General features: G+C 45.8%; 47 protein-coding genes, 2 tRNA genes and 1 pseudogene (1 of these 50 running past the window's edge). 5 read left to right on the top strand and 45 right to left on the bottom strand.

The features are described 5' to 3' along the window. The 9 genes from B5D40_RS04890 to B5D40_RS04850 form a co-directional block, all read right to left on the bottom strand. A protein-coding gene (locus B5D40_RS04890) for a hypothetical protein (RefSeq protein WP_078775998.1) crosses the window boundary here: on the bottom strand, positions 1 to 883 show its 5' portion. Its footprint begins 863 nt before the window's first position; 883 of the gene's 1,746 nt are visible here — the first part of the coding sequence; its start codon is at positions 881 to 883; the stop codon falls past the left edge of the window. Then, complete coding sequence (locus B5D40_RS04885) at positions 880 to 2,451, bottom strand: NAD(P)/FAD-dependent oxidoreductase (RefSeq protein ID WP_078775997.1); 1,572 nt, start codon at positions 2,449 to 2,451, stop codon at positions 880 to 882. The genes B5D40_RS04890 and B5D40_RS04885 overlap by 4 nt, the downstream gene beginning before the upstream one ends. 1 nt (position 2,452) lies before the next feature. Next, positions 2,453 to 2,902, bottom strand: coding sequence for a GtrA family protein (locus B5D40_RS04880; RefSeq protein ID WP_078775996.1), 450 nt, complete (start codon positions 2,900 to 2,902; stop codon positions 2,453 to 2,455). 192 nt (positions 2,903 to 3,094) lie between these two features. Next, positions 3,095 to 4,819 (bottom strand): hypothetical protein, encoded by a 1,725-nt coding sequence (locus tag B5D40_RS04875; protein WP_143394436.1) that lies wholly within the window; start codon positions 4,817 to 4,819, stop codon positions 3,095 to 3,097. An 8-nt stretch (positions 4,820 to 4,827) separates the two neighbouring features. After that, on the bottom strand, positions 4,828 to 5,385 hold the full coding sequence (locus B5D40_RS04870; RefSeq protein ID WP_143159449.1) for a hypothetical protein: 558 nt from the start codon (positions 5,383 to 5,385) through the stop codon (positions 4,828 to 4,830). A 17-nt stretch (positions 5,386 to 5,402) separates the two neighbouring features. After that, complete coding sequence (locus B5D40_RS04865; RefSeq protein ID WP_078775993.1) at positions 5,403 to 6,644, bottom strand: transcription antitermination factor NusB; 1,242 nt, start codon at positions 6,642 to 6,644, stop codon at positions 5,403 to 5,405. Then, positions 6,623 to 7,561 carry a methionyl-tRNA formyltransferase gene (gene fmt / locus B5D40_RS04860; RefSeq protein WP_078775992.1) on the bottom strand — a complete coding sequence of 313 codons (939 nt, stop codon included), beginning with the start codon at positions 7,559 to 7,561 and terminating at the stop codon, positions 6,623 to 6,625. The genes B5D40_RS04865 and fmt overlap by 22 nt, the downstream gene beginning before the upstream one ends. A 78-nt stretch (positions 7,562 to 7,639) precedes the next feature. Next, complete coding sequence (locus tag B5D40_RS04855; protein ID WP_143394437.1) at positions 7,640 to 8,755, bottom strand: hypothetical protein; 1,116 nt, start codon at positions 8,753 to 8,755, stop codon at positions 7,640 to 7,642. Positions 8,756 to 8,966: 211 nt separating this feature from the next. Beyond that, positions 8,967 to 10,235, bottom strand: coding sequence for a M18 family aminopeptidase (locus tag B5D40_RS04850; RefSeq protein WP_078776005.1), 1,269 nt, complete (start codon positions 10,233 to 10,235; stop codon positions 8,967 to 8,969). A 191-nt stretch (positions 10,236 to 10,426) separates the two neighbouring features. On the opposite strand from B5D40_RS04850, the gene B5D40_RS04845 reads away from it, so the two are divergent. Then, positions 10,427 to 11,209 (top strand): biotin--[acetyl-CoA-carboxylase] ligase, encoded by a 783-nt coding sequence (locus B5D40_RS04845; protein WP_078775990.1) that lies wholly within the window; start codon positions 10,427 to 10,429, stop codon positions 11,207 to 11,209. A 320-nt stretch (positions 11,210 to 11,529) separates the two neighbouring features. On the opposite strand, the gene B5D40_RS04840 is transcribed toward B5D40_RS04845, so the two are convergent. The 6 genes from B5D40_RS04840 to B5D40_RS04815 all read right to left on the bottom strand — a co-directional run bounded on the left by B5D40_RS04840 (position 11,530) and on the right by B5D40_RS04815 (position 16,930). Further along, positions 11,530 to 11,874 carry a hypothetical protein gene (locus B5D40_RS04840; protein WP_143394439.1) on the bottom strand — a complete coding sequence of 115 codons (345 nt, stop codon included), beginning with the start codon at positions 11,872 to 11,874 and terminating at the stop codon, positions 11,530 to 11,532. 63 nt (positions 11,875 to 11,937) lie between these two features. Further along, entirely contained in the window at positions 11,938 to 12,132 is a 195-nt protein-coding gene (locus B5D40_RS04835) for a hypothetical protein (protein ID WP_073304977.1), read from the bottom strand. After that, a complete protein-coding gene (locus tag B5D40_RS04830; RefSeq protein ID WP_078775988.1) occupies positions 12,119 to 13,018 on the bottom strand; it encodes a 4-hydroxybenzoate octaprenyltransferase in 900 nt (299 codons plus the stop codon). The genes B5D40_RS04835 and B5D40_RS04830 overlap by 14 nt, the downstream gene beginning before the upstream one ends. Beyond that, positions 13,015 to 13,569, bottom strand: coding sequence for a UbiX family flavin prenyltransferase (locus B5D40_RS04825; RefSeq protein WP_078775987.1), 555 nt, complete (start codon positions 13,567 to 13,569; stop codon positions 13,015 to 13,017). The genes B5D40_RS04830 and B5D40_RS04825 overlap by 4 nt, the downstream gene beginning before the upstream one ends. A gap of 2 nt (positions 13,570 to 13,571) precedes the next feature. Continuing rightward, positions 13,572 to 14,252: a ubiquinone/menaquinone biosynthesis methyltransferase gene (locus B5D40_RS04820; protein WP_078775986.1), complete on the bottom strand. Its 681-nt coding sequence runs from the start codon at positions 14,250 to 14,252 to the stop codon at positions 13,572 to 13,574. Positions 14,253 to 14,464: 212 nt separating this feature from the next. After that, positions 14,465 to 16,930, bottom strand: coding sequence for a CotH kinase family protein (locus B5D40_RS04815; RefSeq protein WP_095849551.1), 2,466 nt, complete (start codon positions 16,928 to 16,930; stop codon positions 14,465 to 14,467). Positions 16,931 to 17,064: 134 nt separating this feature from the next. Here B5D40_RS04815 and B5D40_RS04810 point away from each other — a divergent pair. Further along, positions 17,065 to 17,137: transfer RNA gene (locus B5D40_RS04810), tRNA-Phe, on the top strand. Between the two features lie 39 nt (positions 17,138 to 17,176). Beyond that, positions 17,177 to 17,257 (top strand) — tRNA-Ser (locus B5D40_RS04805). Here B5D40_RS04805 and B5D40_RS04800 read toward each other — a convergent pair. The 28 genes from B5D40_RS04800 to B5D40_RS04665 form a co-directional block, all read right to left on the bottom strand. Further along, a complete protein-coding gene (locus tag B5D40_RS04800; protein ID WP_078775985.1) occupies positions 17,258 to 17,968 on the bottom strand; it encodes a ComF family protein in 711 nt (236 codons plus the stop codon). It abuts the tRNA gene before it with no gap. 187 nt (positions 17,969 to 18,155) lie between these two features. Then, complete coding sequence (gene rodA, locus B5D40_RS04795) at positions 18,156 to 19,427, bottom strand: rod shape-determining protein RodA (RefSeq protein WP_078775984.1); 1,272 nt, start codon at positions 19,425 to 19,427, stop codon at positions 18,156 to 18,158. Next, entirely contained in the window at positions 19,424 to 21,283 is a 1,860-nt protein-coding gene (gene mrdA, locus B5D40_RS04790) for a penicillin-binding protein 2 (RefSeq protein WP_078775983.1), read from the bottom strand. Before mrdA ends, rodA begins: the two co-directional genes overlap by 4 nt. Further along, a complete protein-coding gene (mreD, locus tag B5D40_RS04785) occupies positions 21,276 to 21,767 on the bottom strand; it encodes a rod shape-determining protein MreD (RefSeq protein WP_073304991.1) in 492 nt (163 codons plus the stop codon). The genes mrdA and mreD overlap by 8 nt, the downstream gene beginning before the upstream one ends. Beyond that, positions 21,751 to 22,587 (bottom strand): rod shape-determining protein MreC, encoded by an 837-nt coding sequence (mreC, locus tag B5D40_RS04780; protein WP_073304993.1) that lies wholly within the window; start codon positions 22,585 to 22,587, stop codon positions 21,751 to 21,753. The genes mreD and mreC overlap by 17 nt, the downstream gene beginning before the upstream one ends. A 17-nt stretch (positions 22,588 to 22,604) precedes the next feature. Continuing rightward, positions 22,605 to 23,627, bottom strand: coding sequence for a rod shape-determining protein (mreB, locus tag B5D40_RS04775; protein WP_073304995.1), 1,023 nt, complete (start codon positions 23,625 to 23,627; stop codon positions 22,605 to 22,607). A gap of 56 nt (positions 23,628 to 23,683) precedes the next feature. Continuing rightward, positions 23,684 to 24,052 carry a hypothetical protein gene (locus B5D40_RS04770; protein ID WP_073304997.1) on the bottom strand — a complete coding sequence of 123 codons (369 nt, stop codon included), beginning with the start codon at positions 24,050 to 24,052 and terminating at the stop codon, positions 23,684 to 23,686. 99 nt (positions 24,053 to 24,151) lie between these two features. Beyond that, positions 24,152 to 25,438: a hypothetical protein gene (locus B5D40_RS04765; RefSeq protein ID WP_073304999.1), complete on the bottom strand. Its 1,287-nt coding sequence runs from the start codon at positions 25,436 to 25,438 to the stop codon at positions 24,152 to 24,154. 279 nt (positions 25,439 to 25,717) lie between these two features. Next, positions 25,718 to 26,659 (bottom strand): AgmX/PglI C-terminal domain-containing protein, encoded by a 942-nt coding sequence (locus B5D40_RS04760; RefSeq protein WP_233134282.1) that lies wholly within the window; start codon positions 26,657 to 26,659, stop codon positions 25,718 to 25,720. A gap of 1 nt (position 26,660) precedes the next feature. After that, a complete protein-coding gene (locus B5D40_RS04755) occupies positions 26,661 to 27,155 on the bottom strand; it encodes a biopolymer transporter ExbD (protein ID WP_078775982.1) in 495 nt (164 codons plus the stop codon). A gap of 2 nt (positions 27,156 to 27,157) precedes the next feature. Continuing rightward, positions 27,158 to 28,045, bottom strand: coding sequence for an ExbD/TolR family protein (locus B5D40_RS04750; RefSeq protein WP_078775981.1), 888 nt, complete (start codon positions 28,043 to 28,045; stop codon positions 27,158 to 27,160). A gap of 37 nt (positions 28,046 to 28,082) precedes the next feature. After that, entirely contained in the window at positions 28,083 to 28,703 is a 621-nt protein-coding gene (locus B5D40_RS04745; protein ID WP_073305034.1) for a MotA/TolQ/ExbB proton channel family protein, read from the bottom strand. A 166-nt stretch (positions 28,704 to 28,869) separates the two neighbouring features. Beyond that, positions 28,870 to 32,619, bottom strand: a complete 3,750-nt coding sequence (locus tag B5D40_RS04740) for a tetratricopeptide repeat protein (protein ID WP_078775980.1) — start codon at positions 32,617 to 32,619, stop codon at positions 28,870 to 28,872. Positions 32,620 to 32,694: 75 nt separating this feature from the next. Next, complete coding sequence (locus B5D40_RS04735; RefSeq protein WP_073305006.1) at positions 32,695 to 34,938, bottom strand: tetratricopeptide repeat protein; 2,244 nt, start codon at positions 34,936 to 34,938, stop codon at positions 32,695 to 32,697. A 15-nt stretch (positions 34,939 to 34,953) separates the two neighbouring features. Then, a complete protein-coding gene (locus B5D40_RS04730) occupies positions 34,954 to 36,474 on the bottom strand; it encodes an OmpA family protein (RefSeq protein WP_233134283.1) in 1,521 nt (506 codons plus the stop codon). Between the two features lie 195 nt (positions 36,475 to 36,669). After that, positions 36,670 to 36,879, bottom strand: a complete 210-nt coding sequence (locus tag B5D40_RS04725) for a hypothetical protein (RefSeq protein WP_073305009.1) — start codon at positions 36,877 to 36,879, stop codon at positions 36,670 to 36,672. A 126-nt stretch (positions 36,880 to 37,005) separates the two neighbouring features. After that, positions 37,006 to 37,806 carry a 1,4-dihydroxy-6-naphtoate synthase gene (locus B5D40_RS04720; protein WP_078775978.1) on the bottom strand — a complete coding sequence of 267 codons (801 nt, stop codon included), beginning with the start codon at positions 37,804 to 37,806 and terminating at the stop codon, positions 37,006 to 37,008. Positions 37,807 to 37,896: 90 nt separating this feature from the next. Next, entirely contained in the window at positions 37,897 to 38,553 is a 657-nt protein-coding gene (locus B5D40_RS04715; protein ID WP_078775977.1) for a phosphorylase family protein, read from the bottom strand. Between the two features lies 1 nt (position 38,554). Continuing rightward, positions 38,555 to 39,514 (bottom strand): 1-phosphofructokinase family hexose kinase, encoded by a 960-nt coding sequence (locus B5D40_RS04710; RefSeq protein WP_078775976.1) that lies wholly within the window; start codon positions 39,512 to 39,514, stop codon positions 38,555 to 38,557. Further along, positions 39,514 to 40,731 carry a tyrosine--tRNA ligase gene (gene tyrS, locus B5D40_RS04705; RefSeq protein WP_078775975.1) on the bottom strand — a complete coding sequence of 406 codons (1,218 nt, stop codon included), beginning with the start codon at positions 40,729 to 40,731 and terminating at the stop codon, positions 39,514 to 39,516. The genes B5D40_RS04710 and tyrS overlap by 1 nt, the downstream gene beginning before the upstream one ends. A 165-nt stretch (positions 40,732 to 40,896) precedes the next feature. Continuing rightward, positions 40,897 to 41,580, bottom strand: a complete 684-nt coding sequence (locus tag B5D40_RS04700) for a methyltransferase domain-containing protein (protein ID WP_158222138.1) — start codon at positions 41,578 to 41,580, stop codon at positions 40,897 to 40,899. After that, entirely contained in the window at positions 41,570 to 42,202 is a 633-nt protein-coding gene (locus tag B5D40_RS04695) for a pimeloyl-ACP methyl esterase BioG family protein (protein WP_078775973.1), read from the bottom strand. The genes B5D40_RS04700 and B5D40_RS04695 overlap by 11 nt, the downstream gene beginning before the upstream one ends. Next, positions 42,174 to 43,286: an 8-amino-7-oxononanoate synthase gene (locus tag B5D40_RS04690; protein WP_078775972.1), complete on the bottom strand. Its 1,113-nt coding sequence runs from the start codon at positions 43,284 to 43,286 to the stop codon at positions 42,174 to 42,176. The genes B5D40_RS04695 and B5D40_RS04690 overlap by 29 nt, the downstream gene beginning before the upstream one ends. A gap of 115 nt (positions 43,287 to 43,401) precedes the next feature. After that, positions 43,402 to 44,931 carry a nif-specific transcriptional activator NifA gene (gene nifA / locus B5D40_RS04685; protein WP_078775971.1) on the bottom strand — a complete coding sequence of 510 codons (1,530 nt, stop codon included), beginning with the start codon at positions 44,929 to 44,931 and terminating at the stop codon, positions 43,402 to 43,404. 15 nt (positions 44,932 to 44,946) lie between these two features. Beyond that, on the bottom strand, positions 44,947 to 46,368 hold the full coding sequence (locus tag B5D40_RS04680; RefSeq protein WP_078775970.1) for a glutamate synthase subunit beta: 1,422 nt from the start codon (positions 46,366 to 46,368) through the stop codon (positions 44,947 to 44,949). Positions 46,369 to 46,381: 13 nt separating this feature from the next. Continuing rightward, complete coding sequence (gene gltB, locus B5D40_RS04675) at positions 46,382 to 50,866, bottom strand: glutamate synthase large subunit (RefSeq protein ID WP_078775969.1); 4,485 nt, start codon at positions 50,864 to 50,866, stop codon at positions 46,382 to 46,384. Between the two features lie 391 nt (positions 50,867 to 51,257). Then, on the bottom strand, positions 51,258 to 51,827 hold the full coding sequence (gene folE / locus B5D40_RS04670) for a GTP cyclohydrolase I FolE (RefSeq protein ID WP_073305020.1): 570 nt from the start codon (positions 51,825 to 51,827) through the stop codon (positions 51,258 to 51,260). A gap of 10 nt (positions 51,828 to 51,837) precedes the next feature. Continuing rightward, the gene (locus B5D40_RS04665; RefSeq protein ID WP_078775968.1) at positions 51,838 to 52,113 is read right to left on the bottom strand and encodes a hypothetical protein; all 276 of its coding nucleotides are present in this window, start codon (positions 52,111 to 52,113) and stop codon (positions 51,838 to 51,840) included. 194 nt (positions 52,114 to 52,307) lie between these two features. Between B5D40_RS04665 and B5D40_RS04660 the strand changes: the two genes are divergently transcribed. After that, positions 52,308 to 53,429 carry a DNA methyltransferase family protein gene (locus B5D40_RS04660; protein WP_078775967.1) on the top strand — a complete coding sequence of 374 codons (1,122 nt, stop codon included), beginning with the start codon at positions 52,308 to 52,310 and terminating at the stop codon, positions 53,427 to 53,429. A gap of 286 nt (positions 53,430 to 53,715) precedes the next feature. Here the strand turns inward: B5D40_RS04660 and argA are convergent, their stop codons facing one another. Then, positions 53,716 to 55,098, bottom strand: a complete 1,383-nt coding sequence (argA, locus tag B5D40_RS04655) for an amino-acid N-acetyltransferase (protein ID WP_233134284.1) — start codon at positions 55,096 to 55,098, stop codon at positions 53,716 to 53,718. A 137-nt stretch (positions 55,099 to 55,235) separates the two neighbouring features. Here argA and B5D40_RS04650 point away from each other — a divergent pair, with 137 nt between their 5' ends. Beyond that, positions 55,236 to 57,188 carry an LTA synthase family protein gene (locus B5D40_RS04650; RefSeq protein WP_078775966.1) on the top strand — a complete coding sequence of 651 codons (1,953 nt, stop codon included), beginning with the start codon at positions 55,236 to 55,238 and terminating at the stop codon, positions 57,186 to 57,188. 138 nt (positions 57,189 to 57,326) lie between these two features. Here the strand turns inward: B5D40_RS04650 and B5D40_RS04645 are convergent. Continuing rightward, a pseudogene (locus tag B5D40_RS04645) lies at positions 57,327 to 57,671 on the bottom strand (hypothetical protein); the annotation flags it as partial.

Here is a 57,671-nt window from a genome sequence, read left to right as displayed (position 1 = left end):
GCCAGAAAACCCACAAAAGAGTTCCCAACGCGAGAGCCTTTCCCGAAAGCAATCTTTTCAACGCCAAAAATCCAAACAGCAGCGTAAATGCCGACAAAAATAAATCGGCAAATTGAATCATCCGAGGAGGCGAAAAGCGCAGACATTCCGCCATTTTCCAAACCGGAGCCATCAAAAGATAATACACTGGTGGATGGTAGCACGCCCAACATTCTTCATTATCTGGGACGCTAAAATTCTCCGCCACATAGCGAATATAATCCACATGGGCATCGACATCATACGCAAAACGGGAATACGGCGTTTGCGAAGCAAAATAAATGCGAAGGACTACGCCCAAGCATAAAAGCAGAGAACAAACGAACCCGATTTTCAAACGTCGCAATAAACAAAAAAGCAAAAGCGCAAAAGTGAATAGAGCCAAAAAACGCGAAGCTTCTACCCAAAAATTCGTCGTCTTCGCCGAAATATTCAAGCCTCCAAGACCGCCATTATTGCGAACTTCCAATTCTAAATGCGTCGAGTCCGCCGGAATTTCCTTCAAAATCGAATCCAATGAAAATACAAATCCGCCAGCATAATCACAATGCCCCGGCGTATCGTGCAAAGAGAATCTTTCACCATTTACAGCAATCCATTCCGCACAATCGTCCGGAACAATATGCAACTCGTAATCCAGATTCAAAGGATGCCGCACATCAAAGGTAAAGCGGAATCGTTCTCCTTTTTGGAAAATTTCTTTGTACGGAAATTCTACAAACTGCTCCGCACCATCGATAACAATCGCCACATTTTTCAATTCCGCTTTTATCGTTTGAAAAAAGACGACGCAAGCGATGCAGATCAAAGCGAAATAAAATTCTTTCAGACGAAAGATTTTCATCCTTTTTTCCCTTCGTGGTATTCCTCTTCGGTATTCACATTCCAAATGGCAGATTTATCGGACGAATTTTCCCGAATGCACTTCACTGCTTCCATCGCCGTCAGCATGCTATGATCCATATTGTTGTATTTGTGCATTCCGTTCCGCCCCATCAAAAACAAATTTTCCAAGGCGTCCAAATAGGAACGGACTTCTCCAAATCGCTGATACGTTCCAAAATAAGCGGGATAGGTTTTGGGAACGCGAAAAAGCACCGCATCCCGAACGGAAGATTTTTTAGCGACATGAATTTTTTCCAGTTCCGAAATCGCAAAGTCGATAAAATCCGAATCCTTGCTGTTCCACATCGAATCGCCTTCATTGACAAAATATTCAAGGCCTATCCAAACTTTCGAAGGATCCGAGACCAAATACGGACTCCAATTGTTGAAAACTTGAATCCGTCCCAGCTTCACATCCGACTCCTGCACATAAATCCAATTGTCAGCGACAAATTTCAATTTACATTCCGGCGTTCCGGGCTTTGCCGGATTGGGGATATCCAAAGAATCCAGCAACAAACCCACCGTCATAAAATCCCGATACACAAGACCATTTGCAATTTCCCGCACCGAATCGGGAACTCCGGAGAGCGCGCCGACCAGATTTTTCACCGGCATCGTACTCATAAAATAATCGGCACCAAGCGTTTTTTCTTCGCCGTTTTCCGTAAATTTCACCGACGAAATACGATTTTCTGACCGTTCAAATTTTGTGACCTTCGCTCCAAAACGGATTTCACCGCCAAGTTTCCGAATTTCATCGGCAACGACTTCCCACAATTCTCCAGGACCGAGTTTCGGATATAAAAATTCCCCGATCAAACTCGTTTCGGTATCTTTCTGGCGAACAGAATTTGTTTTTTTCGGAAGCATCGCTTTAAAAGCGTGCAAAAGGGTCTTGGCAATCGAAAGGCCTTTAATCCGCTGGGCTCCCCAATCCGCACTAATTTCATGACAAGGAATTCCCCAGACTTTTTCCGTATAATCCCGGAAAAACGTTTTGTAAAGTTCCACGCCAAAACGATTGATCATAAAATCTTCCAGCGATTTTTCTTTGCGCTTGGGAAGAACGCAGACTTTGATGTAGCTCATGCCGATTTTGAACATTCGACAAAGTCCCAAGTTTCGAATTGTCGCCACATTGAGCGTCACCGGATAATCGAATAATTTTCGCGTATAAAGAATGCGGGAAAGGCGAGAACGCACAAGCATCACGCGGTCGTCTTTTTCGGGATCCGGGCCATTTTCTGTCAAAGAAGTTTTCCTACCGATTGCAAGATCATCTCGACTAGGCGCTCCCTGCAACGGCAAGATATTTGTCCACCAGTCCATCACCGTATCGCTTTTGCTGAAAAAACGATGCCCGCCGATATCCATGCGATTTCCCTTGTAAACCGCCGTTCGAGAAATTCCGCCGACAAAATCATTTTCTTCTAAGACAATTGGTTTTACATCCGTCGTTTTTAAAAGTTCATAGGCAGCGGTAAGCCCCGCAGGTCCAGCACCGACAATAATCGCTGTTTTCATATCAATCCTTTAACGATCTAAAAAGAAAAAATTTGCGAGCACCGAAATTCCAAAAAAGTACAAGAACGGCAGCAAGGACTTTCGCAAACATCGGCATCAAACTTAAAAAATCCACAAACGCCCACATCAAAAATTGATTGAACGCAACACCCAAAATGCCGATGACGACAAACAGAGAAAATTCCAACGATTTTTTTTCCACATTCCGTTTGCACGCCCTAAAAACCCAACTGACACTTGCCAAATAATTTACCACAAGGCCGCCCGCCAGTCCAAAAATATTCGCTATCAAATAATGCCATTTCAAAATGTAGAGGCAAAAGGCAAATAATCCGAAATCCACCAAAAACGCCAAGCCCCCGGCAATTCCGTAGCGCCATATTTGCCCAAGAAGATTCTGAGGAGACAAATTTTGGGCCAAATGATGACACGCTGAAGAAAGTTGCTTCATATTTTAAATTTAGCTTATTTTGATTATCGCATTTTCTACGGAAAGAATTTCTTCAAAGAATCTTCCCAAAATGAAGGCCTTTGTAGAACAACAAGAAAGGACGGTCTTCCGAGCATTCGTATAAATCATTTCTTGAGAAAACTAGCCACTCTAATGACGCCGATTTTTTGAAAATGGATTTTCAAAGGTGGACTAAAATTTTTTAACGATATTACAGAAGAATCGAGTCACATCTTCGCCGCCATTTGGAACCTGAACTAAATTTTTGCCCAGCGAATGAACCAATGTTGCCGATAATGACAATCCGTATTTAGGGAAATTCTGCGTAAAAGAGGCGTCCCAATACCAGCTGCCTTTTACAACAAATGGATTCTCGGATCGCAGATTCCACCTTGCATCCGAACGATACGACCAAGAATGTTGAATCCAAAAATAATCCCATAGATTCCATTCCGCACCAATAGAAACCCATTCTTCCGCCGGATTTACTTCAAATCGTTCTTCGTCGCCATCAATGCGTTCTAGCCCCGCACGCGCCAAAAGAGAAAATATTTTTTCGTAACGATACGCAAGCAGCGCTTCTCCGGAAACGCCTCGAATCCAGGAATCTATTCTATCTACATCGCCCGTCCGATAAACATAAGGATTTTTTCCTGCGCCTCGTGGTTCTTTTTCATCAATGCCAAATGTCTCAGCCCCTTTTTCAATCCAACCTGCCACATTCACACCAAATTCAAACAAATTCACCCGAGTGCGCAAATCCATATACAAACGGTGCAACTGCATCACTCCGTCCGTTCGCAAATGAATGGTATCGGTATTATAATATTCGTAATCTTCACCCAACGGATTCAAAGTTGATGCGACATGATTTTTAAAACCGACATTTGTCCTTACCCATGCCGATGCAGGAAGTTCCAAATTTACGCTGTCCTTGCCAGCAAATTCCCGTCCACTGGTTCCTATAAATCCCGCCAATGTTAAGCGTTTTGCCGGACGCAACGAAATTTCCAAAAATGGAAATACAACATAATCGTCTCGGATTCCGAAAGGAACCGCGCCGCTATCATCCACAGCCCGGAATGCCGCTCCCAACGCCAAATTCCACAGGCGAAAACTTTGCGAAAGAGAATCCTCCCCGATTTTTACCGAGCCGCTGATTTCTTTCCGGTTGCCAACCGTCTTATTTTTTAAAAGAGTGTATTCCCCATTTTCAAAGACCAAATTCGCATGAAAATAACGCGAGTCAAAGCGGGTTTCTGCGCGAGGCTTAAGCTCCACAGGAATCCAGCGTCCGCTTTCCCCCATTTCCCAAATATATTCGTGCCCCGCCAACGCCAACACTTCAAAAGACGATGCGGAATAGCCAAGCCCTGCGTACATAGTACTAAAAAACGGAAGATTTTCGCCAAATAAAGAATAGCTGGTAGTGCCGACCATCCTTTCTCGTTCCGCACGAGATTTGACCGAATAATGATCCACTTGAAAATATCTGGCGGTCGTCCAAATGCCATCATAAGATTTGGAACGAAATCCTACTTCCTGCATCGGCGTGCGATTCGGAGCGGCTTGATTCCAACCGCCAACGCGAGCATCCTGATACATCATATCTCCAATTTCATTCCCCACAGAAAGCCACACCGAAGGATCTTGCACATCCCACAACGGCGTTGCCGAAAGGCGATTGACAAGCATTCTGTATCGCATTTTTGATGGGGTCCATTCTTCACTTTCCGAATGAATTCCGCCCATTTGAGAATTGCGGTCATAAACAAATGTCGGCGATGCCGTCAAAAAGGTTCCATCGAAACGAGTGTCTTGCATTCCTTTCGTTTCCGGCGTGATTTCCGCAAATACACAAATACCAGCCAAAAGCAGTATTCGCAAAATCCTATTGAAATGATTCAGATAATTCACGCTCACTCCTACCAAATTTGCCGCTGGATATAGAAACCAAACAAGACCGTTTCCGAAGTTTCCGGAGCCGTCCACAAACGTTCAAAATAAACCTTCGCACCAAGTCGCCATTTTTGCGTCGAAATGATCGGCAAATTCAATCGGGCAAAAAAACCGAATTCCGATTCGTTGTCTTCCAAAGTCGTCTTCGAAAGATCGCCACCTTCTGCACGCATCCAAATGCAACTGAATCCCGCCCCAACAAGTACGGGTTTTATAAATGGAATCGGATAATCTAAACCGACACGCCCAATCGCCATATGCGTTCCGTCATAAGAGACGCCACTTTTCGTAGGCAAATAGGAATATCCGAATTGCACGATGCCAACCCAATTTCGGAAAAAACTGTAATCCAATTCCAAAAGACCGTAATAAGAATCTTCAAATCCTTGCGACGCATCATCTAGCAAATACAAAGCTCCACCTTCCATCGCTAATGCGGCATGAGAAAATTCCTCGGTCGGCACATTCTCTTTGGCAAAAAGAACTGACGCAGCGAATACAGCCAACAGTAAAATTTTCGGCATTAAACTCTCCTCAATCGTTATTTTTTTCGCAACGCCGCCGCAAAAAAACGATCCAAACCAAATTCATTTTTTGAAATACGAACCGGCAAACCAACTTGTTCAAAATCGGGATGCGCTTCCAAAAATTTTTTGACAACCTTATCGGTTTCCACAGGTTCAGGGCTGCATGTCGCATAAACAAGAATGCCGTTTTTCTTCAACGCCGAAACTGCCGTTTCTAAAATATGGAATTGTATTTTGGACAAATCCAAAACATCCTTTAGCGACAAACGGTATTTGACTTCCGGACGGCGAGAAAGAACGCCCAGATTGCTGCAAGGGACGTCGAGTAAAATCCGATCAAAACGTTCAAAAAAAGAATGGGCAGTTACATCCAGAGTTTGCACACTTATATTCGACAGAGAAAGACGGGAATGCAAATCCTGCATAGGCAACAAACGTTCTGCCGAAATATCGGACGCAAGAATTTCCGCATGGGGATACATTTCTGCAAGCAATGCGCTTTTTCCACCGGGAGCAGCACAAGCATCCCACACGCTCATCCCATTTTGTATTTGCAACAAATTCACCACTTCAAGTGCCGCCGGATTCTGTATGGAAAAAAATCCTTCTTTAAATTCCTTGCTGGCCAATAATTCTCCTAAATGGGGATTTCCTTCCGGAATTTCAATGAATCGATTTTTATAAATGCGACCCGAAAGTGCCAATCGTTTTTGCAATTCTTCTGCCGATATTTTCTGCACATTCACGCGCATCCATTGACTAGGGCGTTCCACAGTTTCTTTGGAAAACTCTTCGGCATAAACAGGACCGCAATAATCCAAAAGCCTACGCACAAGCCATTCCGGCATCGAATATTCAAGGCTTAAACGCAAAACATTTTGTGGAGGAAGCGAAGGAAGTCCGTCCCTATCCAAACGGCGCAAAATCCCATTTACCAAATTAACAGAGCCTTCTCCAAGATTTGCCTGGCGAGCAAGTTCCGCACTGGAATCGATCACCGCCCGATTGGGGACATCCATAAAGAACATCTGATAAATGCCCATTTCCAGCACACATTGCACATCCAAACCTGGCATCCGTCGAACCGATTTTCGAATAGCGTGCAATAGCCGCAAATGCCTTCGACACACACCTAAAGCCAGTTCCTTGGCAAATGGCGAAAGGGAATGTTCCCGCAAGAGCTTTCCCGTTTTTCGCCAATCCACCAAAGCGCCAAAAGCGGAAAATCTCGTTTTTAATCCATCGTTTTGAAGCACAGATTCTCCTGGTTCTTATTTTGTATTCCCCGAAGAAAATCTGCCGCTGGCATGGGACGTTTTCCTTCCAGTTGAATTTCCAACACTTCGAGTGTTCCATTTCCTGTCCCGACCAACAGTCGATCTTTTTCATTGCGGACAAAACCCGGAGGAATCGCCAAATCTTTTACCACATCGGTCTTGCGAAAATAGGCAATTTTGCCGTTGAATTTGCAAAACCCGCCCGGCCAAGGGAAAAAAGCGCGAATGCGATTGTGAATCTGTTGTGCGGATTGCGAGAAATCAATTTTTCCATCCTCTTTTTTCAACTTGGGAGCCGGGGACGCGTTTGCATGATCCTGTTCCGAAAGCGATTCGCATTTTCCTTCAAAAATCCGTTGCAGGGCGGAATCCAACGCTTCGCAACCGGGGGCGACCATCTTATTCAAAATATCTTCTTCGGTATCATAAGGGCCAATCGGAATTTTCCGCTGTTCCAAAATGGGACCGTGATCCATTTTCTCGTCCAACAAAAAAATGCTTACACCAGTCATTTTATCGCCATTCGCAATCGCCCACTGCACAGGAGCGGCACCACGATATTGGGGAAGCATACTGCCATGAACATTGACCGCCCCAAATTTGGCGCACCCCAAAACGCGTTTAGGCAAAATAGAAAACGCAACCACAACAAAAATATCCGCCTGATAGCGCAAAAGCTCCTCGGCAAAAGAGTCCTCTTTCACTGAAGCCGGTTGCAGCACCGGGATTCCCAACGCCAGCGCTTTTTCTTTAACCGGAGGCGGCGTGATAACTCGCCCACGCCCTACTGGACGATCGGGCTGTGTTACTACGGCTACAACCTGATGCGAGCCACTGTGCAAATGTTCTAAAAAATGAGCCGCAAAAACCGGCGTTCCCATAAAAATAATTTTCATGGTTTAAAAATAGAAAACCGCCCCGCCCTGCATAAAGCCAACGGCGAGACGGAACCCATAGGAAGGGATTTCTTTGTTTTAGAATTCAAAGCTCACGGATGCGCCTGCACCAAAATAAACGTCATCCGAATCGCCATAGTCGTCTCCTAATGGAATGCAAGCGCGGAAATATCCATCCATCGAAAGTTTTTCCACCGGAGAGAAATATGCCTTCGGGCCGATAAATGCCTGCGCCAGCTCCGCATCGGAATCCAAAGTCATCGTGTGATATTCCCCTTGAACGCCGACAGAGAGTAAATCGTTGATGGCAAAGAGGGGTTCCACGTAAGCAAACATGTATTCCGGAGCATCGACAAGAGTCGGATCATCATCGTCCAGCAATGCATAGTAAGCCGTACCCTTGATTGAAAATTTTCCCAAGTTCACTTCCGGTTCCACCGTAAACGCATGGCTCATCTTGGGAGAATCTTCGGAAAGCGCATCGGAATAAAGCCCGTAAACAAGCTGCACATTTGCCATTGTCCCAAACACCAGGTTTGCCGTCACACCAGCGCGCAAGCTATTGGCGTTTTCCACCTGATAACTTTTGTAATTCACATAAGGACGAATTGTATGATCGCCCAAAGCCAACTCGTAAGCAACGTGCGCATCGTAAGTCGTGCAGCCCGCATCCGAAGCATCGCAATCGTCATCATCGGTACCAAAGCCCAAACCAACGACCAAGCCGTAAGCGTCCACTTCAATACCGCGAATGCTGCGTTCCATCATACCGGCGGCAGCATCACCCGGATCGTCGTAATCGTAATACCGAAAAGCCCCTTCCGAATAGGTCATATCGCCCGCTTTAATGGCGATTTTGTCGTTGAGCTGGTATTGGATAAAAGCACCATCATAAGCAAAGCCTGGAGCTGTATTGTCATCATCAGCGGAGATGGCAGCTTCCGCAGACCACTTATCATTGAATTTCACCTGAAAGAGCAGATCGAAAGTCGATGAATAATCGTGGAACCATTTGTCGTCCTCGGCATTATTGTCGATTTCGCCGCGTGGATCCACCTGCTTGTAATGCGTATTCGCTTCAAACTCGACAGAGCCCGAAACGGCAAAACTAGGGCCATCGCTTTTAGCGTCCTGCGCAAACAGAAAAGATGCTGCAAGCGAAGTAGAAAGGCAGAGGAGGATTTTGTTTCTCATAGCGTATCCTTTGGTTGAATTATTCCGCACCATAAACATTGCAAAAATCATGCCACCCCCTTTTCTTTCCAAAAAGAGGGTAAAATTTATGCTTTTTTCGCAAATTAGAACAATTTAGTCTTTCCTTTTTACAAAAAAGTCAAAACAAACATTTTATCGTCACACAAAACGCCCTTTGTCGTTATGACCAAAAAACGCAAGCCATTCCACTCTACTCCATTTTCCCTAAATGCATCGCCTTTTTTCTAAAAAAGGATTGCATCAATTGGCACATTCGTTTGTGATCGATTACCGAACCCATTTCCCGAATGCTGTGCATTCCCAAAATCGCTTCACCCAAATCCACCGTCGGAATACCCAAAGCCGCCGAAAGGCATGGGCCCACCGTACTTCCGCAAGGCATATCATTCCTTGAAACGAATATCTGGTATGGCATTTGCAAGTCTTCGCAAAGCGCTTTGCATTGCGCACAAGCAATCGCTTCGCTGGCGTAACGCTTTTTGGCATTTTCCTTGAGCACAACGCCTTGACCCATCAACGGAGAATGATTCGGTTCCATCTTGTCTCCATAAGCGGGATGCGTCGCATGAGCGACGTCTAAAGAAAACAGCAAGGAATCCGAAAGTATGCCAAACAATTCTCCTTGCTTCATTTGTATTGAATTTGCGATTCTATTCAAAACAACGAGCCCAAAATTCCCGGCAGCACCATCCCGCGTTTCCGAACCCACCTCTTCGCTATTCAAAAACAACGCTCCGCAAACATTTTCCGGCTCTCCCGATTCAACCATTCCAGATAAAATCGAATCGCACGAAAGCAAATTATCCAACCGCCCCGAATAAATCCACTCTTGATGAAAACCGCCTAAAGCCGCAGGCTGCGCATCAAAAAATTGCAAATCAAAATCCACAACACGAGAGCCAACAAAGTCTTCTAAAGCGGAGATAAAATTTTTTGTTTTTCCAGCAGAAAAGCACACGTTCAACTGCGTCTGCGGATTGATTTGAAAGCCTTCTTCATTGACATTTCGGTTCAAATGGATAGCCAATTCCGGGATTCGGCACAAAGCATTCATCCGAATTCTTTTTTGCACCAAACGATTTTCTTCTCGAACTACAACCATTCCCGCAATGCCTAAATCCCGATCGAACCAACTGGAAAGCAGTGCGCCTCCGTAAACTTCTGGATGCAGCAAGTGAATGCCCGCAGTTTCCAAATCCGGATTCGGAGTGATTTTCATCGTCGGAAAATCCGTATGAGAGGCCGCCAAACGAAAACGCGTTTCTGAAGATAATACAGAAGGAATACGGAACGCAAACAAGGCCGCACCTCTATTTACGAAATAAGATTTTCCCCTTTGCAAATTCCACGTTTCCGTTTCTGTCAATTCCTGAAATCCAGCTTGAAGAAGTTCTTTCGAAATAGCCGAAACCGTATGATACGGCGTCACCGCTTCATCTAAAAATTTCAATAAATCCATAAAACCTCCAATAAATACCGTCGCCACAAAACGGTAAAAATCAATGCAAAATTACTTTTTTCAGTAAAAATTTTCCGTTCAAAAACACAAATCGAGTCGCAAGAAGTAAAAGATTTACAAAAAAAATCGATGCGTAAAAAAACATTCCCGGCTCCTCCAAACCTCCAAGCGCAATTAACTACTATTACAATATGAAAGATTTCTTTTCTACAGAAAAACCTTTTTCCTCTTGGCAAATTCAAGGTCTTCATGACAAGCCGGCGAAACTTTTTTCTTCTTTGAACAGCACGCACCGCTACACAAAAGACCATTTGCGCGAATTGAACGCGGGCGATGTCATCGTCGCCGATTCTCAACAGAACGGACGTGGCAGACACGAGCGCACCTGGCTTTCACCCGCTGGGAAAAATCTCTATTTCAACATCCTGTATCCGCTACAAGGATTTACTCCAAAAGAATATCCGCAACTGATGCAAATCACAGCGATTTCCATTGTTCAACTGGTTCGTCAAATCGGCATCCAAGCTAGCGTCAAATGGCCCAACGACATTCTCTGCGATAAAAAAAAATTTTGCGGCATGATTTCGGAACTCCTAAATAAAAACGGAAAGCCTCTATTGAATATCGGTATTGGCATCGACGTCAATGCAAGCGAAATGGATTTCAAAGAAATCGAACGCCCCGTCACCAGCCTTATGCTGCTTCTAGGGAAAAAAGTCAATCGGGAAATTCTCCTCCAGGAAATTCTCCAAAACTTAAAATCCGCTTTGGAAACAACGCGTGTTCAGGGAATTCGCCCCTGGATTGAAGAATGGCGAAAGATGGACCAGTTTATCGGCAACAAAGCGCGCATCGTCGAAGGCGAAACCACAATAGAAGGAACAATTTTAGATATTAACGACGACGGCAGCCTATTATTTTGTACGAGATCAGGAGAAATTCTTTCCCGCTACACCGGGGATTTGGAAATTTAACTGGACACTATATCGATAAAATGGCGTGGCAAACTTTCTCGACAAACTTTTCGTAATCGTTAAAAATCACTGAAGATTCTCGAAATTGGCGTAGCGCGCGATAGGGAGTTCATTTCAAAACGTCACGAGCAAATCCGCATTTGCCAAATCCACCGAAGGAACGATTGTCCATTGCACGGAATTTTCACGCCGTTCCTTGTAACGCTTGAGTGCATCAATGTATTCGTCACGGCGATTCGCATGGCCTTTGCGAACGGCAAATTTATACGTGTTGTATGAAAAAAGCGGTATTCCGATTAAATGAAAAGGGATAGAAGCCGCTAAAAAAAGTACTCCTGCAACGTGCGTAAGAGCGACATCAAACCACCTTCGTCTGAAGAATAGCACACTCCATATATTCCCCCAACAAGGAAAAATGTTCCGCCTCCCACCAAAAGACCACCGATAACCATGCCTGCTACGTTTGGACCATAATGAGATTCCAAATTTTCGTCAGCAATTAAATTGTTGTAAATTTGAACGCTGTCGCCATTCCATTCAACGGAAGTTTTTTCATTTTGTTCCAACGGATTTTTCGCCAAGAAAATCTTATTTTCCGCCGCACTAGCATGCCCCAAAAGTAAATTCAGCAACAGAAACAATAAGAAACATTGATATCGCATCATTTCAAAGTTTTCTCCAGTTGAAGAATTCCTCCGTGTTTGGTTTTTAATTTAAAAAACATCTCGCTACTTGTCCCGCCATTTCAATACAAAATTCACCCCTAGTGCCACGGCAAGCAAAACGATGAAAACCGTAAGAGCCCTATCTCCCGATTCTTTTGGGATCATTCCCCACTCCATTCCCAAGACATCGGCAAGCGAAAGCACGGCAATCCATGTTGCGGTTCTTCGGCAAACTTTCAACTTATCATCGTAACGCATCCGCATCGCCTCCTAAAAAAATCCACGCCAAAAGTCCAAGCATCACCAATAAACTAATTCCGACATTCGCCAAGAAAAAATCCCGATTCATCGCATCCAAATCATCGGACCTTCGGAACAAATGAATATAGGCAATCGCCGCGGCCATAAGCCCAAAAACACTCCACCAGGCGATTCCCATTTTCCAATAAAGTCCAAAGGCAAAACTCAACGCAAGCATCATCAGATGGCTCGCCAGCGCAATTTGCAAAGCCTTGCGACGACCGAAGCGGGCGGGAACGGAATGGAGTCCCATCTTGCGGTCAATCTCTTCGTCCTGCGTCGCATAAATAATGTCAAAACCGCCCATCCAAAGCATCAAAATGAACATCAAAAAAATCGGAAACGCCGCAAATTCTCCGCGAACGGCAATCCAAGCGCCTAGCGGACTCATCCCAATCGCCAATCCCAAATACCAATGACAAAGCCACGAAAAACGTTTCCAATAAGAATAAAAGCAAAGTGCTGCTATCACAGGCAACGAGCAAATTCCCGCCAGCGGATTCAGCATCCACGCCAAGGCGCAAAAAAGAATCGCATTCACCGCAACAAATCCCGCTACGGAACGTTTGGAAAGTTTTCCCGTCACCAAATGGCGCTTGGCCGTTCGAGGATTTTCTGCATCCATTTTGGCATCGACAAGTCGATTAAAAGACATGGACGTATTGCGAGCCGTTACCATGCAAAGGACGATTAGAATCACCAGCCGAAAAACTTCACCCGGCGACATTTCTCGAAATCCGTTCGCAGCAACCCACATGGAACCCAGCGCAAAGGGCATCGCAAAAAGAGAATGGCTAAAGCGAACCAAGTGCCCATACTCAACTATCTTTGAAAAAAAGCTCATTTTGCAGAACCCCATTCTGGAACAATTTGATTGGGAACATTCAGATGTCGCAAAATTTTAGAGACAACCGTATCGACCAAATTTTCTATGGTCGCCGCATGGGAATAGAAATGCGGGCTCGCCGGAATCACCACGGCACCGGCCAGCGTCAAACGTTCCATATTTTTAATGTGAATCAAATTGTACGGCATTTCACGTGGCACAACAACCAACGGACGCCTTTCCTTTAAACAAACATCCGCCGTTCGAGTCAAAAGATTGTCCGCAATTCCGTTCGCTATTTTTCCAAGAGAACCCATACTGCAAGGAACTATCGCCATACCGGCGAAGTTAGAATTTCCGCTTGCACAACCCGCAAAAAAATCATCGATATTCAAAATGGCATCCGCTTGATTCAACGCTTCGGACATCCCTTCGTAATTGGCTACCGTCTTTCCTGCAGTCGTTTGAATGAGCGTCACGGAATATCCCATTTTTTGCAAATGCCATAAAGTTCTCGCGGCATAAATAGCACCCGAAGCTCCCGTAACACCTAGCACAAAACGACTCATTTCTACACCTTTTGAAGTAAAATGCGAAATGCCACGCCCCAAAAGCAGGGCCTTATGGAGACGACGCGAAATCCTTTTGCTTCTGCTAAAGACGCAAAATCCGCCACGGGCAAAAAGCGCAAAACCGATTGAACAAGATATTCATAAGCGGAACGTTTCCCGCTAAAAATCGAGCCCAAAAGCGGAATGAAAAGCGGAGCAAGACATTTATAAAAGAACCTGTTGAAAAAATTTCGAGGAGAAAAAAATTCCAAGACCATGAGATAACCGCCAGAAGAAAGCACCCGAAAAGATTCCTCTAGACCGCCTGTCGCATCCGGCAAATTGCGCATTCCAAAACCATTCAAAATCACATCGAAAGAAGAGTCTAAAAAAGGCAACTGCATAGCATCGAGTTGAATTGGCTTTGCCGTCATTTTTTTCCCGCGAGAATATTCCAGCATCCCAAAAGAAAAATCGCCAAGAATCGCCAGCGAAGGCTTTCCAACAATTCGTTCAAATTCAACAGCAAAATCTCCCGTGCCACCGCACAAATCCAGTAGCCGCCCACCCGCTTCTCTTTTTTTGAGTTCCCGACAACACGCTTTGCGCCATAGAATATCTTGAAAGCAACTCAAAGTATGATTCAAAAAGTCGTAGCTTTTTGCTATCTCGTCAAACATTTTTCGCACAGGAGAAATCATAGTGCAAATGTAGAAAACAGAAAAAATCCGATTTCCCCAAAAAGTACAGCAAACCGAAAACATTTAACAGATTGTAAACATTTCAGCGGCGGCGAACACTCCTGAAAATTTCAATAAAAATACATTCCCTTTGGAGGCAAAAATTTCATTTTACAAAACGGCATCCGTTTATGCGTCACACCAAAAGTTCACCGCCGACACAGAATCACAAATTATTCAAAAACGGCGACAAAGCTGTCCCCATTTGCGGGTAAAACCAGACGCGGATTTTCCGTAGAGCCGTCTTCCCACTTCACGAATTTTCCCGTTCCAGAAGGTTTTGCCGTCAGCAGCATGGAATTTCCACCAAAGAACGTCCCAGTCCAACTTTTCAAATTCGGAAGCAGCATATCGTCAAGAGTCACGTAGCCGTTGCCCGAAGCCGCAATCGTCACTTCGATATTTTCCGACAATCCGAATTCTTCACGAAATTCTTTCTGCATCGTTGCGTCACGTTCCGCCGCCCATTCCTTCATACACGAACCGCTCTTGCTAAAGCCGCCGGCGCAGGAATTAGAATACCAGCGTTCGGTTTGCAAGAATGTCGCCATATCGCGAGACATTTGGTCGGCATCGATAGTCGCCACGATTTTTTCGATCGTACTCGTAATATTTTCCGCATTGACATTATTCTGGAAAAGCATGGCCGCACGATTGATAAACATCCGCTTAAAATCCGGGTTTTTGATCAACTGGACATAGAAAGTGTGAAAGCAAGAAGGCGACTTGCCACCATAGCATTTTCCAGAAGAATAGCCGCCCTGCTTAACCCAGTCAAACATATTTGTGGATTGATAAAATCCCGAAACGCTCCACGTCCAATCAAAACCATGATCCAAATCGTAAACCATAAATTTCCATTTGGTATTCGGACTTTTCCAAGCGCGTACGTTATTATTCGGCCAGTCTCCGTTGTGCATATATATTTCCGCAGCCATATAAGCCGCAAAATTTTCCACATCCATCAGCTGCTTCACGGTTTCGTAATTCGCATTCTTCTCGCCGCTAAAATCACTGTCGTAAACAAAATTCAGCAATGCTTCGTATTCTGCAGTCGTCCCGTTACTCGCTTCGATTTTTTTGTTGATATGCTTAATAATCGTCGCTTCCGAAGCGTCAATGCCGTAGTTCGTTTCTACATAATTCTTGTTGTAGCGTTCCCGCATATCGTGAATTCCCCAGTAAACGCCATCGTAAAAAACGATCACTTGGCGACTGCGCTGATAGTCCACTCCGGAACCTTCCAAAATAGCACCGCCCATCGCATCTTCTATATAATCGCTCACAAAACGGTTGCCATTGTTGCGCAGATTGAACGCTTTAAATTTGCTGTTTGTCGCTTTCCGCGTTTCAAATAGAGGATAACGGAGCCAGCCTTCCTGGTATTCTTCGCCCATTTTAATAGCTACAGATTTCTTCTTTTCCAAACGGCTGTAACCGCCCATCAAAGAAATCCCCGCATCGATTTCCCAATCCTTACCGGTGCTGCCACTTCCATTGGCAAAATATTCAACGTGAACAGGAAATTCCACATCTGCATAAAGGGTCGTATTGTTCGGATCCGCACTCGATGGACTCTGTCCATTGGTACTTCCCGCTTTCACATAAAGGTAATGTTTTTGGAAAAATTGAGAATCCACGCTAATCGAAACAACCGGCATATTTCGAATTTCTTCGTTGATAAAATAAGAGTTCGTCACAACTTTGTTCGTAATGAGGCCGTCTTTAAACGCCGCGCAACGCACAACCGTGTTGGCAGTCAATGTTTTCGGCGAGAGCATTTCTAAAGAAGCCGATGTAGGAATGGAGCCATCAAATGTACAGCGGACCGTCGATCCATCATCCGTTTTCGGCGGAGATACCACAACAGAATCCTTATAGAATCCCGCGTTTTGAGAAAAAGCAGGCAAGGCGACAAAGCCCGAAGCTCCCTGACTCGCCGAATTGTCGCTTTCCGGAGTCGGATTCTTAAAGTAGAGCCAACCGCTCGAAGTTTTTCCCCAGCTAATTCCCGCTTCCAGCTTCGGGTAACTCGCCGAATCCGCAATTCCACAATCCGACTGGATTAAATAAATGTTTCCTCCTTCATCTTCTAGCTTCCAGTTCGTATGCAACCGATAATGCGCCAGTTCAGAATCCTCCCCTTCAATCAAAGTGGCGACATCTCTTTTCGAAGCAAAAATAATGCGAAAACCTTTGGGCGGAATCGTGTCGGATCCGATAACCCATTTTCTCGGACGAATCGTGTTTTCCACCAAAGCATAACCATCTAAAGCCACCGGCTGATCGCTGGAATTATGCAATTCCACCCAACCCGGATCTTTGCCCAAATCGTCATACCAATCCAGATTCCCCGGCATAATTTCATTGATGGATATTTTAGAATTGCCAACCCAGGTCGCCAGACAAAGTTGCTCGCTACTGGAACTTGACTGCAAAGAAGATGAAGATATCAGTCCCCCCGAACTAGACGAGTCCGTAACGACGCTGCCCGAAGAGGCAAATTCCCCGCTAGAAGAAAGTTCTCCTGATGGATTGTCCAAGGATTGGTCATCATCAACCAAGCTGGCATCGTCCGAACAAGCAATCAGGAATGCTGCAAAAATTGCCCAAATAGCGTAAATAGATAGCTTCATCATATCTCCAAAACGCACCAACACAATCCCTTAGCTCAAATTTATACGAAAGCTTCCCCATTTACACTAAAATTTTGGTTTACAACAAAAAGCCCTTGACAACTTTTCCGTTTAAGACTAAATTTGGGGCAAGAAATGGCTCTGTAGCTCAGTTGGTAGAGCAGAGGACTGAAAATCCTCGTGTCACTGGTTCAAATCCTGTCGGAGCCACTTTTTAAAAGCCCTAGTTTTCTGGGGCTTTTAATTTTCGGAGGAATAGGCTAATTGGTAAGTCAGCGGTCTTGAAAACCGCCGCCGTCAGGCTTGGGGGTTCGAGTCCCTCTTCCTCCGCTAAAAATTCCACTCCATGGCGGAATCTGCGGCAAAATCGGCTTTCGCCGTAGTGCTTTCTTCGTTCATCAGCGTGCAAACCTTGGCGAATCCCGCCAAATTTTTCTTTTCCAGCGCATAGAGGCACGCCGACGTGGTCGCTCCCGTTGTAAAAACATCATCTACGATGACAGGGATATGGAAATTTGGAAATCGGCAACGCCTGTTCCAAACAAATGCTCCCGCTACATTATCCGCTCGTCCCGACTTGGATAGTTTAGTTTGCGAAACCCGAAAAGTTTTTCGTTCTAAAGCCGGCACGACAACGCCTCCAACACAAGCAGCCAACGCCTGCGCCAATTTTTCTGCCTGATTATAGCCGCGCTCCCGCATTCTGGCGGGATGAAGCGGTACCGGAATAAACGCCAAACGCCGTCCCCATTCCCGAAATATCTCCCGAGACTCCGTTTCCGAAAATGCCATTTCAACCAAATAACGGGCCAATCCCGACATATTCCCGTATTTTAATCCGTGTACCAGTTCTTTTGTCAAAGGTGTCATCGCATACAGGCAAAAGACATCCGGCCTAGGGCGGCGAGGCGCTTGCGCAAGGCGAATCAACTCCTTTTGGCAATCCGGACAAAGCCACGGGTCTAAAGGCAATCCGCTCCGGTGGCAAGCCATGCAGCCATTCCCAAATATAAAAGAGGCAAAATCATTTTTTAATTTCATAAAATTCTCCATTCATAAGCACGGGGTTTCCCCTGTACTACAGAGAATAACGTTTCCACTCAGAAAAAAAGGAAAAAAATCCGCTTTTTTCGCAAAGGCCGCTTAATGACTTAAGCGGTGAAATCGAACCATGGCAGAAATGGAAACGGCGCGATAATCTCCACCGATTTTTGAATATGGATAGAGCCTAATTGTAATTGCTTTCCAGCTGGCTACCCTGATAACGCATATTGACCAGAATTCCCACCAGCATCATGCACATCCACATAAACGAGCCCCCGTAAGAAAGAAACGGCAAAGGAAGACCTGTCACCGGCATCAATCCCAACGTCATCGAAATATTCACCGTCATATGGAAAAAGAAAATGGTGCAAGCTCCAGAAACGACATGATTGACAAACGGATCTAAATGCAAACGGCAGATGGCAATCGCTCGCCACAGAAACAAGAAATAGAGAGCGAGAACCACCATACATCCCACAAAGCCGAACTGCTCCCCCAAAACGCTGAAAATAAAATCCGTGTGTTCTTCGGGCAAAAAGGCCAGATTGGTCTGCGAACCTTCGCCGAATCCCTTACCAAAAATTCCTCCGCTGCCTATCGCCACTTCCGATTGGATAACCTGATAACCGGCACCTCGCGGGTCGCGCATCGGATCCACAAATGTCATTACCCGTTCCCGCTGGTGATGTTCCAAGGAATTCCAAGCCATCGTACTGGCGTAACCGCAAACAATATTGAGCAAAAGAATGAAAATCACAAATTTTTTGGGCATCTTGCGGAAAAACAAAAGCAAAAAGACGGCGCACAAAAGAACTCCCCATAAAATTTGCGAATAAGGGATGTGCGGATACGATAAAATGACCGACGCCACCGGACTCAATAGCAGGCACAAGTCCAATAACGAAACTCCTGCCCAATAAAACCCAACAATCGTCACGGCTGTAAAAACCAAAGCCGTACTTAAGTCGGGTTGCTTCAACACCAATGCGAATGGAACCAGGAATATCAACCCAGGAACAACGAAAGTTTTCGGCTGCAAAACATCCACATGGTGAGTCGAAAGCCATTTGGACATGGCCAAAAGGAACGTAATCTTGGCAAATTCAGACGGCTGAATTTTAACGAAGCCCAAATCAATCCAGCGACCGGCTCCCTTCGCCGCATCGCCTCCACCCAAAGCGACAAATGCTAGAGCAAGAACCGTTAAAAACAACAAGGGATAAGCTAAACGCTGCCAATAGTCAATCCGAACACACGCCAAAGCCGCAGCCAGCAAGCAACCACAAACAAAATAAACAATTTGACGAAACCATCGAGAAGCATACCAAACCGTTTCCGCATTCGCCGTCGCCGAATAGACAAGAAGTATTCCGATGCTAGTCAGTATAAAAACCAGCGTCAAAAAGAGCCAGTCGATTTTCATCTTGTTGTTTAGAAAACGTCCGGAGCCCCTCATTTTTTTACCTCCGTCGAATCTTTTCCATGAACCTTTGCAAAATAGGCTTCCATCACCTTGCGACAAATGGGAGCGGACTTTGCACCCCCGCCGCCCTGAGCTTCTTGAATAACGGCGACCGCTATTTCGGGATCATAGAGCGGTGCTACGGCAACAAACCAAGCGTGCGTCTTTTCGCCCTTTTTCCATTCGCCGGAACCGGACTTGCCCCCGACCCGAATGCCGGGAATCGCCGCCCGTTTGCCCGTTCCTCCCGGATGATTCACCACGGAATCCATTCCTGCCAAAAGGGTCTTATGGGTAAAATCGTTCATATTCCCTTCAAAGATTTTTTCAGGAATATATCGGCCAACCAGCTTTCCATCGACATCGCGAAGTTCCTTCATCAGATGAGGCCGAAAAACGCCTTTCCCCGTTGCAATAGAACCCGCCAGCACTGCTTCCTGAAGCGGCGTCACCAGTTGCCCTTGGCCTATCGCCAAATTCAAAATCAGCCCTTTCGCCCAACGCCAACCATTCCGTTGATTTCGCTGATTAAACGACACCGAATCGGGAAGCCAACCTTGTTTTTCGCCGGGAATATCAATGCCCAACTGATGCCCCAATCCAAAACGATATCCAAATTCATTGATTCGTTCCATTCCCAACATCAATCCCAGCTGATAAAAATACACGTCGCAAGAAAGGCGCAGCGCATTCACTAAATCCAAATTGCCGTGAGCACCCCAACACTTTTGATATCGAGAACCAAAAGTAAAACCGCCCGTGCAGGATTTTTGCAAATGGGTAACACCCGTTACCAATCGATTTTCCAAGCCCGCCCCGGACGTCACCAATTTAAAAACAGACGCTGGAGGATAGACGCCTGCAATCGCCCGGTTCATCAATGGACGAGTCGAATCCAATGCGACTTTTGCCCAACCCTTGTTGCGCTCCCGACGTTTTAGGGAAAAGATATTCGGATCCAGCCTAGGCGAAGAAACCATCGCCAAAATTTCCCCATTCCGAGGATCCAAAGCGACAATTGCCCCCCGCACGGAATCCGGCATTGCTTCTTCCGCCGCTTTTTGGATATCCAAATCGATTGTCGTGACCATTCCATATCCAGGAACAGAAGGAACGTTCTGCATTCCCTCTATGTTTCTCACATGGCGTCCGTACGCATCCACTTCCACAAATTTAACGCCGTCCTCTCCGCGAAATTCGCCGTCGTATTGTTTTTCAAGCCCTTTCTGTCCAACGCGATCTCCCGAAGAATAGCCAGCAAATTCCGGCAATTCCAATTGTTCATCCGAAATTTCCCCCGTATAGCCCAATAAATGCGCAGCCAAAGAGCCATAGGGATAAGAGCGCCGCGATTCCACAACTGTCGTCACACCGGGGAATTCACCGGAGCGTTCCTGAACAATCGAAACCTGTTCCTCCGAAGCGTCTTCTAAAATCCGAAGCGTTCCATGGGATTTCCACGCACTTCGTTGAAACATCGTATCCACTACCGCCGAATCAAAAAGATTTTCACCCTGCGAATCTTTCAAGTGAATCAAACGTTTAAATAAAGAATCCTTTTGGCTTTGCGGCATTTTGCGAATTTCTGCAGGCAAGACCACAATTTGGTAAGAGGGTCTATTTCCGACCAAAAGCGTTCCATTCCTGTCATAAATCAGTCCGCGTTCAGCTTTTAACACCACACGACGCAAGCGATTTTCATCTGCACTTTGGAGATTCTGTTCGTAGCGAACCGATTGCAAATAAAAAAGCCGGATCGAAAGGCAAAAGAAAACCAAAGCGACCAGAGCCATAAAAACAAAAGTTTTTACATTGCGATTTTGCAATTCGGTCAGCGTTCTTTTAGACATTACGACGGGTTGCTCGGTCAATGCGGTTCAGCAATAAAAAGCAAAAAACACCAAATACCATTGTGTAAAGGCATTCCGGAAGCGTATTCGTCAAAAAGAAAGTCAGCACTTTTTCCTGTTCAATTCCCACAATGCAGTAAAAAATCAAATCGTTTAACATAAAAGCAAGCCCCAGCAAAGTCACCTTAGTAACTAGATTCAAGCGTAGAAACCTCTCTTCCAATTGTCCCACAGCAAATCCTACGCAGGTAAAAGCGATTGTCTGAGCACCCAGCCAATCTACCGAAGAAAATACATCCGCAGAAAATCCCGCAAAAAATCCCCACAGCATACCCGCAACAGGTCCTCTCGACAACGCCATCACAACGATAAAAATCAAAATAAAATCCGGTTCCTGCCCGCTAATACCTATCCAAGAAGCAACCGTCGTCTGCAAAACAACCGCCAAAATAAAGCACACGAAATGCTTAATGAACGTTAGCACTCTTCAACATCTCCTGTACAATCCAGTCCGGTTTTTTCTGCATAATAAAAACTTCTTCCAGACGAGTAAATTTTTGGAACGGTTCGACTTCGATATTCGTCACCACGTCAATATCGCCTTTTTCCAAAGACCGCACAACACCGATTCCAATTCCCTTCGGATAAATGCCGCCAAGTCCCGAAGTCACCAACGTGTCACCTTCCCGCACTCCGGTATAAGACGGAACAAACGCTTGCAAATAATTTGCCGATCCTCCGTTCAAAAATCCGACAACACGAGTTCTCTGCACCAGAATAGAAACATGCAACGAAGGGTCTGGCAACAGCTGAACTTTGGCATGGTTTTTCGATACTGCAGAAACACGACCCACAAGCCCTTGCGTCGTAAATACAGGCAAGTCCAATTCAATCCCCTGATCCGTCCCTCGATTGACGACAAAAGTTGTCAAAAAGCGTCCCGGATTTTGCCCAATAACCCGAGCAGTGACAATCGGATAATCCCACACATTGTCAAAATGAACGAGCACCCGCAGTCGGTTGGCCTCCTCCAAACCTTCACGCAAATTGTCCCTTTCCATCTTCAGTTTCGCGTTTTCACGCTTCAAACAATCATTTTCATAAGAGACCGAATGAATCCGGTTCACCGAAGAAACGACCAGCTGTGCCGGATAATAAAGGGAAGATAGCGCACCTGCCACAAGCGTTTCTTTTCCATCTTTTTCCAAATGGCGGATTCCAAAACCGACCAAAAGCAGAATGAAGAAAAGAACTAATCCGTGTCCCTTGATTAAGACACTTCCTAACAAGTGGAACAGCTGCATTTTCTAAAGCAATTCCCTTACACGGTGGAGGCAATCAAAACAGGACGGTACTTGTCCAAATCTTCCAGAATGCGAGCAGCGCCTTTGCACACACAAAGCAGTGGATCGTCGATCACATTTACCGAAAGGCCCGTTTCTTTGCTAATACGAGCATCCAGTCCACGCAATTTGGAGCCCCCGCCAGACATGATAATTCCGCAATCCAAAATGTCCGCAGAAAGAGCCGGAGGCGTCGAAGCCAAAGCCTGCTTCACCGCATCTACTATCGCCGTAACCGGTTCATTCAATGCTTCGCGAATTTCCTGACTTGTAATCGTCATCGTCCGCGGAAGATCAGCCATCACATCGCGGCCTTTTACGTCCATCGTCAATTCTTCTTCCAAAGGAGATGCCGAGCCGATTTGCCATTTTATCTGTTCTGCAGTATTTTCATCTACAGCCAAATTGTAAGTCTTGCGCAAATAGTTCACCACGGCTTCGTCCATTTCGTCGCCGCCCACACGCACCGATGCGTTGCAAGCGATTCCATTCAGCGCGATCACCGCAATATCCGACGTTCCGCCACCAATATCCACAATCATATTGCCGACAGGACCATCTACCGGAATTCCCATGCCGATTGCCGCTGCCATCGGTTCATGAACCAAGTGCACTTCCTTAGCTCCAGCCATACGAGCGGCATCGATCACGGCTCGCTTTTCCACTTCCGTAATTCCCGAAGGAACGCCGATGACGACCCGGGGTTTTACCAAAAAGAGCGGATATTTCTGAACCCGCTTGATGAATGTAGAAAGCAGGATTTCCACCAACTGAAAGTCTGCAATTACGCCGTCTTTCATCGGACGAATGGCTGCCAAGTTGCCGGGTGTGCGTCCAAGCATTTTTTTCGCTTCGCCACCGATTACCGTCACGCGGTCATTTTTGCGGTCCATCGCCACGACCGTGGGTTCGTTGATGACAATTCCCTGTCCCGCAACATGAACCAGGGTGTTTGCCGTACCAAGATCAACGCCAATATCACAAGAAAAGAGTCCGAACAAAGTAAAGTTCCTTCTAAATTTTATTTAAAATATAAAAACAAAATGACGCCCTATTTTCATTTTTCATCGGTATCATTTCCAAAATGCCACACTTTCAAATACCGATCCCACTGCAAATAGTGGTTGTCATAACGATATTTTCGCTGTTCATACATTTTAATATCCCGATAGATATAAAAATCAACATTGGCATAAGCTGAATACATTTTAGAATGGGCTTCATCAAAAAATTTCAGTTCCCGAATTTTATAATAGGGGGAATCCAGCAAAGCACTTTTGTCTTGGCTAGCCTTTAATGTCTGAGCAACCATAAACTTCAAGTCGTCCTGTAAATAGGTGGACAATTTTTCTTCGATATTTTCCCGTGGTTCAGCACAAGCCGCCAAAAGCAAAAAAGCAAACGATAAAAATATGGGTAAACGCATATTTCAAATATAAAAAAGACGGGTGAGTAAAACTCAACCGTCTTTTACTGCAGGGATTTGAAAGCAAAAGATTCCGAAAAAAACAAGCTCCCTACAAAATCAGAAGGAATATGTGGCATCCAAACGAGAGAACCAACGGCCTTCTCCTTGGAACGGATTACGGAACAAGAAGTCCTCTGCAATTGTCACGTCAATTTTCAGCTTTTCTTCGATATTGATTCCAAAACCCCAGCCGACGTGGTCATCCATTTTACCGTTACCCACCGGGTTTGTCGAGAAAAAGGTGCCGTCTTCCGTGCAAATGCCAGACCGTCCCTGATTACGCGAATCCTGATCGCATTCCGTGTAAAGAATCGCCTTTTGCCCACCGACACGAATGACGAACCAGTCAAACCAGATATTGCGTTCAATACCAAAACTGACAATTCCTCCAATGTCCTTCCGTTCGTCCCAATATCCGTTTTCATCCTGAGCATCATAAGTCGTCAGGCCGTTATCGTAGTCCACAATCCAATCACGGGCTTTCTTCTTATTCCAGACGAAATCACCGCCTAACCAGAAAAATCCCCGATCTAAACCGACATTGATCCCAAGGCCGACCTGGGCATGAGTATCCTTCATCCCCGGAGCCTTAATAAAATGAGCATTCATTGCAGGCACAATCTCGCCGTCGATTTTGTCCAAAGCAAAAAACGCACGAGAATTTACCAAATACGAGAAGTCTCCGTCATCAAAGAAATTTTTATGCTCCGGTCCATACTGAACTCGTGCAAGGCCTCCAGACAATTCAAAATCAATCGTGTTGGAAAGCTGGAGATTTATACCGGCATCCGCCCGAATAATGGAAGCATAGGCATTCTGATCAACCTGATATTCCCCACTTTTCGTTTCGTCTCCGCCATCCTGATGTGCTATGTAAATGTGCAAGCCCATCGCATTGCCATTCGAAAGAGTTCCGCCCAAAAAGCCATCAAAATTTGTTACCGTATTAGGAACTTTATGTTTGTTGCCATTTTCATCGATATAGTAATCCGGCAAAAATCCGAAAAGAGTCGCATCCTTACGTCCAAAAAGACCGCCGATAGAAATCCGGGGATCAGGTGAATCGCCGCTGCCCAAACTGAGCGAAAAAATTCCTCCAAAAGTAGGATTCTGCGGATCCTTGTTCGTCCCCGTTTCCACATCATCCAGATACGGTCCAAAACCGCCAATCAAATAGTTCGGATACAAATTGATATTTGCCGGATTATCAAAAATACTGACGTCATCCATAATATACGTCGTATTCTTGCCCATAGATTCCACACGGGCAAAAGTCGCAAAAGCCGACCCCACGCCAAAGATACCAACAGTTAGACCTAAAGCCGCAGCTGTTTTCAATTTCATTGTCAACTCCTATTTTTTCATAAAACTAATTCATGTTTTATAAATTCGCAAGCAAAAATAAACAAAAAGTCCTTTGTTCAAAAGTCCCTTGGATTCCAACAGCGTATAATGCCTGACTTTTTCAAAACAAATCCTAAATTTTCTTCCCTCAGATCACCTCTACTATTTTAAAACTCCGTCCAAAACAAAAATTGAAGAAGCTCCGTCAAAATTTGGGAGCATAAAAAAAATGAGCCGAAAGCGATGCTTCCAGCTCATTCAGTTCCATCTGTTCTAGAATTATTCCGAGAACGTAAACGGAATCGTTACCGTCGTATTTCCCGACTTGACCTTGCTAAAGGTCCAGCGCTTTACCGTATTCTTCACCGCATTGTCGAATTCGGCAAAGCCTGTCGACGAAGAGGCTACAGAGATACTGATAATGTCGCCGCCCGGAGCAATCGTGAAACGGAGAGTCACCTTGCCCGAGAAACCCGGCTGTTTTTTCAAGTACTTGTTGTAGATGTGACGAAGACCCGGCGTACGCTGACGGACAACTTTCATAATATCCGCCGCAGAACGAGAGCCACCACCAGCGCCCATGTCAATATCACGAGCCGACGGCGTCTTGATATTGCCCTTGGCACGTGTAGCAATGCCACCGCCGCCACCGCCGAGAAGTCCACCGAGGCCATCTCCGATACCACCGGAACCGCCTTCAGCGTACCCTTCGTTAAATCCACCGTCAGCCTTGCCGCGACGACCGCCAAGAACGGTTTTACCCGTAGTCTGGAGACCCGCGACATCCTTCAGCACCTTATTGATATCCTTAGAGAACTTTTGGTCTCTCATCAAATCATAAGCTGCATAATTGGATTTTGTCGTCTGAGCCGTCAGGAGCTTCAAAACACCACGGGTTTGAGGAGCATTGGGCTGTCCCTTTCCACGAGGTTTTCCGCCACCGCCGGCCTTCTTACGAGGCTTTTTCGGTTCTTCTTTCTTCTTCTCTTCCTTCTTCTCTTCCTTCTTGTCTTCAATCTTCATGGTTGTCGTCAATTCTTCCGCACCGGTTTCTTCGAAAATGACGTCGTCCACGACAGCTTCATACATGGAAGCCCAAAGGGAGAACGAAATTGCAACAATGAAAGAAATAACCGCGACACCAGCGAAACGCTTGTCGGATTCCGGCATCAAGGACGCTACAAAAGGATCTTGAACCTTCTTCTTTGTCATCTTTGCCATATTATTCCTCTCCACCGTTCTTCATCATCACAGCAAAGGAGATATTCGTGTAGCCCGAAAAACCACACGTCGCCATCACTTTGTACATCACATCATAAGGGATGTTTTTGTCGATCTGGATAATGATGTTTCCCGCTTCGTCCGCCGGAAGCCCAGCTTTCAAAGCATGTTCACGTTCAGTCTCGCGCCGTTCCTTCAGCACAGAGTCCACCTTGGTAATCAAGAGGTCTTCTTGAGCCATGACATCAGGCGTAGGGATAATTTTCTGATTATCCACCACCACATAGCCAGCATCGACCACTACAGAAAGCGAAACTTCTTTCGGTTGCACTTTCGAAGTAGAAATCGGCAGGATAAGGTTTTCCGCCTGAGTAATCAACTGACCTTCAGCATCCATGTTCTTGATAAGGAACACCAGAATGATGGTCATCATATCCATCATCGAAGTCAGGGAGAACGGAACGTCCTCGCTATATTTACGCATTCTACGAGCCATTATCAGCCTCCCAACTTTGCAAGGTTAACCTTGACAAAACCAGCGGATTTTGCGCGGTCCATCAGGGCGATAATCTTATCAAATTGGACATCGTCATTCGCAACGATAATGATGTTGTCCACATCTTCCAGATCGATAAAGGCCGTATGAATAGCAATCAGCTGCTTTGCGATTTCATCATACGCCGAGAGCGGATAGATAATCAACTTCGCAGCATCTTCAGGTTTCAGCTTGCGTGCGGAGTTCTGAGCCAGGGTAGCAACACCAGCACCCGCACCCGGTTTTTTAAGAGCCGGAGGAGGAGTCAATCCACCCTCGCCTTCACCAACGATAGCGAGGAAGTTGTTGTTGCCATCTACAAGCACGCTATCCGGCTGCGCTTCTTCCTGAGAAGTATAAACACCCCACATCAGACGACCAACATCTTCTTCGGATGTTTTCTCAATCATATCCAATTCGATTCTTTCGATCAAATAGGTGTACTTTTCTTTATCCATTTCAGTTCCGTCTTTGCATTTAGGCGCAGAGCCGGAATTGACAAGGGTTTTTACATCCTCGGCGGCATACTTGACGAGCTGTCCATCGGATTTGCAACGGAAAACCCAAAATTCCTTAAAATAGACATTGGGTTGAAAACCGCCGCGCGCACCGATAACGAGATACTCATTCGTAATGGCCAAGGACAGATTCAATGCTTGCTCATCCGGAGGTGGAGGAGTCTGGTCATCCATCTGCATCATACTGCGTTCAGGCAAATTGACTTCTACAACAGCCAACTTCTGGAACGATGTCATGGAGAGCAGCATCGGAATCAGAATAGTAAACAAGCCCATCGCCGGAAGCAAATCCGGTTCTTCAGGCTTTCCAGGTTTCTTGAATTCTTTTGCCATTTTATCTCCTATCTAAATAATTGTCTTTTATCAACAATTACGACAGGGCGTTAATGATCTTGAGACCTTTTTCTTCCATTTCCTGAATCAGACGTTCGCTGTTCATATTCAGGATGCCAACAAGAACGAGCAGCGGAACAGCGCAGATAAGGCCGAGGAGAGTCGTTCCCATAGCGATAGCAATACCATCAGCAAGAGCCTTCGGACGTTCAGCAGCCGGTTTGTTAGCCACAGCATCGAACGTAAAGATCAGACCGTAAATCGTACCCATCAGTCCAAGAAGAGTGGAGATAGAAGCCATCACGGAAATAACCGAAATATAACGAGTAAGACGAGGAGCTTCGGTAAGGAAGACTGCATCAGAAGCATTCTGCATCGCTTCACGACCTGCATCACGATTGCTGACGATAGCGGCGACAACCTTCGCAATGGGGAGCTTAGAACGATTCGCCAAATCAAAGGCCTGTTCGTATTGCTTGGCACTGATGAGCTGACCAAACTGATTCAAGAACTTGGCACGCCCCTTAGCGCTCTTCACGACGATATAAATAAAACGTTCAACCGAGAAGCCGAGACCAATCAGACCGACCACCAGGATGATCCACATGAACTGCCAACCATCAGAAGACGGGTTGAAGGATTCAAGCATTTTAGACATTAGAATACTCCTTTTATACGAGTGATTTGTTGTTTTGTTTCCTGTAAAGGCATATTTATTTTTTTTTTTGCTCTTTGGGAAGTTTTTGAGCTGTAAAATTTTCATTACCCCAAAAAACAAACAGAAAATCCCGCGTTCGCGGGATTTTCCTTGTTCAAAAGAGATTTTATGGAGCTACTGGAGCAGCGGGAGCCGCTGATGGCGGCGGAGCAAGCCGAGCCTGGAGTTCTTTGAGTTCTGCACGCAGCTTTTCATTTTCAGCCTGAGCATCCTTCAAAATTTCCTGATACGTAGCCAGCTGTTCCTGCTGAGTCATGACCTTGGAAGAACGAACCTGTTCCAAGCGAGCCTTTGTCTTAAAGTAGCTCGGGTCTTGGAACAACTTCGAAGCATCAAATTTGGTGATCTTGATCTGAAGAGCTTCGTTCTGATCGTCTAATTCACGAAGGAGGTCATACAGCTTTTGAGTCCATTGGTTGTCAATGCCATAATGTTCCGAAGCGCGGATGCCTGTAGCACAACGGGGAACCGCAGCTTCGCGAGCCGCATTCGACCGGCTTTCCAATTCTTCGCGATAAGCCTGCAAATCTTCGCCTGCAGCCATTTCAGCGTCTTCTTTGGTCATGCCTTCATATTCCACATATTGCGTAACTATTTCCACGCTATCCGGCAGCGGCGACTTGGCAAAAGCGTCTCCAACTTCGACAAACACGGCGCAGCCCTGGTAATACATTTCGATATAACCTTCTTCTGCAGCAATGACGTCGGCGTTATAGAAGCCCTGATCGCGCGCCAAATCGATATTCTTCTGGAAAATCGGCTGCGCTTGATCATAATAACCCGGCAACTGCTGAACAATGCCAATTCGTTCGGCAAACTGTTCTTCATCTGTTTTTCCGTTCAGTTCCTGTTCACGAATCTTGGCCGCCATAGTCACAAAAAGGAAGCCAATCTTGTTCGTCGCACGGAAAGTCCACTGTTCCGAAGCATAAGTCGCCGATTTCGAGTAATGACTGACCGCATTCTTCAAAATCTCCGTCAACTGCTTGACCGCAGCGTCCTTTTGTTTCTGTTTGCCAGAAACCTGAACGTTGTCCATCTTGGCAAATTCCATTTCGCCCAGATAGAAAGCCGCTTCCGCCGGCACTCCCGGATCCGCATTCTTAATTTGCAGACCATACTTGTCATAAGCTTCAATCGTCTTCTTATAATAAACGGCAGCATTCTTATCGTCCTTCAATTCACGATAAGCGCGAGCGGTTCCAATATAAGCGGCAATCAGCTTTTCCTTATCCGTCGTATAAGTCTTGGCAAAGAAAATATAAGCTTCCACGGCTTCGTTCCAACGCTTGGCGTTCTGATAAGCGATAGGAATGCTAAAGGCCGCATCGAGAGCGTAGGAACTCTTCGGATAATCGCGAACGAGATCCTTCGAACAGCGAATAGCTTCTTCAGGAAGTTTTGCTTCATCGTAAGTCAAGCAAGCGCTATAAAGCATTCCCGGAGTTTTTTCGTGATTGGGATATTTCTTATAAGCGATTTCATAGGTCTGCGCAGCCATCTTCTTATTCGGAATCGAATCATAAGTCGTAGCGGCAAATCCAATCGCCGCAAAGGCCATCGAATCTTTTTCAAAATTATTCGTAATGAAAAGGAATGTCTGTGCAGCTTGTTCTGGCTTACCTGCTTTCTTGTAAGCCAAAGCAGCACGAAGGATACCCTTAATGGTGAGCGGCGAGGAACCGTAATTCATCGGAAGCATCATAAAGGTCTGGGCGGCCTTGTCGTAATTATTGGCCTTTTCATAAGCAGTAGCCGCTTCAAACACAGCCTTGTCTGCAAAAGCTTCTTTGGGATAGTGCTTAACCAGATCCAAATAAGCGGCAGCGCCCTGTTCAAATTGTCCGGCTTTCACCGCACGATCCGCTTTCTGGAAAAGGACTGCGGCAATCGAAGTGCGGATAATCTTTGCCATCGAATCGTTGCGAGTCGCCTTGACTTCGGTGTACTGCTTCAACAGCCATTCAAATTCCTTTTGGGACTCATCCAGCTGATCCGATTCCAAAAGCGATTGCGCCAGCATACGGCTGATAAGAAGAATGTATTGATTGTTCGGATAATTCGTTTTCAGATTGCGGAAATCAACGACAGCCTGCTTGTATTGTTTAGCTTGATAACGAACGATTGCGGCGTTATAGGCCAATTCAACCGCTTCTTTCTGTGAAGCAAACTTGGCCATATACTTATCAACCTGAGCGAAATACGCTTTGGTTTCCGGAAGCTCGTAAGCCTTAACCGGATCGTCCTGAACTTTAGTCTGCTGCGCGGTAACACGAGCCTTGTCCATCATCAAGACGGCATTATAGCCTGCGTCTTCCTTCTTGTAGGGAGCAGCAGAACCCAAAGCCCGACGACCATAGCGATTTGTATCCGCGTCCACAATTTTGTTAAACATTTCGGCGGCTTTGGCAAACTGATCCATTTCCTGATAAACAAGAGCCAAATTCGCATACACTTTATATTCATCCCAAGAAGGTTCGTTCTTGTATTGGTTCAAGAAATCATTATATCCCTTGATAGCAACCGCATAACGTTTTTTAGCTGCCTCTGTATCGCCTTCTTTCATCAATTTTGCAGCTTGAGAATGATCATACTGCGGAATATCAAGCATTGCAGCACGAATAGCTTTTTCCGCATTTTCCACAGACTTAGGATACTGCTTGTTCTTTTTAAACCAAGAAGAATTCTTGCTATAACGCTTCACGACAAGTTTACGTTGTTCCTGGGCTTCGTCGAATTTTTGCTGAATGATGAGAATTTCAACCATTGCAACATCGGCGAGCGGGGCATCAACATAATCCGGATTGATGTCCAACAAATATTTGAAAGACTGCACCGCTTCTTCGTTACGGTCATGATCCTTATTCTTCATACCGATACGATAATAGAGCGAGTCTTTAAATTTCACATTTTTGTCTTTCAAAAATTTTGCGGCGACACGAACACCATCATCGATATCCGAGAAAGAAGCGGCCATAAAGTCCATCGCTTCCAAGCGCAAATCGTTCGGGTATTTACCCGCATCGGAACCAACAATGTATGTGTAATACGTTTTTGCGGCAATTTCATATTCAGCGATATTGTAATAGGATTCAGCCAAATGGTACATGGCCAGCGCGGCTTCTTTACCCGTCAAATTTTCAAAACCAGTCACACGCTTATAAGCATCGATAGCATCGCGGAATTTTCTGTTCATGAAATGGTATTCCGCAATACGTAACCACGTTTTCGGCACAAGCCCATTATCCGGGAACTCCTTCACTAAACGCATCCGCAGCTTATAAGCCTTTTCTTCTTCGCCGCTTGCTTCATACACAAAAGAAGCCTGATACATCACGTTTGGAGTTCTAGTCTCTTTCGGATACTTATCAATATACTCCAAGAAATAACCCAAGGACTTGGAGTGATCCACTTTCGGTCCCGAACCTAAATTTTTACACTTAGCCGGTTCGTTGTCGCGGTCTTCGCACCAAGCAACATCTTCTTCATACTGAACCATTTTATCGACCTGGTATTTTTCTTCCAGGCGATACTGGTAGTTGCCTAATTGCTGAAGGGCACTCGCGCAACGAGAACTTTGCTTTCCTTTGCAGCGATCCACTTGCGTACGCCACTGTTTAATAGCGGCCTGCATTTCATTTTCGTCCATGCCTCCAGAACGGCAAGCTTGCTGCGCTTTTGTCTTCAACAAGTTGTAAGAACTAGCACACTGCTTGTATTCGGACGAGCCTTTTTTCATTGCTTTGCACTTGGCAAGCATATTTTTAGCTTCATTCGTTTTGTCTTTGCACGGATCCGCAAAGGATACGCCAGCGCAAACAAACACGGATAAAGCGATCAAAAAGAGTTTTTTCATTGAATATCCTACCTATCGGCTTTTAAAATAAGGATAGACCCAAGTTATTATACCAGGCCTATCCCATAAGTTGATTTATTCCAATTCTTCCAATTCTTCCAACTGCTGAAGTTCTTGAGAATTTGTCGATCCAGATCCCCCGCTTTCGGCTTTCTTGGTCTTCACCGTCGCCAACGTGAATCCGGCGTCTTCCAAAACTCGCTTACGGTTCGATTCAAAACGATCGCTCTGTTGAGAACGCTGCATAAATTTCGCGTAATCGTCAATCGCCTGATTCGCTTTGTCAAAGTCTGGACGGAGCTGATCGCGTTTCATCTGAACACGAGGAGTCGGGAGCTGACGGGAAAGATCCAAAGCTTTTGCTTGTACACTGTCAAAATGCGCTTCGTTATCTTCATAAACTTTGCGGGCACTATCGCGAGCAGCCATAGAAACCACGGGCTGTTCTGTCAATTTTTCCGCATTGCTCAAAGACTTTTCAGCCCGATCAAAATCCTTCTTCATGTAGTAGCAATAGCCTTCAACAAGATACGCTTCGGACAGGAGGAAGGAATCCGGCATATTCTTGATGATCCACTGAGCAAATTTAATCGCTTCATCCGGTTTATTCACCTTCAAGAAAGACCATCCCAGAGCCAACATCGCTTCATCGTAAACAGGAGAACCCGGTTTTACCTGACCATAAAGCCCAGCCGCTTCTGGAATGTTGGGATTGTCACCCGAGAAATAGATATGTCCCAGTTTGACCTTGGCCGCATCCTGCAAATCCATTTCGGATTGGTTGGAAGCCGGCTGATCGATAATGTCACGGAAGCAGTTTTCGGCTTCATCCCATTTGCCCATACGGCTGTTGGCAATGCCCATAGTATAACGCGCATAGAAATAGTTAGCGTTACCCGGAAGAATCGCAGAAAGAAGGTCGATGGATTCTTGATAAAGCCCTTGTTCAAACTTAATCTGGCCAGCGATATAGTCCGCATCCGCTTTCACATCGCTTTCGCTGAAATGTTGAACAATATACTGGTACTTCACCATTGCATCGTTGAATTTGCCTTCCTTATAATCGATATTCATCAACTGGAAATGATACTTGGCGCGTTGGTCACTCTGCGGATAACGCTTGATGGCATCTTCATAAACCGCTTTGGCAGCTTTGTGCATACGCATATTTTCAAAGGACTTGCCTTTATAGAAAGCAGCTTGGTCCACCAAATGGAATGCCGGATACTTCGTCTGAACCTTGCCAAAAGCATAAGCCGCTTCCAGGAATTGACGGTTCAAATATAAACGCATGGCAGCACGATAATCGTTTTCCGGTTCGATTTTCAAACGACGATAACGATCTTCACCGATGTTTTCTTCACGCGTATTGCCAAAACGAGAAGTCAGCTTTACAGCCCAGATGAAGCCACGGTTTTTCTTTTCAACAATATCGTCGTGCGACATTTCCAAATCCAGAGCCAGATAGCGGAAAATCGTGACGTCTTTGACATTGACTGTAGCACCAAGAACCGGATAGCCTTCCTTTGTAAAGCGAAGACGAACACCCAAATGAGTACTCAGATAATACGTCAAGGTAAAGCTCGTTTCCAAACTTGTTCCGTCTCCACCTTCAGAGCTTTCATGCAGGACGTCAATCACGGAAAATTCCGCTTTGGCTTCCAGCATCCGGTTAAAGCCGCGATAGAACAGGGTAAAGTTCAAGTTGCTCGGAACCTTGTAAGATTCATCGGCTCCCATGAATACAAAATGATAAGAGGAATTGTCCGCTTCCGTACTAATAGCCGGAGCTACAGCGTTCTGGAAAGCAACACCAACAGTCAGACTACCAAAACGGGAGTTGGAAATCGGATTCCAACTGATACCCACATCAGCACCCAAAGTCAATTGCTTATTCGCATCGAACTGGTTGATCTGAAGGATAGAGAGGTCAACGCCCAAAGCCAAGCAATGCATCAGACGATAAGCGTAACCAATCATATAGGCGTTTTCCACATAGGAATAGCCGCCATCCACATCGGCACCGTTTTCAAAGAATGAAATGCCTAATGTATGATCATAGCCGAACGGAATCGTAATCGAACCGTATTCCTGAGAAGCTTCGCCACTTATCGTGCTGAAAAAGCCGATAGAAAGTTCTATTTGATCTGTTTCAGCGATTCCTGCGGGGTTCACATACATCGAAGTATTGTTGCTGCCAAATTCGCCGAACCAGTCGTTCTGCTGATACTTATGGGGGGCGTACGAGGGAGAAGCAAACGCTGCACTCGTGCAGATAAGCCCAATAGCTGTTGTCTTGATGAAGCTAAAGCGTGTCATCGTCTAACTTTCTCCTTACTTAATGTCCGTGCGAGTGAATTCAATGCGACGATTCTGGGCACGGCCTTCCGGCGTTTTGTTGGAAGCTTTCGGCTGTGTATCGCCGGCACCACGGGTCACCATACGATTTTCGGCAATTCCGTTTTCCACGAAGAACGTCTTCACCGCTTCAGCACGTTCCGCAGAAAGCTTCTTGTTCTTTTCTGCACTACCGACATTATCGGTGTGGCCCACGATTTCAAAGGAAATTTCCGGGAAAGCTTCCATAATGTCTATAACCTTACGGAGGGAAACTTCAGAATCCTTTGTGATGACAGCCTTGCCAGATTCAAAATTAACACCTTCAAGAATGAATACTTTCTTCGGCGGAACGGGAACTTCATCCGGGCAGCCATCTTCATCCTTATAACCATTTAAGGATTCCGCATTATCCGGGCAAGCATCTGCACCCTTACAGGTGTGAGCATACTTATCCAGCAGACCGCCAGCTTCTACCCACGGATCGCAAATGCCATCACGATCATTATCCGGGTCGGGGCAGCCATCATCATCTTGGAAGCCATCCACATCTTCAGCGTCTTCCGGGCATTGGTCAATGCCGGCACAAACCGCCGAATACTTATCCAAAACATTTTCTTCCGAAACCCATGGATCACACATTCCGTCACCATCGGTATCCGGATTGCGCGTTTCATTGACTTCTTCTTCCTTTTCAGGGAGAACGTCATGAGCAAGCAAACCGATATCCAGTTTGCCCTTGCCACGTTTCAACATCGGAGATTTGGAATTGCAGTAAAAATTCGGTTTGCCGAGCGAAGGATTAACGAATTTCGGATCCAGCGAAACATTCGTCCGGTTTACCTTAATAAAGCGATTGAACGGGTAGTAGTTCTTATAGATGTTATTGTATTCAATCTTTGTCTGACCCGCAGCAGGATCGGCAAAGACACCATAATAATGGTTTTCCATGAAAATGTTGTTCCGGGCAACAAGATTTGTCGGTCCCTTGAGGGTAAGTCCCGAATAACCATTCCGCAAAACAACGTTCTGTTCCACATAAGCGTCCAGCGACTTTGCGCCCCAAGCAAGAATGCCGGACCAGCGGTTGCCGTACACGACATTGTTGCGCAAATTAGGGAGAGAAATGAACGCGGCGATGCCAGTCGCCTTGTTGTCCATGACATAGCAATGATGGATATAGGGAGCCGCATTTTCGCAGAGAATGCCTTCTATACCATTCCGAATGGTAAAGTGCGACATTTCCGCTCCAGACGTTCCCATTACGGTAGGCCCACGACGCCCGCCATCAATAATCGTCGTCAAAGGGTCTTCACCCTTAAGAACAACGCCCATGATCAGGGTAATGTTTTCGTTGTACGTTCCGCGCTTGACAAAAATGGTATCGCCAGCGTCTGCGTTGCCCAGAGCGTCTGCGATCTTTACGTAATCGCCCGGCACGTTAATAGCCTTTGCCGAAGCGTATCCCGCGAAGAGCATAGTCCCGGCAAGAACTACGAATACTTTCTTTAGGGTCATACTGCTAGATTTCTCCAATCATAAAACATAATTTCTACACATCCATTCGGACCGGATACAAGGGGAACCACTCTCTGTGTACCAAATCACAACGTGGAATATACCTTCAAAAATGGCTTTAGTCAAATAGTTTTAATGATAAATCTTTGAAAAAAAACATTTTTTTAGAGCATTTCACGCTTTTGTTTCCAAAAATTAGGATGCGTCTCCTTCTTCTTCCGGTTTCTTTCCGTCCGATTCCTTCTTCACTCCTTGAATAGAAACACGAAGATCCTGACAGGTACGTTTGATATTCTGCAGAACCTTACGGGCGCGTGTTCCCGCGGATTTATTGCCTTTGATGAACTTTTCGTACTCGTGCTTCAACGCCACAAGCTCCTGTTCTAGTTGCTGAACCAAATCCATAAGAAACTCCCTTAAATAGATTTCTCTCGAAAATAAATAAAGTTTTGGTCAAAATTTCGGTTCAATGTAAATTTTTCAAAAAAAAGATTTTTTTTACGCCCTCCCTTTTCGTTTGTTTATTTCTTTTTACACAGTAAGATGTTTCATTAAGTAATCGAGAGATCTTTCTCCATCCGAGCCTATGTCGCGGGTAAATTCCGTAACAAACATACGAATATGCTTTTCTATTACTGAATTGTCCGCGATTTGCGCCTTTTTGCGGATAAAATCCGAAACAAGATTCGGACGTTTCCAGGCAAAATCCAAGCTCCGGCGAATTTCGTTTTCAACCGCCAGAATCCCAGGCGATTCTAGATTTTTTTTGGCTACCGTACAACCCAACGGAATCGGAGAACGGGTTTCTGCTTCCCAAAAAGCACCCAAATCCACCAGCGATTTTAAATCATCCTGTTCCCAAGTGAATCGTTTTTCGTGAATAACCACCCCTTGAAAACATTGGCCAGAAAGAAGCTTTTGATATATTTCATCAAAAAAAGCATAAGAAACAATAGGCCGTCGGCCACCTTGCGTCGTCGCGAACCAAAAGAAAAATAAAGCGGCTGCTGTCGTATTTTTTCCAGGAAGAAAAGTTTTGCTTGCCGGATCAAAAGAAGCGCTTTTCCGAGACGACAAAAGAAGCGGACCGCAACCATAGCCCATAGCCCCGCCGCAAGAAAGCAAGCGATAATTCGATTGAATCTGCGGAAGAACCCCGCAGCTGACTTTCGCCACGTCGAGATTTCCAGCAAGAACCATTTCATTCAAAGTCTGGACGTCCGCAAAAGTGACTTCCCACGCGAATTCGGAATGAATAAGGCCTTGAACCAGAGCTTCATAAATAAAAGTATCATTTGGGCAAGTCGAAATTCCCAAGCGCAATTTTTGCATAAGGCAACCTCTAAAGACTATTTTGATAAAGAAAAATCCAATGAGATAGAGCGATGTGTCAATTTCTGAAAATAAGTTTTTGAGAGTTCATTAAAATTTCTCCACCATCGGATCGATAATTTGTTTCCGAACTTTTTGAAGAGACTGTTTGATATTCCAGCCAGAAACATCTCTGTCGCCAGCAAAATTGCTAATGGCTCGGACTTCAAAAACAGGAATTCCCAGCGCTTTAGCAATGGCAAATGCCGAAGCGCCTTCCATGGCTTCCACTTGGGCCTTGTAAAAGCGAGCACGAAATTCCAAAACTTGCTCGCAGGAAGTCATCGTATTGACCGAAACGCCCCGAACACCGGAGAGTTGGGCGATGGACGGAGGAGCCCATTTTGATGAAGTCGCTTTAAAACAATACGGGCGTTTGGAAAATGGAGAAAAGACACCGTCATTCCAATAGCCGACATCGCCAACACATTCTGCATCTACCCGAACGATTGTTCCCGATGAAAGCCCGCTGAACGGAAGAGCGCCAGCAATCCCGACAAGAATCGCCTTTGCGTATTGCCGAGAACCGAGTAGTTGCGTAAATCCCGAAGCAAAACCGACCAGCCCGACCCCGACACAAGCCGCCTCCAATGACGAACTCAAAACAAACGGCTTTTGGACACTATTTTCATACGGAACTTTTGGAAAGAGGACTTTCCATTCCACGGAAGAAGGAACCGCTAGCAGAGTCTTTCGGAGAGTCCGCATATCAATCCGTCATTTTAACAATCCGAGAAAGCAATTCCGTTTCCAAAGCGGACACCCGAGAAATATCCAGATTCCATGGGCGATCGACTTCACAGCGAGCCACCGAAACCGCCGTGGCCTTGGCGAGGCAATGGTTGATCGGCAGATTTAAAAAATCAGCGGAAAGCCAACCGGCAAGAAAAGCATCACCGGCACCAATGTCATTAACCACTTTAATTTGCGGAGGCTGGAGTTCAAGCCCCATGAACTTGCCTTCTAAACGGTAAAAAGCATGAACCAGAGCATCCTCGTCCGTAACGACCAAATGACGAATCGGTAAACGATCGAGAAGCGTAGAAGCGGTCATTTTCCAAAACTGCGGACTCGAAGTAATTTGCGGAATTCCATAACGCTGCAAGAGTTTGCAGTATTCGTCCAAGTTGATTTTCAGAAGTTCCACCCCCTGCTCCAGCCACGTATCAATGCCATCCACAGCATCGATAAACAGGCGTTTACCCGTCAAATTCTGTTGGCTCAAAATTTCCTTTTGAAATCCCGAAGGGAAAGAACCACACAGCACGATATTTAAGACATCATTCCAGACTTCGCCAATGGTTTGCGAAAAATCCTTATTTTCAGCTTCTGTAATTTGAGGGGACGGCTCAATCAATTCCGTCGTATCACCTTTGGAAATAATCGTCGTGCAAAGCCGAGTGGAATCGCCTATCCAAATCGGAACTTGACGAATTCCCGCTGCGGCGATTTCATCACAAATCGAAACGCTGCGCTCGCCGCCCAGAAAATGGGCAAGCATAAAATCACCGCCCAGTTTGCGCAAAATCCGTGCACAGTTGATCCCTTTGCCCGAAGCAAATTCCTCTACCTTGGACAAACGATTGACTTCGCCCGGTCGAAACTCGTCCACAAGAAACAGACGCTGCCAGGTCGGATTCAATCCCAAGATCAAAGTGTCGCCGTTCATTAGAAATTGACCTTGAAAAAGTTGCGTTTGCCGATTTGAATCAGAAGTTGGTCGGAACCGGAAACTTTCACTTCCATCATCGGATCGGAAACTTTTTCTCCAGCCAACTTGACGCCGCCGTTCTGCACCATGCGGCGCGCTTCGCCTTTAGACGAAAACGCTTTCACTTGCACAAGAAGATCCAAAATTTTATACTCGCCCGCATCCAACCGGCATTCCTTTGCATCGGACGGAATGGCGTTACCGCTGTGAATTTCTTTTTCTTTGACGGCTGCGGCTTCAGCGGCTTCAGCCCCGTAATATTGGGCTACGATATTCTTGGCCAGGCGATCTTTCGCCACATTCGGATTCAGCTTTCCAGAAGCCACGTCCGTCATCATCTGTTTGATTTCCGCCAGAGGAACATCGGTCAAAAGCTCGAACCAATTTTCGACAATGGAGTCCGCCAAATTGTATATCTTGTGATACATCACGTCGGCTGGTTCGTTCACGCCCACATAATTGCCAAGGCTCTTGCTCATCTTGGCTTTTCCATCCGTTCCCAAAAGAATGGGCATGAACATACCGATTTGAAGAGGCATTTTCTCGAACATTTGCAAATCGCGGCCGCGGCAAACGTTGAACTTCTGGTCCGTTCCTCCAAGTTCAATGTCACTTTGGATGGCGACGGAATCATAGCCCTGCATCATCGGATACATAAACTCGTGCAAACTGATCGGACTGTTGGAGACATAGCGATTGTGAAAGTCTTCCCGTTCTAGCATTTGAGCAACAGTAAACTGCCCCATCAATTCCGTCACTTTAGAGAACGGCAACTTGCTAAACCATTCACCATTATAACGAATTTCCACCCGATCTTCCCGCACAACGCGGAAAAACTGTTGCTGATATTCTTTGGCATTTTCTAAAACCTGCTCGTGAGAAAGGCGCGGACGTGCTTTATTGCGACCGGACGGATCTCCGATTTGCGCCGTATAATCGCCGACAATCAAAACAACCGTATGTCCTAAATCTTGAAATTGACGCAATTTGCGCATCACAACCGTATGCCCTAAATGCACATCGGGAGCCGTTGGATCCACGCCGAGTTTTACACGCAGAGGAATTCCCGTGTCATAAGATTTTTGAAGTTTCTGTTCCAGTTCATCTGCCGGAATGATCTCGGCTACACCGCGAAGTAGAATGTCCAATTGTTCTTTGACAGGCCGGAATTGCATAAAAAAATCCTTTTATAAAATGGTTCTCTACAATATACAAAATCTGAGTAAAAGGCAGAAGTGGGTGAAATAGACAATCCAAAAAGAAACGTTCTTTTGAAGTAAAATCCTTAAATTTCTCGTGCAGACATTTTGAACGATTGCCAAAGTCTATTTTGCAAATCCTTACTTTTTCCGAACAACAAATACCCCATAGCGATATGTCAGTTCATATTTGCCATCAAACGATTCATCCAATTTTCGATAAGAAGTTTTTGTCAGCCGAAAATCTCCTTGCAAATTATTCACTCCGGTTTGCTTCAAGCTATGGAGAAGAGCGAAACAATCCGGAAAAGAGAGCATACAAAAATTTTCTTTCCCTTCAACAATATCGAAATGGCGGGCCAAAATTTCTTTTATTTGCTGTGGCGTTTTATACGGCAAACCCTGATGCGTAAACGATTCCAATTCCCAAAGCGTCCCGGCGACAAACATTGAAAAAGCAAAAAATCCATTCGGTTTCAAAGCAGCAGCGATTTTTTTGAAAAGTTCTTCCAAAGGGATAATCCACTGGAAAACAGAACTGGAAACGACCAAATCCAAATTTGAGGGAATTTCCTGTTCACAAACATCTCCGATTTGCGAGGGATAACGCTCCATCAAAGGGCAGCGGTAGAGGTCGTTCAGGAACAATTGACGAAAAGCGAAATGGCGAAGAAGGTAATGAGTAAAAATTCCCGAGCCACAGCCAATTTCGTAAATGCGGTCAGCTCGTTTTACATATTGAAAAAGCGCATGATACAAATCCCGAGCAGCTTGTTTTTGCGCTACCGCAAACTCGTCATAATTTTTTGCGGATTCAAATCGCAAAAATGTCCTCCAGCGAATTCATTTTAAAAAATGGGAAATGCGGTGCAAGAATGGTCTGCATAGGACATTCAAAACAGGAACTTGCCTTGGGAGGAAAAACGACATCCTTTTTGGAAACAATCGCTTTTGTCCAGCGAATTCGATTTTGCGCCACATTTTTGGAGGCTTTGAATAAAGTTTGCAATTCGATTTTCGGATGATCAGAAAACGCAAAATGGGCCTGCGCCCTATCATTCAAAAAACACCACTTTTTAAACAATTCAAAATCAAAATGTTCGATGGAATTTTGAAATGTCTCCGGCGGAATCCCAAAATTTTCATGAATGCCAAAAGGCGTTCCGTTGATCGCAACCGCTTTTTGAAATTCCAAGCCAGAAGCAAAACGATTTGCCGCCCAAACACCCATAGACCAAGCGATCAAAAAAATTTCTCTTTTTGAATTCTGAATTTTTTCCCACGCCATCAGATCTTCAAATTCTAAAGTTTGATAATCATAAACGACAGAGACATCATAATTTCCAAAATCCACAGAGGAAAGACATTCCGGAGTAAAAGCGTAGCCTAAAAAAATCAAGGCGAGTGGACGATTTTCTCTATCCGGCGTGAGCTGCTTTATACGCATCGAGAATTTCCTTTAAATAAGCCAGCTCCTCTGGCGTGATATCGCCACGCAAACTGATTCGTAAACGCGCAGTGTGCAAGGGAACCGTAGGAGGACGAATCGCGGGAACAAAAAAGCCTTGTTGCAGCAACTTTCGAGAAAGCAAGAGCGCATCTTCATTTTCGCCCACAATGAAAGGACAGATTTGCGAATCGCTCAATTCCAAAAAACGAATCGAATCGTGTAAAATTTGCCGACGTGCAGAAAAATCTTTGGAAAGGACAAAATGCGTCCAAGCGACATCAATGCTGGGAATCGCCGTCGAAAAGATGAGGCTTCGCGCCGAATTGATAAGAATCTGCCGAATTTCATCGTTGCAAAGAAATACCGCTCCAGAACCGCCAAGTGCCTTGGAAAGCGTAACAAGAATAAAATCCACATCTGCATCGAGATTTAATGCGCGAGAAAGTCCCAACTCATGCAAAGCGAAAAACGAATGCGCTTCATCTACATACAATTTAACATTCGGATATTTCTTTTTCAAAGCAATCATCGCGGGCAAATCCGCAAAATCGCCATCCATGCTAAAAACCGCTTCGGTCAGCACGATAATCGTTTCGTATTCCGAATGGTGCAATTCCAACAATCGGGAAAGAGCTTCTATATTATTGTGCGCAAACCGTTTAAAATTGGCCCGCGACAGCTGAAGCGCATCTATCATGCTGGCATGAATGAGTTTGTCGGCAATAAAAAGCGTTTTAGGGTCGGCCAATGCCGAAATGATTCCCAAATTTGCCGAATAACCCGAATTAAAAATCAGAGCTTTTTTCTGGAAACGAGATTCAAACCAGTTTTCAAGATTATAAAAGGCCTCGCTGGAATTGTAAACCAAACGACTTGCGCCCGAACCAAAAAAAACATCCATCGCTTTGACCGTATCCAAAAATTCATCGCGTAAATTTCGACTTGTCGCAATTCCCAAATAATCATTACTCGCAAGATTCAAAAGCGTTTGCGATTCAAATCGAATATATTTTTCAAATGAAGCGGTCTGTTTGAACTCGCGATAAGAGCCTGCCGACTTCGCCTTTTTCAAATCCAGCATACAATTCCTATTTGCGCTAAACCAGAGCAAATATACAAATTATCGGCGTATATGAATTGTACCGCTTTGCCCAGATTTTCACAAAGCAAGTTTCACAAAAACCGCTGAGCAAAAATCAGGCAAATCTTTTCGGGTTGATGCCCAACATTTTGATTTTATAACCCAAAATACGCTGCGTCGTCGCCAGAGCTCTTGCCGCCGGTGCGACCTTGCCTTTGGCACTTTTGAGAGCGTCGCAAATGATATCGCGTTCATACGTCTCGACCATGCTTTTCAAGTCGCCACGAATCGGAGCACCCGTGGATTCCGCTGTCTGCAATGTCGAAGGCAAATGATGCGGATATATCACATTCCCTTCGGCAACAAGAACGGCTCGCTCAATGCAATTTTCCAATTCACGAACATTTCCCGCCCAGTGGTAGCTCATCAGCATATCAATCGTTCCCGTCGAAAGGCGACGGATTTCCTTGCCCAGAATCTTATTATAACGATCCAAGAAATGATCCGCTAGAAGAACGATGTCGCTTTTCCGTTTGCGCAGAGGCGGGACGTAAATCGGGAAAATGTGCAGACGATAATACAGGTCTTCCCGGAATTTTCCATCGCGAACCATTTGCAGCAAATCCTTGTTGGTCGCCGCAATCACGCGGATATTCACATGAATCGTTTTATTTCCGCCGACGCGTTCAAATTCATGTTCCTGCAAGACACGGAGAAGTTTCACCTGAAGCGTTGGCGAAATTTCCCCAATTTCATCGAGAAAAATCGTTCCGCCATCCGCCATTTCAAAACGGCCTTTATGCTCGGAAATCGCTCCGGTAAAAGCCCCTTTTTCATGTCCGAACAATTCGCTTTCAATGATATTTTCTGGAAGTGCTGCGCAATGAACGCGGACAAAAGGACGGTTGGCTCGATCGGAGTTGTAGTGAATCGCCTGGGCGACCAACTCTTTACCCGTCCCTGTTTCACCGAGAATCAATACCGTCGAAGGGCTTTTGGCAACTCGAGCGATCTGGTCATAGACAATTTGCATTTCCCGAGAATTGCCCACAATGTTCGACGGACGAAAACGATCTTTCAATTCCGAACGAAGCCGCTCATTTTCCGCCTGAAGAATTTCCGTTTCTTCTTCTGCTTGACGACGCAACTTGACAGCAGAAGCAATCATCATCGCAATGATTTCCAACAGACGCAGATCATCATCTAGCTGGTCTGCGGAAGAATTAAATTCATCGACACTCAAAGCGCCGACAACTTCCTTTTCAATGGCGATTGGCACGCAGATGAAGGCCTTTCCCGAGACTTTTCCGCGACCCGTGCGATCCAAAAAATTCGGATCCTTCGTCACATCCGGCACAACAATAGGCTTGCCGGTTTCTACGACTTTTCCTGTAATTCCTTCACCAACCTTGTAACGTCCTTTTTTCGTTTGCAGCGGAGAAAGCCCAGTCGCAAGCTCAATGGAGATTTCACCCGTCTGTCGATTGTAAAGAGTTACCGTAGCATGTTTAAAACCCATGTGTTCGCCGAGAGTGTTCATCACCGGTCGCAAGACATTTCGCATATCCATGCTTTCATCAAGGATCTGGCCCACCCGATAAAGCAGTTCCAGTTCCTTTATCTTTTGATCGTCTTTTATCGCCATATATCCATTCCGTTTTTATAGAAGCGCTTGAACAATGCCTTTTGCCACGCGTTTTCCATCTGCAATCGCCCGCACAACCAAAGATTGCCCAGTAGCGCAATCTCCAGCGATGTAAACACCTTTTACCGATGTCATTCCCGATTCGTCTCGAAAAATGCGTCCGCGTTCATCCGCTCTTAATTTAAATGCATTTACAATATCTGGAATATCGTGACCGACGAATCCCATGGCAAGCAGAACCAAATCGGCGGGAAGAGTAAAGTTTCCATTCGGCTTTGGCACATTGAACATTCGACCATCTTCGCCGCGTTTCCATTCGATTTCCGTGCAACGCAAAGCCTTGACCTTTCCATTTTCGCCGATGGCTTCTAACGTATTGACATTCCACTGCCGTTTGCAGCCTTCTTGATGAGCGGGAGTTTCTTTGAATATGCGAGGCCATTCAGGCCAAGGATTGTTCGAAGCACGCGTATCTGGTGCTTTCGGCATAATTTCAATCTGAGTTACGTCCAAAGCTCCTTGCCGAATAGCGGTTCCAATGCAGTTTGCGCCCGTATCCCCGCCACCTACAACAACAACATGCTTGCCTTTTGCATTTTTTGTTTCGTCGTATTCGAACATTTCTCCACCGTTAATACGGTTCTGCTGAGTAAGATAGTCCACGGCAAAATGGATGCCGGACAAGTCCCGCCCCGGAACTTTCAAATCCCGAGGCTTGCGCGAACCGCAGCAAAGCACAATCGCGTTATGATGGCGAAGGAGATATTCCGGAGACACGTCCTTGCCAACGCACACGTTCATTTCAAAGCGGATTCCTTCTTGGCGCATCAACGCAATGCGGCGTTCTATCACCGATTTAGGCAAGCGAAAATCCGGAATGCCGTAACGCATAAAACCGCCAGCGTGTTCTGCACTTTCGTAAACCGTCACTTGAATGCCGGCGCGATTCAAAAATTCCGCGCAGGAAAGTCCCGAAGGTCCAGAACCAATAACGGCAACCCTTTTATCACTTCGGATTTGCGGAATATTCGCTTGAACCCAGCCATTTTCATAAGCGGTTTCAATCACCCGATGCTCAATTTCCCGATTCGTCACCGCATCTCCATCCTGACCATTGACGCAAGAACCTTCACAAAGAGCCGGGCAGACTATTCCGGTAAATTCAGGAAAAGGACTTGTATCCAACAATAAATCCAGAGCCTTGCGCCATTCGCCACGACTAACGGAACGGTTGATTTCCGGAATGGCATTCAGCAAAGGACAACCATAAGAATGACAGAACGGAACTCCGCAATTCATACAGCGCAGAGCTTGCTCCATTATCTGTTCCTGAGTCATCTCTTTTGCGGTTTTCTTGTAATCGCGGACTCTCTCCTGTACGGGACGTTCTTCTGCTTCCCGGCGAGGAATCGTCATAAATGGTTTATTCGCATTCATGTCCAACCTCCTTTTAGCCGTGTTCTCGCTGGTTCATCATTTCCAAAGCCCGCCGATATTCCATCGGGAAAACCTTGACAAAAAATTCGCATTCCCTGTCCCAGTTTTCCAAAATTCTCTTGGCCTTTGGGCTTCCCGTGTACTTCACATGATTTTCAATCAGTGTTTTGAGTTCCTTTTCGTCGGCTGCATTCAACGGATCCAAATCAATCATATCGGTATTGCAAAGACTGTCAAATTGACCGCCTTCATCATAGACGTAAGCGATGCCTCCGCTCATTCCCGCACCAAAATTGATTCCCGTCGGACCCAGAACAACGATGCGTCCTCCAGTCATGTATTCGCAAGCATGATCGCCCACACCTTCCACAACGGCAAGCGCTCCACTATTGCGAATGCCAAAGCGTTCTCCTGCGCAACCATTCAAATAGACTTCGCCCGATGTGGCCCCGTAAAGAATCACATTGCCCGCAATGACGTTATTTTCTGGAGCAAAAGAGCTTCTCTTTGGCGGACGCACAATAATCTTTGCGCCCGAAAGACCTTTGCCTACATAATCATTGGCTTCGCCTTCTAATTCCAAAGTCAGACCATGCGCTCCAAACGCACCAAAACTCTGACCGGCAGAACCCTGCAAATGAATGGAAACCGTATCATCAGGAAGTCCCGCGTAACCATACTTTTGCGCAATGCGACTGGAAACAATGGTTCCAAACGTGCGATTGGTATTGCGAATGGAGAACGACAACGAAACCGATTTCTTTGTTTCAATGGCGGCTTCCGCTTTCTTCAAAATTTCGTAGTCCGCGGCACCGTCCAGTCCCGTCTCTTGCGAGTGCGTGCAGCGAATTTCTTCTGGCTTGGTCGATGCCTGATAAAGAATGCCGGAATAGTCCAAACCTTTGGCCTTCCAAAAATCGATAGCCCGGTTCATTTCCAGCAAGTCGCTGCGTCCAACCATTTCGTCAAATGTGCGGAAACCGAGTTGAGCCATATAATGACGAACTTCTTCGGCGACAAAATGCAAATACTGAATAATGTGTTCGGGCTTTCCCTTGAACCGTTTGCGAAGTTCCGGGTCCTGCGTAGCAACGCCGACCGGACAAGTATTCGAATGGCAATGCCGCATCATCACACAGCCCAGCACCACCAGAATCGTAGTTGCAAAGCCAAATTCTTCTGCACCGAGAAGAGCTCCTATAACCACATCCCGACCCGTTTTCATCTGACCGTCCACCTGAAGGCGAACACGGTTGCGTAATTTATTCAGCACAAGCGTCGTCTGGGCTTCAGAAAGTCCTAATTCCCAAGGCGCACCGACGTGCTTTACGGACGACAACGGAGAAGCTCCAGTACCTCCATCATAACCAGAAATCAGAATCACATCCGCTCTGGCTTTGGCAACTCCTGCCGCGACCGTTCCGACCCCAACTTCCGAAACGAGCTTTACCGAAATACGAGCCTTGTCGTTGGCATTTCTCAAATCGAAAATCAATTGCGCGATATCTTCAATCGAATAAATATCGTGATGCGGCGGCGGACTGATTAAGGTAACACCCGGAGTCGAATGGCGCACTTTCGCAATCTGCTCGCTGACCTTATGTCCGGGCAACTGACCACCTTCTCCCGGTTTTGCGCCCTGTGCAATTTTAATCTGCAATTCCTTGGCGTTCACCAGATATTCGTCCGTTACGCCAAAACGCCCGCTCGCCACTTGCTTGATGGCACTCGAAAGCGAATCCCCGTTAGAAAGAGGGATATAGCGTTCCGGGTCTTCGCCGCCTTCGCCACAGTTGCTCTTGACGCCAATCCGGTTCATCGCAATAGCGATCGCCTCGTGCGCTTCGTTAGAAATCGCCCCATAACTCATCGCGCCCGTGACAAAACGCTTCATGATTTCCGAAGCGGGTTCCACCTCGTCCAAAGGAATCGCTTCCGTCTTTTTGAACGTGAACAATCCGCGAAGAGTACTCTGGTGCACGGTCTGGTCGTTGATGAGTTCCGCATAAGTATCATACCGTTTCTGGTCTCCCGTGCGAACGGCGCGTTGTAAATTCGAAATCGCTTCGGGAGTCCACAAATGTCGTTCCCCGTCTTTACGATAACGATATTCCCCACCGGACGGAAGCAGCGGACTTTTGCTTTCTATCGCCGAGCGCCAGCGCATCAATGCTTCCTTGGCAATTTCTTCCAGACCGATTCCTCCCACGCGGCTTGCCGTTCCCGTAAAGAATTTATCGACGACTTCGCGGGAAAGGCCTACAATTTCAAAGACCTGCGCATTGCGGTAACTCCGGAGAGTCGAAATTCCCATGCGACTCATCACTTTTTTCAATCCCTTGTTCATCGCATCAATGTAATGCTCGATAGCCTCAGTAACACCGACCTGCTTGTTCAACTGGTGCGTGCGACTAAGATCCGCAATCGTTTCAAAGGCGAGATAAGGGTTGATCGCCGTCGCGCCAAATCCCAAAAGGCTTGCCACGTGCATGACTTCCCGAGCTTCACCCGTTTCCAAAATCAAGCCACAACTCGTGCGAATCCCAATTCGAGACAGATGCTGGTTTACTGCGGACACAGCAAGAATCGCCGGAATCGGAGACAGTTCATCGGGGAGATCCTTATCGCTCAAGATGATGATCTTATGGCCACTGCGAACAAACGCTTCCACTTTTTTGCAAAGTTCGTTCAGGGCCATTTCCAAAAGCTTTCCGGCAGAAAGGGTATCGGAAAGAACCGGAAATCCCATCTGCACCGTCACGCATTTGAAATCATCTTGATTCAACGTGCGCAAACGACCCAAATCTTCATTAGAAAGCACCGGATAGCGGAATTTTACCAGACGTGCCTGAGATGGTTCTTCAGCAAGTACGTTGTCGTGAATGCCCAGATAAGTCATCAAGCTCATCACCAATTCTTCGCGAATCGGATCAATCGGCGGATTTGTCACCTGCGCAAAAAGCTGTTTGAAATACCAGTAAAGAAGTTTTGGTTTTTCGGAAAGCACAGCAAGCGGCTGATCTGAACCCATCGAACCAATCGGTTCCACACCGGTAGAGGCCATCGCATTCAAAATAATGTCCAAATCTTCTCGCGTGTAGCCGAAAAGCATTTGGCGTTTTAAAAGAGAACTTTCATCTACAGCGACTTCGCCAACCGCATTAAAAAAGCCGTGAATATCAATGTGATTTTCCTTGACCCAGCGGCGATACGGTTCCTTGCGGGCAAAGCGAGTCTTCACTTCGCGATCTTTATAAAAACGTCCCGTTTCCAAATTCACCAGAAGCATTTGTCCCGGACGGAGCGAACCCTTTTCGGCAACGTCTTCCGCCGGAATATCGAGAACGCCCGCTTCCGAAGCAAAAACCATAAACCCGTTTTTTGTAATCGTATAGCGCGCCGGACGAAGACCGTTTCTGTCCAAAGTTGCGCCAACCCATTCGCCATCGGTAAACGCCACAGCGGCAGGGCCATCCCACGGTTCCATAATCCCTGCATGAAATTCAAAAAATCCGCGAAGATCCGGACCCATCGCATGCTTTTTTCCCCAGGCCTGCGGCATGAGCATCATCATGGAATGCCCGACTTCCCGACCGCCAAGAGTCAAAAGTTCCAACACATTGTCCAAGTTTCCTGAATCGCTCGAACCCGTTTCCAAAATAGGAGTCAACTTCTGGATATTTTCACCAAAAAGCGGCGACGCCAAATTCTTTTCCCGTGCGGCCATCCAATTACGGTTTCCGCGAATCGTATTGATTTCTCCATTGTGCGCCATAAAGCGAAAAGGCTGAGCCAAAGGCCAACTGGGAAACGTATTTGTGGAATAACGCTGATGCACTACCGCTACAGCACTTTCAAAATTCGAGTCATTCAAATCCGGATAGAATACGGGAACTTGTGGAGCCGTCATCATACCTTTGTAAACAATCGTCCGAGCCGACAAACTGGCAATGTAAAATCCGTCGGCCCCTTCGGCAGAAAGACCCGATTCGTGTTCGGCACGTTTCCGCAAAACAAGCAAGGCTCGTTCCAAATCTTCGCCGGTTAAATTTTGATTCGGCTGCAAAAATACTTGCGCAATAAAAGGCATTTCCGCACGAGCGGAATCCCCTACCGCCGAAGCGACAACAGGAACATCCCGACAAGCCAAGACCTTAAAATTTTCCTCGACGGCAATTTTTTCCAGCAAATCCAGCACGGATTCGCGTTTCTCTTGATTCTGCGGCAAAAAAAGCATCCCGACCGCATAATGCCCCAAAGCGGGCAATTTCATTTTCAGCGTTTTCTTGAAAAAATTATCCGGAATCTGGACAAGCAAACCAGCGCCGTCGCCCGTATTGACATCCGCGCCCGTCGCCCCCCGGTGAAGAAGATTGCAGAGAACCTTTACGCCTTTTTCAACAATAGTGTGTTCCCGATTGCCATTCATGTTGAGAACGAAGCCGACACCGCAAGCATCGTGTTCGTTCTGCGGATTGTACAAGCCTTGAGCCTTCATATATCTCCTATCGTCATCGCAAAGAATCCATCTTCTTTGCCGTTTTCGGTATGAAAAATTACTAGAGCTCGCCAGCGAAGTAAAGGGGTTTTGAAATTTTCAGCCTACAAAAATGTAACACGCTTTGCTGAATTTTACATTTTTGTTGTTCAAAATCTTGCCGTTTTTGTCGTTTTCTCAATAGATCACTTCTAAAAAAATGGCCTCGGTAATGCTTCGACATGCTCAGCAACCGTGCTCCGACTAGTTCGACAAGCGGTTACCGAGCTTGCCGAAGTGCACTAACCATGGTTCGACAAGTTCACCAACCCATACGAAAGTCATGGCGAGGAGTGAGGGCAAAAATCTTTCTTAAAATTCTGCTCTTTGCCCGATTCCAGCAAATTCAATTTCAGCAACCTTCCCGGTGGATATAAGTCATAAATTCAGCACGGGTCTTTTCATCGGTTTTAAAACGCCCCAAAAGCTGCGTCGTTACCATGGTTGCCCCAGGTTTTTTGACTCCCCGCATTGTCATACACATGTGGCTCGCTTCCAATAAGACGGCAACGCCTCTGGGATTCAGCTCCTTCTGAATCAGTTCCGCAATCTGGCGGGTCATGCGTTCCTGGATTTGCGGCATGCGGGCAAAATACTCGACCACGCGAGGAATTTTTGACAGTCCCACCACGCAATCTCCAGGAATATAGGCGACAAAAGCGCGACCTGTAAACGGCAAAAAATGATGTTCGCACATACTGGCAAACTCGATATTGGGGACCACAATCATTTCATCATATTTTTCATGAAAGCGGGTTTTCAAAATTTCAGACGGATTGCTTTCACTCCGCAGACTGGTCATGAGTTCCGCATACATTTTCGCCACGCGTTTCGGCGTGTCGAGCAGGCCTTCGCGACTTGGATCTTCGCCCATTCCTTCAAGAATCATGCGAAATCCGTTTTCCATTTTATTCAAATCCATGCCGGTAAATTTAGCATTTTCCAAAATAAACGTATCTCGTTTCTCGGCCTTTTGTTCTTGAAAGCACAAGACCCAAAGACATTTGAAAAGCAAAATCCTCCGCAGAGGCGAAGGATTTCTTGTGTTTCTGTTTTCTGTTGTATTGTTTTTTATTGTCGATGATTCTCGTTCGAAGCGTCGCTCCATTTTGAGATTCCCGAATGCGCAGATTGCGGAGGACTTCGGGTTCTTTGCTTAGAGCTGTCGAATGTTTCAATCGAGTCTCTTGATTTTTCTTGCGAGCCATTTTCCTCTCCCTTGTTTGTGCAAGCCCACCAAATATAGAACAGAACACCGAAAAGAGCAAGGAAGAGAGAGTCGCATTAAAATGAAATTCCCGATAGGATAATTGCTATAAAGCTCCGTATCGCTCTTTTGAAATTCGGAATTCAAACTTCAAAATTTAGAAACTTTATTATTTTTCTTTTGGAGACATTCAAAATGGATTTACATATCCAATCGCACTTAAACGATAAAGGTCGAGTGAATCTCGGCAGCTTTTACACACCATTTCGGTATGTTCTCTTGATCAAGGATTGGCTGATAAAACACAAAATCGACTCCGGAAATATCGTTTTAGACAGCTCATGTGGCTACGGCGCTTTTTTTGAACTGGAGCAATTCCTGCCCAATAATCAATATATCGGAAATGACGTAGATTCTTTTGCTGTCCGAGAAGTCTCCAAGATTTTTCCATCTGTTCAAACATTCAATGTCAACGCGTTGTCCCATGTCAGCCGAAGCCAATATCATATCGATGAAAAGCAAAGCCTTGTCGTCGTCGGAAATCCGCCCTACAATGACGTGACTTCGCAAATCAACCAGCGTATCAAAAAGAGCGAATTCGAAATCGATTCGGACATCAAAACCCGCGATTTGGGAATTTCCTTTCTGCTTTCCTATAATAAACTTCAAGCGGATTATGTGGCGATTCTGCACCCGCTATCGTATTTGATCAAGCGATCGAATTTTTCGGCGACAAAAAAATTCTTCGGAAATTATCAGCTGCTGGAGCATATCGTTTTCAACAGTCAGGAATTTGCAAATACATCCAAAATGAACGGCTTTCCCGTCCTTGTCGGGCTATACAAGAGAACGCCCGGCGAGGGGCTGCGTTACGACGATGTTTGCGACATGAAATTCCGCACCGTGGAGGGGGACGAATTTTCCCTATCCAGTTGGGATTACGTCTCTGATTTCATCGAGAAGTACCCGCACAAAAAACGCTACGCAAAAGAAATCCTCTTTTATACGCTGCGGGACATCAACGCCTTAAAACGGAGCCGGACTTTCCTTGCAGAGCGATGCGCTAACGCAGTCGATGTCAATCCAGAAAAATTGCCCTATTATTGCTACATCGATTGTTTTAAGCGATTTGCCGATGTCCCCTATTACTTGGGAAATTTCAACATTCCGTTCGATAGCAAAACCTTCCCTTCGATCGCAAACGAGGCCGTCGCCGTTTCCGCGTTTTACCACCCGGAAGCGTTCGGCACAGCCCCGCAAAATACCACCGCAGAAACCCGGATGAAAGAGTATATCCAAAAATTGTTGGAACAGTGAAAAAGACACGAAAGAAGTTCTACTCCATGCACAAATAAAATCGCTTTCCGTGCGTTTGCCTTTAACACAACCTACGGGAAAAATTCGAGCAAAGCAACGGAACTCTTTTTTTTAATCGGCAATTTTTACGCCATCCAACCAACAGGCGAAAGCATTTTTCCCAATGTTCTGTTCACAACGCTGGGAAGCTCATGTCCCATTTTTGAATACTCTGAAATTCGGCGATTTCGTAATCCGTTGCCGGTCGTGCGTATTTCAAAATTTCAGCATGATTTTCCAAAATTACTCATTCTTTGCTAGAAGACGGCTTTTGCAAATCCATTACCAAAATTCGCGAATTTCTTTTGCGATTGTAATGTTCACGTTTAGATTGAGGCAAATCTTCCAGCGCACCGTCCCGGAATCCCAGTTGATAGAACCAGTCGAGCGCTTGCGTTGTAAGCAAGAATGCCATCCGGTAGCCACGCATCCGAGCGGTTGCAATCAAGTGGCGCACAATTGCCGCGCCGACTCCCGACTTGCGATAATTCGCCGCTACCGCAATCGCTGCGATTTCCGCCGTATTATCTTCAAACGCATGAAGTGCTCCGCAACCGTGAATCGCATTGTCTATTGCATAAACGACATAATCCGACAATTTTTCCGAAATGGATTCCTGCGTTCTCGGAATCAAATAGCCTTTCGCAATATAATCCTGCATCATCCGCAAAATATCCGGAATATCGTCCGTTGTTGCCGAACGGATGCACGAATACTGGTTCGCATAAACCATGGTTCCATCGCCGCGGCTGGAAAAGACTTCTTGCAAAACACTGCCCTGCGTTTCACCGCTAATCAAGTGAACGCGTTTCGCTCCCGCTTTGCAAGCACTAATGGCATTTTTTAAATAATCCACTTGTGCAAAATTCAACTTGTCAGGATTTAAATCCAGAATTTCTTGAGCCTGTTCAATGTCCAATGCCGAAATGACTCCGCTATCCGTCACATCCAGATATTTGGTATTCATTCCCGAATTCAATCCTTCTGCCCGGATGCCGTTTTCGCTGCCGATAAAGAACAACTTGCTGACTGTCAAATACTTGCAGAGTTCCATTGCGAGTTCTGTACTGGAAATGTTGTACGCATGGCCGATTTTATTCCATCCGATGGGCGGAATGATCGGAATGTAATCCTCGGAAAGCAGATGTTCCAGAATATTTTTTTCAATCCGTTCAATGCGTCCTGTCCGCATATAATCTATGCCATCGATAATTCCCATGCTACGAGCGGCGACCCAATTCCCCTGCATGCCATGGCAGCCGCCAGCAGTCAAATGACTCATAATGCGTTGAGCAGCACCAAGGGAAGCTTGTTCTATCAGCGGAAGAGCCTCTTCGCTGGTCAGCCGAACACCGCCGTGAAATTCGGAATTGATTTCCCATGCCTTGAGTTGGCGGTCAATACTTTTCCGCGTCCCGGGGACAATTAAAATTTTGACGCCGATTTTATGCAAAAGCGTAATGTCCCGAATTAAAACGGGAAACAGAGGATGCTCCATCAGGCTATCCTCTATTTTCAGCACAAAAAGCTGTCCTTTAAAACGCGTTATATATCCGAAGACTTCACGAATAAATCCCGCGACTTCAATCTTTTGCACATTCAAATGGTCAAAACCGTTATTCATGTCCATAATATAACTTTCGTCCGACAAATTTTTATTCCTAGCATTCAGAAATGCGACAAAGAATGAAATGATTTCCTATTCCGTGAATCCTCTTTCACAGCACCTTTGTTGCATTCAAAGCGCGTCTTTTATATTTTTAGGCAATGAAAAAATTTATTCCCTCTCGATTGATTTTTATCGCTCTCGCTTTTTGGATTGCGCATATTTTTTTGCGAAGCCTTCTCCTATTCCGCAGCAATCCTTACGGATTCGCCTTTGTCAGTAAACCGGACTGGTACATTTTCCACGCTGTTTGTCTGGACTTTTTGTGGATTTTCAATTCCCTTATCGCTTTTAGCCTTTTAACCGCTTTAATTTCTTTCGTCCAACAGAAAATTTCAAAAAAAACTTATCCCATTTACGGCAACATCTCGGCAATTCTCTTTGCCTTATTTCATTCCGTCATCCTGCTGTTCACCCTTCTCGATCATGAAGTTCAACGTTTTTTAGGAAGCCATCTTTCTTTTGGTCTCGTCGATACTTACAAGGACACTTCTTCCATCGTCATGTTCTGGGATTACGTTGCCAACGATTATTCCGTTCCCTTTTTGCAGTTCTTTGTGCTGGCGTTGATTTTACCCGCAACCTATGTATGCTTCCGTCTAATTCAAAAATTTCTCGCGGGAAAATCGTTGAAAATTCCCCTGATAGCGATGGCGATTTTCTACGTCGCTTCTTACCTTTTTGTCTATGTGATTTGGACGGGAAACGCCCGCATGACAAAGCTCCGGCCAGTTGTTTCTCTGGTTTACAATGAACTTTTTGATGCAAAACGAATCGACCGTTTAAGCTCCAACGAACTGGCCATTCTCGGCTCCGCCTACCAAAATTTATGGCAGCAAGTGGAAGGAGATTCGCTGTGGATTTTTCCGCAAAATGAAACAGGAAAAAAATTGCCGCTTTATCGCATTCCAAGCGAAGCACTTACAAGCAACGAAGAGCTACAAGCAAAGCACCATCAAAAACCAAATTTCATTGTATTCTTTTTGGAATCTCACCGCGGCATGAACGTGGGATACCTCAATCCGGGAAAGCCCTCGCCGACCCCATTTCTCGATTCCCTTGCCGCCCATTCCCGCGCCTGGTTTCGGATGCACACAAGCGGTTTACCGACAACGGGAGGAGTTCTCACATCCCATTTGGGACTTCCTCACCATTCCCAACTCGCCGAAGCAACAGACCTTGCCCACGTCAATCTTCCCAGTTTCGCCTCTGTCTTGAGCGATTCCGGTTATGCGACCCATTATTTTTCCGCAGCAGATCCTGCTTGGGACAATCTAGGCGTATGGATGGCAAAATGGTACAATGCGGAACATTATGATCGTTCCCGCGAAGACGATTCCACGTTCTTTGACTACACGGCATCCTTTATTCTCGACAGTCTAGCCCATCGTGAAAAGCCTTTCCTCGCTACAATCATGAGCCGTTCAAATCATTACCCGTTTAATTTTGCAGCGGGAATGTCCGATGCCGATAAACAAAAGCCCTTGACCGAAAGAATTCAAATCACCATGAATTATACAGACAGGCAACTGGCACGCTTCATTCGATCCATACAAAACGAACCTTGGTATAAAAATACATACCTCGTCATTTTGGCCGACCATGGATTTCCCCTTGGAGAGAACGGCGTTTCCACCATGAACGGCAGCGCTTTTTCCAATGCGACATGGATTCCCTTCATCATCCATGGAAATGGCATTGTTCCTGCCCAAGACACGGCCACCGCAGCGCAAATCGATATCGCCCCCACGATTTTGGAACTCGCCGGCATCGCTGTCCCCAACATTTTTATGGGGCACAACTTGTTGCGTGGATATGGCAGCGGGCTTTCCCTCGGAGCTTACTCTAAGGTCGCCGACATCGGATTCAAAGGATACCGTTTGATTGCCCGCTATCCGCTCAATTCGGGCAATGTCGATGGTCTTTTTGCCGAAAGCGACACGCACCAAAAACAAAATCTCGCTTCTCAAAAAACGGAAACCGTCCAAGAACTTGAAGCCATTCTCGACACGCTAATCCGCATTTCAGATTACACGTTAGAAACGGGATTTTAAATTCCAGGAGTCAAAATTCCTTTCATTCATTTTCCCTTGTATCGAAATACATTTTTGAAAATCGGAATTCGCACCAAAAAAACTCTCTCGCTTCATTTCGGCGAAACCATTTTGACTATTTAGTCATCCCTTAAAAAGTCACTTTGCGAACGCAAGATAAGGACGTTCGCATTTTTTGTTCATTCCGTTCCACAGAAGGCAAAAACAGTACAGCCATTCCAACAGAACAAAAAAGCGCCTCATGGCCCTCTTGAAGTTGAACGCCGCTGCTGCAAGCTTTGCGTTGAGCATGTCTCCAAAGATTCCCTTGTAGAAGTTGCGACCCATGCGGTGGTCGCTCTTCAAGTGACCATTGATTGGTTCGATGCCAGCCCTCTTGCAAAAAAGCTTGTGAGCCTTTTTCTTCTGGTAGTAGGTCGCGTTTTTCTTCGGGACGTCCGGTATCACGATCTTTGTCGTTCCGGATTCCTTTTGTCCGCGGTA

This window comes from Fibrobacter intestinalis (assembly GCF_900167415.1).
Classification (GTDB): Bacteria; Fibrobacterota; Fibrobacteria; order Fibrobacterales; family Fibrobacteraceae; genus Hallerella; species Hallerella intestinalis.
The sequence above is the reverse complement of the archived record's forward strand: the minus strand, read 5'-3'. Positions and strand labels throughout refer to the sequence as shown.

Bases quoted from the DNA above. Each gene is read 5' to 3' on its own strand.
- B5D40_RS04885 (WP_078775997.1), bottom strand. From the start codon at position 2,451: ATGAAAACAGCGATTATTGTCGGTGCTGGACCTGCGGGGCTTACCGCT.
- B5D40_RS04880 (WP_078775996.1), bottom strand. From the start codon at position 2,902: ATGAAGCAACTTTCTTCAGCGTGTCATCATTTGGCCCAAAATTTGTCT.
- B5D40_RS04870 (WP_143159449.1), bottom strand. From the start codon at position 5,385: ATGCCGAAAATTTTACTGTTGGCTGTATTCGCTGCGTCAGTTCTTTTT.
- fmt (WP_078775992.1), bottom strand. From the start codon at position 7,561: ATGAAAATTATTTTTATGGGAACGCCGGTTTTTGCGGCTCATTTTTTA.
- B5D40_RS04855 (WP_143394437.1), bottom strand. From the start codon at position 8,755: ATGAGAAACAAAATCCTCCTCTGCCTTTCTACTTCGCTTGCAGCATCT.
- B5D40_RS04850 (WP_078776005.1), bottom strand. From the start codon at position 10,235: ATGGATTTATTGAAATTTTTAGATGAAGCGGTGACGCCGTATCATACG.
- B5D40_RS04845 (WP_078775990.1), top strand. From the start codon at position 10,427: ATGAAAGATTTCTTTTCTACAGAAAAACCTTTTTCCTCTTGGCAAATT.
- B5D40_RS04840 (WP_143394439.1), bottom strand. From the start codon at position 11,874: ATGATGCGATATCAATGTTTCTTATTGTTTCTGTTGCTGAATTTACTT.
- B5D40_RS04835 (WP_073304977.1), bottom strand. From the start codon at position 12,132: ATGCGTTACGATGATAAGTTGAAAGTTTGCCGAAGAACCGCAACATGG.
- B5D40_RS04830 (WP_078775988.1), bottom strand. From the start codon at position 13,018: ATGAGCTTTTTTTCAAAGATAGTTGAGTATGGGCACTTGGTTCGCTTT.
- B5D40_RS04825 (WP_078775987.1), bottom strand. From the start codon at position 13,569: ATGAGTCGTTTTGTGCTAGGTGTTACGGGAGCTTCGGGTGCTATTTAT.
- B5D40_RS04820 (WP_078775986.1), bottom strand. From the start codon at position 14,252: ATGATTTCTCCTGTGCGAAAAATGTTTGACGAGATAGCAAAAAGCTAC.
- B5D40_RS04815 (WP_095849551.1), bottom strand. From the start codon at position 16,930: ATGATGAAGCTATCTATTTACGCTATTTGGGCAATTTTTGCAGCATTC.
- B5D40_RS04800 (WP_078775985.1), bottom strand. From the start codon at position 17,968: ATGAAATTAAAAAATGATTTTGCCTCTTTTATATTTGGGAATGGCTGC.
- rodA (WP_078775984.1), bottom strand. From the start codon at position 19,427: ATGAGGGGCTCCGGACGTTTTCTAAACAACAAGATGAAAATCGACTGG.
- mrdA (WP_078775983.1), bottom strand. From the start codon at position 21,283: ATGTCTAAAAGAACGCTGACCGAATTGCAAAATCGCAATGTAAAAACT.
- mreC (WP_073304993.1), bottom strand. From the start codon at position 22,587: ATGCAGCTGTTCCACTTGTTAGGAAGTGTCTTAATCAAGGGACACGGA.
- B5D40_RS04770 (WP_073304997.1), bottom strand. From the start codon at position 24,052: ATGCGTTTACCCATATTTTTATCGTTTGCTTTTTTGCTTTTGGCGGCT.
- B5D40_RS04765 (WP_073304999.1), bottom strand. From the start codon at position 25,438: ATGAAATTGAAAACAGCTGCGGCTTTAGGTCTAACTGTTGGTATCTTT.
- B5D40_RS04760 (WP_233134282.1), bottom strand. From the start codon at position 26,659: ATGGCAAAGATGACAAAGAAGAAGGTTCAAGATCCTTTTGTAGCGTCC.
- B5D40_RS04755 (WP_078775982.1), bottom strand. From the start codon at position 27,155: ATGGCTCGTAGAATGCGTAAATATAGCGAGGACGTTCCGTTCTCCCTG.
- B5D40_RS04750 (WP_078775981.1), bottom strand. From the start codon at position 28,045: ATGGCAAAAGAATTCAAGAAACCTGGAAAGCCTGAAGAACCGGATTTG.
- B5D40_RS04745 (WP_073305034.1), bottom strand. From the start codon at position 28,703: ATGTCTAAAATGCTTGAATCCTTCAACCCGTCTTCTGATGGTTGGCAG.
- B5D40_RS04740 (WP_078775980.1), bottom strand. From the start codon at position 32,619: ATGAAAAAACTCTTTTTGATCGCTTTATCCGTGTTTGTTTGCGCTGGC.
- B5D40_RS04735 (WP_073305006.1), bottom strand. From the start codon at position 34,938: ATGACACGCTTTAGCTTCATCAAGACAACAGCTATTGGGCTTATCTGC.
- B5D40_RS04730 (WP_233134283.1), bottom strand. From the start codon at position 36,474: ATGACCCTAAAGAAAGTATTCGTAGTTCTTGCCGGGACTATGCTCTTC.
- B5D40_RS04725 (WP_073305009.1), bottom strand. From the start codon at position 36,879: ATGGATTTGGTTCAGCAACTAGAACAGGAGCTTGTGGCGTTGAAGCAC.
- B5D40_RS04720 (WP_078775978.1), bottom strand. From the start codon at position 37,806: ATGCAAAAATTGCGCTTGGGAATTTCGACTTGCCCAAATGATACTTTT.
- B5D40_RS04715 (WP_078775977.1), bottom strand. From the start codon at position 38,553: ATGCGGACTCTCCGAAAGACTCTGCTAGCGGTTCCTTCTTCCGTGGAA.
- B5D40_RS04710 (WP_078775976.1), bottom strand. From the start codon at position 39,514: ATGAACGGCGACACTTTGATCTTGGGATTGAATCCGACCTGGCAGCGT.
- tyrS (WP_078775975.1), bottom strand. From the start codon at position 40,731: ATGCAATTCCGGCCTGTCAAAGAACAATTGGACATTCTACTTCGCGGT.
- B5D40_RS04695 (WP_078775973.1), bottom strand. From the start codon at position 42,202: ATGCGTATAAAGCAGCTCACGCCGGATAGAGAAAATCGTCCACTCGCC.
- B5D40_RS04690 (WP_078775972.1), bottom strand. From the start codon at position 43,286: ATGCTGGATTTGAAAAAGGCGAAGTCGGCAGGCTCTTATCGCGAGTTC.
- nifA (WP_078775971.1), bottom strand. From the start codon at position 44,931: ATGGCGATAAAAGACGATCAAAAGATAAAGGAACTGGAACTGCTTTAT.
- B5D40_RS04680 (WP_078775970.1), bottom strand. From the start codon at position 46,368: ATGAATGCGAATAAACCATTTATGACGATTCCTCGCCGGGAAGCAGAA.
- gltB (WP_078775969.1), bottom strand. From the start codon at position 50,866: ATGAAGGCTCAAGGCTTGTACAATCCGCAGAACGAACACGATGCTTGC.
- folE (WP_073305020.1), bottom strand. From the start codon at position 51,827: ATGGATTTGAATAAAATGGAAAACGGATTTCGCATGATTCTTGAAGGA.
- B5D40_RS04665 (WP_078775968.1), bottom strand. From the start codon at position 52,113: ATGGCTCGCAAGAAAAATCAAGAGACTCGATTGAAACATTCGACAGCT.
- B5D40_RS04660 (WP_078775967.1), top strand. From the start codon at position 52,308: ATGGATTTACATATCCAATCGCACTTAAACGATAAAGGTCGAGTGAAT.
- argA (WP_233134284.1), bottom strand. From the start codon at position 55,098: ATGGACATGAATAACGGTTTTGACCATTTGAATGTGCAAAAGATTGAA.
- B5D40_RS04650 (WP_078775966.1), top strand. From the start codon at position 55,236: ATGAAAAAATTTATTCCCTCTCGATTGATTTTTATCGCTCTCGCTTTT.